Consider the following 55,212-nt stretch of genomic DNA (forward strand, 5'->3'; position numbering starts at 1 on the left):
ATAGGGTGTCCACTAAACGAGGGTAACCTCACGACCACCGTGTCGGCTGCTAAGGTATCTGCTTGGTTGTCGGGGTGAATCCGGTGATATTGTTTCGCGATTTTCGTCCATAAAACATCCGGGGCAATCGGCTGCGTCGGTGGCTGGGCATGCGAGATAATCTCCCAGGCTTGGGCTGGGGTGATGTGCATCTTGCCCCTGAGAAGTCCTTGGTGACGACGGCGTGTGTTGTAGAAGTCGCGGTAGTCGACAATCAACTGTTGGACCTGCGCGAGCGTCGTGGGGGTACGAGCATCTAAAAACCTGGTCATGGTTTGGTGCGATCGCTCGTCTTTGCCTTGCGTCGTGGGAGCAAAACCCGCACTTGATTGAACCCCCAGACTGGCGAGCCAGCGTTCGGTTTGCGACAGCCGGCCGCGATGGTAGGTAGCAAAGGCATCACCGTTGTCAGAGAGGACTTCTTGGGGAAGTCCATAAGCATCAATGGCTCCACGCAGCGTGATGCGGGCATCGGTGCCGTTTTCTGGAGTTCCAAAAGCTCGGGAGCCGACATCGAAGCGGCTGGCATCGTCGACGACTTGGTAGATAGTCACTTGCGTGTGAGGCACATCGAAGAGTCTGTAGACAAACGCATCGATCTGCCACAGTTCATTGACTTGGCCCCTGGCAAAGTGCCTGTAGGACTTACGCGGTCGTTTACGTGCATTGATGTCAGCGACGCCAGCCTCGTGCAACCATTGTGCGATTAAAGCTCGCGACGGTGGTTGGTCGTAGCCGAGTTCATCGAGTAAGAAGTAGAAGATTGACCATGGGCCACAGTCTTGGCCGCGGGCTTGTAACGTACCGCGAGCTTGCAGGACCTGTTGTCGAATCTTGTCATCGTAGACCCGTCGCGGGTTCAGCGGTGCCGTGCTATCCGGCACGATGCCAGCCCGCCCACGTTCGGCGATACGTGCTTTGATGTTGTAGTACGTCTGCTTCGATACGCCGATGTTCTTGCAGAACTGCTGGACCGTGATGCCCTCACGGATGGGATCGAAATCCGCTATCTTCTTGCGGAGAGTAATGGGAATTGCCATCCCCACATTCTCAAGAAACCAGAGCCCAAAAAGTCGTTAGACATCCTGTCCATAAACTTCCTGGACTCCGCGTCAAAAAACTAACTGGACTCCAAGTCCAAAAAGTCAATGGACTCCGAGTCCAAGAAGTCACTAGACATCACAGGCCTAGGTTCGCCGCTGACACCTAGTGCTGGAGGCTGCAACGACGGTGTCGGAATCTTAGGACATCGAAGGCCCAGATTGTCGAAAAATCTGGGCCTTCGTTGTTCCGAAATCCGGCGCGTAGCCGGTGCGAGCGCGTGCTAGAGCTGCTGCACGAGCCGTTTGAGTGCGCCGCGGACGGTCTCTGGGTTCGTGGTTTGCCAGAAGCGCGGCATCGAGGCCTTGAGGAAGCCGCCGTAGCGCTTGGTCTCCAAGCGTGGGTCGAGGACGGCGACGACGCCACGGTCGCCGACGTGGCGCAGCAGCCGGCCGGCGCCCTGTGCCATGAGGAGTGCTGCGTGCGTCGCCGAGACTTCCATGAAACCGTTGCGGCCCGCGGCCTTGGCGGCATCGACGCGTGCCTGCATGAGGGGATCATCGGGGCGGGGGAACGGAATGCGGTCGATGAGGACGAGCGAGCAGGCCGGTCCGGGGACGTCGACGCCCTGCCACAGCGTGAGCGTGCCGAAGAGACAGGAATTCTCGTTCTTCGCGAATGTATCGACGAGCGCGCCGATCGTGTCGTCTCCTTGGACGTAGAGGTCGAAGGGGAGGCGGGCACGGAGGGCATCGGCAGCCTGATTCGCGGCGCGGCGGGATGAGAAGAGGCCGAGGGTGCGCCCGCCCGCGGCCATGATGAGCTCATAGATTTCCGCGAGGGTTTCCGGGGACAATCCGTCGCGGCCGGGCTGCGGCAGGTGTGCTGCGGTGTAGAGGATGCCGGACTTCGCGGGATCGAAGGGCGTGCCGGCGTCGAGCGAATCCCACGTGCCGGTGGGCAGGCCCCATTGCGTGGCCATGACGTCGAAGCGGCCGCCGAGGGCCAGCGTGGCTGAGGTGAGCACGACGGTCTGTTCGCCAAAGAGATTGGAGCGCAGCAGGTCCGCGACAGACAGCGGCGCGACCGCGAGGGTGGCGGGGCCCTCCCCATTGCGGCGCGAGAGCCACACGACGTCCTCGTGCTCAGCCGGGTTGCCTTGGGCAAAGACGGCGCGCATGCGGGCGACGGCCTCGGCGAGATCGGAGAGGTGATTGGTGAGGTTCTGGCGCTCCGCGAACTTCTCTGGGTCGTCCTTTTGTTCGCCTTCGGGCGCACGGGCGATCTTCTCACGCATGCGCCGAAGGGTGTCTTCCATACCGGTGAGGTGCTGGGAGACGGGCTCGGGCATGTCCGTCCAGCGGCCCTCAGGGCAATCCGCGGTGACGATGGTGAATTCCTCCGCGAGGTCCGTCAACCCGGAGTCCGAGGCGAGTGCCTTGACGCGGTTGCCCGCCATGGAGATAACGCGGGCGGTAATCTCCGCGGTCGTGACGGAGGTAATTCGGTCATCGAGTTCGTGCGCCTCGTCGATGACCACGGCATCGTGGTCGGGCAGGATATTTGCCTCGGAGAGCGCGTCGATGGCGAGCAGCGCGTGGTTAGTGACGATGACGTCTGCGTCCGCGGCCTCGCGGCGGGCGAGCTCTGCAAAGCAGTCCTCGCCGTGCGGGCAGCGCGAGGCCCCTAGGCATTCGCGGGAGGTGACGGAAAACGCCTTCCACACGTCGTCTGGGACGCCTGGCTCGAGGTCGTCACGGTCCCCCGTCTCCGTTTCCTGGGCCCATTCCGTGACGCGTTGGGCGGCGCGCTCGCGCCACGAGCCACCATCGAGCCCCGCGCCGTCATCGAGCATGGCTTCCGGCGACTCCGGCTGCGCCAGCTTATTGAGGCAGAGGTAGTTCGCGCGGCCTTTCATAATGGCGAAGGTGGGCTCGCGGTCCATCTCCTCGGCCAGCGCCTCGGTGAGCCGCGGGAGGTCGCGGTGGACGAGCTGGCGCTGCAGCGCGAGCGTCGCCGTCGAGACGATGACCGAGGTCTCCGCGCCTTGGGCATGACGCAGGGAGGGGACGAGGTAGGCCAGTGACTTACCCGTACCGGTGCCCGCCTGGACGGCGAGGTGGCGCTGGGTCTCGAAGGCCTTGGTCACGGCCTTGGCCATGCGGACTTGGCCTTCGCGGCGGGCACCACCCAAGGCGGCGACGGCGGACTCTAGAAGCTCTTCGGTCGATTTCTCCACCCGGCCAGTCTAGCCTGCCGCCCCGACGTGCTGAAGGCAGCTAAACATGCGGAAGGGCGACGAGGCGTGGACGCGTCAGGCGATCACCGTGCGGGAAAGAAAGCCGATGGACTACTTGGCTGGCGGGAAGCCCACCATGCGCGTTGACACCGGGACATCGCCCTTGGACAGCGCCAGGCCCTCCCACGGCAGGGTGCCGCGGATTTCAGCGAGGAAGGCTCGGGATTCCTCGAGCGTGGGCAGGCCCTCGACCACATGTCCGTCGCGCATGAGCGGCACGGTGAGTTCGCGCACCGTGAGGTGCGACGGAACTTCCGGCTGCTCCGCGTCGAAGGGGAAGACGATTTCCTCGAGCGCGACGCCAGTGGAGCGGTGCGTGCGAATGGCGCGCTTGGCTCCGCCTACGGAGCGCTTGGAGGAGGAACGCTTGGCCACGGGGTGGCCCTCGACCTCAACAACCTTGTAGACCATGGACGCGGTCGGCTCGCCGGAGCCGGTGACCACGGACGTGCCCACGCCGTAGCCGTCGACTGGGTCGCCGCGCAGACCCGCAATGGAGAACTCATCCAAGTCGGAGGAAACAACAATGCGCGTGTTGTGCGCGCCCAGGTCATCGAGTTGCTTGCGCACGCGGCGCGTCACGGCACCCAAGTCGCCGGAGTCGATGCGCACGCCGCCGAGTTCCGTGCCCGCGACCTTGATGGCCGTCTCCACGCCCTTCGTAATGTCGTAGGTGTCGACGAGCAGGGTGGTGTCCACGCCGTCCGTTTCAATCTGCGAACGGAAAGCGGCCTCCTCGTTCGGCGTGCCGTCATCGTTGACGTGGGCGAGCGTCCACGCATGCGCCGCCGTGCCAGAAGCCGGAATGCCGTAGCGGTACGCTGCCTCAAGGTTCGACGTGGAGGTAAAGCCCGCAAGGTACGCGGCGCGGGTCGCGGTGACCGCGGCGTACTCGTGCGTGCGGCGCGAGCCCATCTCGATGATCGGGCGGCCGTCTGCGGCCACCACCATGCGGGAGGCTGCCGATGCCACCGCAGAGTCCGCGTTCATGATGGACAGGATGACTGTTTCGAGGATGACGCATTCGCCAAACGTGCCGCGCACGGTCAGCAGCGGCGAATTAGGGAAGTAGAGCTCGCCTTCGCGGTAGCCGTCCACCTGGCCGGAGAAACGGTAATTACGCAGGTACTCAATCGTCTGCTCGTCGAGGAAGTCGAGGTCTGCAAGCTGGTCCTCGGTGAAGCGGAAGTCCTCAATGGCTTTGAGCACGCGCGGGATGCCCGCGACCACGCCGTAACGGCGCTCGCCCGGCAAGCGGCGAGCGAAAACTTCGAAAGCGGCCTTACGGTGCGCGGTGCCGTCACGCAGCCCTGCCTGAAGCATGGTGAGCTCGTACTTATCGGTCAACAAGCCCGTCGAGCGGCTGGCAGGGGAGGAAACGGCGGAAGCAGAGTCATTCATGCCGCTCAATCATACGCGGCGCACGATATTTTGTGAGGTCTTTAACAAGCCCCAGTGCAGATCACCACGGCAACGCCGGGGGCTCGCGAACTTACTCCATTGTCACAACGGTGTCGACGTAGCCGCTGTTGTAGTCGTACGCTACGCCGATCGTGGTGAGCGAGGGGTTGAGCAGCATCTCACGTCGTCCATCGGTGGAATCACCCGCCGGGGTCGAGGAGCCGTCCTTCGCGGCACCGACGAAGATGAAGAGAGTGCCAATGAGGGCTGCGACCGTCCACGCAGTTGTGACCAGATTGACCAGACTCTACAGACTCAGATTGCCGTTGCGAAGCTCGGCACAGAGCTGGGGGACGTTGATGGGTTCGTTCACAGAGGGAGGGGAGAGAATGCAGCTCTCGAAATAGGAAATAAACAGTTTCTGAGATTAATTTACGCCCTTGGCAAGGCAATTGCGCTCTTTCTCACGCGCCGGTGGGGCGGACTGTGGTCGAAAGAGGGACAGATTGATTAGGCTAAGTACCATGAATCTCTCCCTTAACCCGACCCTCGGTTCGCCGATGGCCACCCCGGAGCTGGATGAAGACATTCAGATTGATGTCGCCACGAGCGAAAACCTGCCGTGGATGTGCATCGTGTGGGACGATCCGGTCAACCTCATGTCCTATGTCTCCTATGTCTTCCAGACCGTGCTGGGTTATGACAAGAAGCGCGCGAACGAGCTCATGATGCAGGTCCATACCGAAGGCAAGGCCGCAGTGAGCACGGGCGAGCGCGACAAGATTGAGGCCGACGTAAAGAAGCTGCAGATTGCTGGTCTGTGGGCCACCATGCAGCAGGCCGGCTAGAGCAGACAGGACTGAATACATGCAGGCATGGAAGAAGAAAAAGTCGCTCATGCGTCCGGCGCGGTACGTCACGCGCTTTGAACCCATCGAGCGCGAGGTCATAGGCGATCTCACGGCGACGGTCTCCGAGGCGATCATCAAGCGCGCCCAGTCCGCGCCCAAGGACGACTTGGCGGAGATGATGGGCATTGCCTCCGGCCATAAGGAGGCCCCCGAGGATCCGTCGCTCGCGCGTCTCTTCCCGGACTTTGAGAAGGAAGGAGACGAGGAATTCGAAGGCGATAATGCGCTGCTGCGATCACTCCACGAAAACGACATCGCGCGCGCAAAGCTACAGAACCTCCAGGTCATTAACGAGGCACTCGGCCCCACCGGTGGCGTCGAGGTTTCCATCGAAGAATCCGAGGCCCCCGCGTTTGTCGCAGGTCTGAACGACCTGCGCCTCTACGTTGCCGCGGGCGATATGCGCGGCGAGGGAGCCCTTGCGGATCAGGAAGCCATCATCGAGTGGCTCGCCTTTGCGCAGGATTCGCTGCTCCAGGCCATGATGAACTAGGCGGTCGGGCGCATGGTTTCCATCGGCCACGCCACGCTCGGAGACACGGGCGTCACCGTCCTCTACGCCGGCCCGCAGGGCGCCGTCGCGTCCGTCGATGTCCGCGGCGGCGGTCCCGGCACCCGTGAGACCGATCTTCTCGAGCCGCATAATACGGTAGAGCGCGTCCACGCCATTGTTCTCTCCGGTGGGTCCGCCTTTGGCCTCGCCGCGGCGGACGGCGCCATGCGCGAGCTCGCCACGCGCGACATTGGCTTCCCCGTCTTCGGCGAGGGCCGCCCCGGCCCGCGCGTGCCCATCATCCCCGCGGCCGTCATCTTCGACCTCATCGTCGGCGAGGTCCACTATCCCACCGCCTCCGATGGCGCCGCCGCCCTGCGTGCCGCGCTTTCCGATGCCGCCTTCGCACCACTGCTGGAGGTTTCCGGCACCGTCGGCGCCGGGACGGGCGCCACGGCTGGCCGCCTGCGCGGCGGCTTTGGCAGCGCGAGCGTCACCGCACATGCGCCGTCTCACAACTATCAGGTCACCGCTTATATGGTCGCGAACCCGGCGGGTGAGGTCGTCGACGCCGAGACCGGAGAGCTCTTCGGCGCCCGCGCTTACGAGCGCGCGACGGGGGAGAGCCTCGAGGCGCTCGACCCAGAGGCCTACGCCGCGGTGCCGGACCCCAAGCAGTCGAAGCTCAACACGACCATTGGCGTGGTCGTCACCGACGCCCCAGTGACCAAGGCCCAAGCCAAGCGCTTGGCGCTTACAGCGCACGACGGCATCGCCCGAGCCGTGCGTCCGGCGCACTCGCCGCTCGACGGTGACACCATCTTTGCCCTCTCTGCTCCCCCTGCCGACGCGACAGCGGCGGCACCGGCAGCGGCGGCAGGCGTGGACACGCCGACCATGATGGCGCTCGGCGTCGCAGCAGCTGACGCCGTCGAGGCCGCCATCGTCGACGCAGTCGTGCATGCCGCGCCGGGATTTGGGCTTGCGACGTACGCGACGCTGCCGAAACGCGCCTGATGTCGCCCGCCGCGCTAAAGTAGGTCGCATTATGACTTATGGCGGAATGCAGAATTACCAGTACCGGCCCGGCGGCGCGCCCGCCCCGCGCCGGAATTCTGGTGATTCGAAGAATTACACGCGCAGCGGACGCATCCGTGCAGGCCTGACGTTTGCTATTGGCTACCTCGTCATCGAGTGGGGCGTGCACATCATCAACGCCGTCATCTTCGGCGGACACCTGGGCTACTTCGGTATCCGCCCGCTCGACTTCTCCGGTATCTGGGGTATCTTCTTCGCGCCCTTCCTTCACGCCAACTTCGAGCACCTCATGGGTAATTCCATTCCGGGCGCCATCTTCTGTTTCATCGTGGGCTTGTCCGGCCGCCGCGCGTTCTGGGAAGTTTCCGCTATCGTTCTGCTCGTCGCTGGCGTGGGTACGTGGCTCTTTGGTGGGCCGGGTACCTTGCACATTGGCGCCTCGGGCATGGTCTACGGTTGGCTCGCGTACCTCATCGTGCGCGGTGTGTTTAACCGTTCGCTCGTGCAGTTCTTTACCGGCGTTGTGTTGGCCTTCGCCTACTCCGGTCTTATCTGGGGCGTGCTGCCTGTCTATGAGGGCGTGAGCTGGCAGGGCCACCTCTTCGGCGCCATCGGCGGCATTCTCGCCGGCATGACCATTACCTCCGACGATCCAGTCAGGGCTCTGTCCGGTTCGCGAAAGCAGGAACTGCGTTGAGTTCTCCTGCTGCAGACGCTCCCATCGGCGTCTTTGACTCTGGTCTGGGCGGGCTCACCGTGGCTCGCACGATCATGGACCAGCTGCCTCACGAGTCCATCCACTACATCGGCGATACTCTTCACGGTCCGTACGGCCCACGCTCCATTGCCGAGGTGCGTCAGTTCTCTCAGAACATTGCGGACGAGCTCGTGGAGCGCGGCTGCAAGATGATCGTCATCGCGTGTAATACGGCGACGGCGGCGTTCCTGCACGACGCGCGCGAGCGCTACGACGTCCCCGTTGTCGAGGTCATCCGCCCCGCCGTACGCCGTGCGATGGCGACAACCCGCAACGGCAAGGTGGGTGTGATTGGCACGCAAGGCACCGTCAACTCTGGCGCGTACCAGGACCTCTTCGCGGTCAATCCCGGCGTCCAGGCCTTCGCCACCGCGTGCCCGGACTTCGTGCCCTTCGTGGAGCGCGGCATTACCTCCGGCCGCCAGATTCTGGGCGTGGCGGAAAACTACCTCGCGCCGCTGCAGGCCGAGGGCGTCGACACGCTCGTACTCGGCTGCACACACTACCCGCTGCTTTCCGGTGTCATCCAACTTGCGATGGGGGACAACGTCACGCTCGTCTCCTCTGCAGAGGAAACCGCGAAAGACGTGCTCAAGGTGCTCACGGAGTCCGATATGCTGCGCGCGAACCCCGAGCCGCCCACCCGCGTCTTTGAGTCCACCGGTGCGCCGGAGCTCTTTGATAAACTCGCCGCGCGCTTCCTCGGCCGCGGCCCCGGTGAATTCAACCACATTCAGGGATAACCCAGAAGTTTCTCGCAATCGAGTGACGATTGCCTGACTTTTGGTTACTTTCGTGCAACGATGTACCCATGAAGTTGACCATCCTTGGTTGTTCCGGCTCTGTGCCCACGCCTGCTAATCCGGCGTCGGGCTACCTCGTGTCCTTCGATAACGCCCCGTCCATCGTCATGGACATGGGCCCGGGGACGCTCGCACAGCTGCAGAAACACCAGGATCCGTGTGACGCTCACGTGACCTTTAGCCACCTCCATGCTGACCACTGCATGGATTTCCCGTCACTCATGGTCTGGCGTCGCTTCCATCCCACGGCCCCGGCCGCCGCGCGCAACCTGTGCTTCGGCCCGGCCGCCACTCCGGTGCACCTCGGCCGCCTGTCCGCAGACGTGCCGGATGAGGTCGACGATTTCTCGGATACCTTCGCTTTCGACAACTGGCGCCAGGGCGAACGCCAGCTCGTCGACGAGGTCTACATGACGCCGTACCGCACCATCCACCCCACTGAGACGTTCGCACTGCGCGTGGAGCACGCGAAGTCGGGCCGCGTTATCGCATACTCCGGCGACTCCGCATTTACCGAGGACCTCATTCCGGCCGCCCAGGATGCGGATATCTTCCTCTGCGAGGCGGGCTGGGGCGAAACCTCGGAGGGCAAGGCGCCGAATATGCACATGTCTGGTGGCGAGGCAGGGCGTCTCGCGACACTCGCCGGTGTGAAGAAGCTCGTGCTCGTCCACCTCCAGCCGTGGGGCGACCGCGAAGCCACCGTGGCCGCGGCCCGCGCCGAGTTCGATGGAGAGATCGTCGTTGGTGCTCCCGACATGGAGTTTGAGCTCTAGTACGCTAGAGCCCATGTCTGATTTCATTCGCTTCGATGGCCGCGCGCTCGATGAGCTGCGCCCTGTTCGCATCACCCGCAATTTCACGACCAACCCGGCAGGCTCCGTCCTCGTCGAGTTCGGCAACACCCGCGTCATGTGCACCGCGTCCGTCGAGTATGGCGTCCCGCGCTTTAAGAAGGACTCCGGCGAGGGCTGGCTTACTGCCGAGTACTCCATGCTTCCGTCCGCAACGCACGAGCGCATGCCGCGCGAGTCCATGAAGGGCAAGGTCAAGGGCCGCACGCATGAAATCTCCCGTCTCGTCGGCCGCTCCCTGCGCGCCGCCGTGGACCTGCGCGAGCTGGGGGAGAACACCATTCAGCTCGACTGCGACGTCCTCCAGGCCGATGGCGGCACCCGTACCGCCTCCATCACCGGCGCCTATGTCGCGCTGGCTGATGCTGTCGCACACCTCAAGGAAGCAGGCGTCGTCCCTGGCGAGCCGCTGCTCGACCCCATCGCTGCGGTCTCCGTGGGCATCATTGACGGTCGCCCGTCACTCGACCTGCCCTACGAGGAGGACTCCCGCGCCGAGGTCGACCTCAACGTCGTCATGGCCTCCTCCGGCAATTTCGTGGAGATCCAGGGCACCGGCGAGCACGGACTTTTCGGCCGCGCTGAGCTGAACCAGATGCTCGATCTCGCGGAGAAGGGCTGCTACGAGCTTATTGAGGCCCAAAAGGCAGCGCTCGGCTGGAACTAGGACTGGGACTTCACATGCAGATTCTCGTCGCATCGAATAACAAGAAGAAGCTGGGCGAGCTCGAGACCATCCTCGCCGAGGCTGGCATCGCCGGCGTCGAACTCCTCCCGCTGTCCGCGGTGGAGGCGTACGAGGAGCCGGTTGAGGACGGTCGAACCTTCGCCGACAATGCGCTCATCAAGGCACGCGCCGGCGTCGCCCATACGGGCTTGGCCACCATTGCGGATGACTCCGGCATCGCCGTCGAAGAGCTCAACGGCATGCCGGGAGTGCTCTCCGCGCGCTGGTCCGGCACCCACGGCAACGACGAGGCGAATAACGACCTTCTGCTCGCACAGATGGAGCACGTGCCGGATGAGCGCCGCGCCGCCGCCTTCGTGTCCACGTGCGCGCTCGTCACGCCGGATGGTCAGGAATTCCTCGCCGAAGGTCGCTGGCCGGGCATGCTCCTGCGCGAGCGCCACGGCGAAAATGGCTTCGGCTACGACCCACTCTTCCAGCCGGAAGGGGAGGAGCGCTCCTCGGCCGAGATGACCCCTGCCGAAAAGAACGCTGTCTCGCACCGCCATCGCGCGCTCGAGCAGCTCGTGCCCCACATCGCGGAGCTCGCCAAGTCCGCATAAAAAATCGCCGATCCCGCGTGGGGACCGGCGATTTTTGTATGCATCTTAGAGGTTGAACGCTGCGATGACTTCCTTGCGGCGCTTGGCTTCCATGAAGAAGGAGAAGAAAGGCACAACGCCGGCGAGGGCGGTGCCGAGCATCTTCGGGAAAGGCCACAGTGCCTTGGTGCCCAGGTTGAGCACGGAGAGCAGGTAGCCGACGTAGACCCAGCCGTGGGCGATAGCGATCCACGTGGCCCACTCCGGGATGTCGAGCTTCAGAATGTACTGGCACACCATGCGGACAACGAGGGCGAGCAGGAAGACACCGGTGACCCAGGCGAAGACGGAGAAGATGTTCAGGGCGGTCTTCACGCGTGCCTGGCGTTCGGGGTGGTGCTGCGCGGGCTGGTTAGTCATTGCTTTCACTTTCGTTGCGGGTTGAAGGGCGCTCACGGCGCTGGACATTCAAGGCGTTAAATTCCTCGACGTCCATCTGGGGACGGGAGGGCAAAAAGTCCTCGTCGATGGCGGTCATCGTATGCTTTGGCGCTTCGCGCTCGGAGACATACTGGTAGTCCTCGTCGCCGTCGGCGGCCGCCGCGTTCTCGGCGTCGATGCGCTCGTTTTCATACTTGAGCGCTGTGCGGTAGGCGTAGACCACGAAGACGGCGAACAGCGGCCACTGGAAGGCATAGCCCAGGTTCTGGAACGTGCCGGAGCCGGACTGAAAACGCGTCCACTGCCACCACGCGAGGAACAAGAACGTCACCACGAAGAACGCGATCAAGAGGATGTGCCACCATTTGACCTTGATCTTTTGACGTTTACGCGGTTCCTTGCTGCTCACTCGTCATAGCCTACCCACCCCGTGCCCCAATTTTCTAACCCCGCGCATTAACTCCCCGCCCAGTCCACTTGCTAAGCTTTATCCCGCACGCGCCCGTGGCGGAATTGGCAGACGCGCTAGATTTAGGTTCTAGTGTCTTAGGACGTGGGAGTTCGATTCTCCCCGGGCGCACAATAAAAGGGCCGGCCTCGTATCGAACGAGGCCGGCCCTTCGCGCGTTTGCGGCCAGCTTTGGTTTTATGGCGGTTGGTGGTGCGGTACGCGCTGCGAAACGCCATAAACCCAAAGCCAGGCTCGCGGGGCGCGGATGGCGAGCTCGGTGCTGCTAGTCGATTTCCGTGAACTTGCGGTCCCACGCCGAGCGCACCGGGTTGGCGTCGGCGAGCAGCAGGTCGAAGCGGTCGTTGGCGATTTCTACGATTTCGCTCAGCGCCACGCGGCGTTCCTGTTCTTCGGAGTTGGCGAGGCGGCGCACGCCCGCGTCGAGGACGCGCTCGACCGTGTCGGTGGTGTCGAGATACGCCACGAAGGGCAGCCCAAAGCGCGAGCGATAGGCGGCGGAGAGCTCTTGCAACTTCTCCGATTGGGCATCGTCAAGCTCGGCCAAGCCAATGGAGCCGCGGTCGGCCGTGGCGACGTCCTGCGGGCGTAGAAGGAGGTCGTCCATGGCGGGGTAATCGTGGATGAGGGCCTCGCGGCGCTCCGAAGGAGCGGTGAGCACCGCGACCTGGATGGCCGCGCGCAGCTCGTTGATGTCGGCGAAGGGGCGGGCTTCCCAGGCGGTCTCCAGCGGCCACGTCTCGTTGTTGAAGAGGGGACGCAGGGCTGCGACGAAATCGTCGCGTTCCATGTTGTTGAGCTCGTCGAGGGACACGCCGGTGCCCGTCGCGCGCGAGACATCGGCGCCGGACTGGCGGCCGAGGTGGAAGAAGAGGAGATTGAGCACGATGGCCGTGAGCGCGCCGATGGACATGCCGGAGGAGACGAAGGTCTGTGCCCAGTTCGGGAAGGCGGCCGCGATATCCGGTTTGAAGGTCACGAGCATGGCCAGGCCGAGGGCAGTGGTGACGATGGCGGCGTTGCGGCCGTCAGAGAGGTCCGACTTGGCGATGGTCTGCAGGCCGACCCAGGCGACGTTGGCGAACAGCGCGAGCGAGGCGCCACCGAGGACCGGCGAGGGGATGGCGGCGACGATGGCGCCGGCCTTGGGAAGCAAGCCGAGGAGAATCATGAAGCCTGCGGCGGCGACGGCCACCCAGCGCGACTTGACGCCAGTAAGCCGCACGAGGCCGACGTTTTGGGCGAAGCAGGTGTACGGGAAAGAGTTCATGACACCGCCGAGGACGGTGGATACGCCGTCAGCCCGGATGGCGCGCACGACGTCGTCGCGGCGAATGCGTTTCTTGACGATTTCGCCGGTGGCGAAGACGTCGCCAGTGGTCTCGACCATGGTGATGATCATGACGATGATGAGGGAGAAGATGGCGACGAGGTCGAACTTCGGAATGCCGAAGTAGAAGGGCGTGGTGATGCCAAACGCGTCGGCGGTGGCGACCTCGGCAAAGGAGGCATCACCCAGCGCGAGAGCGACGGCAGTGCCGAGCACGAGGCCGATGAGGACAGAGAGCGTACCCAGGAAGCCGCGGAAGAAGCGCTGGACAAGGACGATGACGGCGAGGGTGCCGAAGCCGTAGAGGAGGTCGCGGGTGGCCGGCACGCCTTCCGCGTAGTTGATGAAGTCGTTGGCGGAGACCGCGAGCAGCGATGTGCCCATGACGAGGAGCACCGTGCCGGTGACGATAGACGGGAAGAAGCGCAGCACCTTGCCAAAGACAGGAGCGGCGAAGAAGGTGAACAGACCCGCGACGATGATGGCGCCATAGATGGTGGGCAGGGAGGCGGTGCCGCCTTCCCCGTTCGTCGCGCCCAGGCCAATGGCGATGATGGGGGAGACCGCCGTGGTGGTCACGCCTTGGATGATGGGCAGACGCACACCCACGTGCTTGCCGATGCCCGCCGATTGGATAAGGGTCGCCAGACCACAGGTGAGCAGGTCAGCGTTGATGAGGTGGATGGTCGTCGCGGTGTCGAGATTGAGCGAGCCCGCAATGAGGAGAGGAACGATGACGGCGCCGGCGTAGAACGCGAGGACGTGCTGGAGGCCGAGCGCGGCGAGCTTGGGCGCAGGAGGGACGGCATCGACAGCGTTGGTGGGACGGGAAGTCACAGTGTTCGCCGTGTCTGGGGGAGGAAGCGGAGAAGAAGTCATGCGAATAAAAGTAGCCGGTGCGCAGTGCGGAAGCCTAGTCGCGTGACGTGAGCGAAGTCTGAACATACCAATCTGAACCGCTTCAGCACCGGGGGCGATGGGGGTAATTTGCCCCCGATAGATACGGAACGGCCGTTTTATATGAATTCGCTGAGCAGTAAGTACGGAAAAACTTGTGGTATTGGTCTCTTTGTGACCCAGGACTGAGGTAGGAAACAAGCAGGTGCACGGGTAAATTCGAGCGTGTCAGGGCACTGCCGGTTGAAGTAAAACGGCGAGCCCTTAAAAACGTCGAAACAGAAGGGAGTCACGCCTCGTGACCACCGCAACCGAGCCGCTGCAGTTTACCGCCTGGGAAGGTTTCAACCCGGGACCGTGGACCGAAGGAATCGACGTCCGCGACTTCGTGCAGCGCAACTACACTCCGTACGATGGCGACGCTTCGTTCCTCGAAGGCCCCACCGAGAAGACCATGCGTACCTTCGATTACTTGGAGAAGAACTACCTCTCCATCGAGCGCAAGAAGCGCATCTTTGATGTCGATACCCACACCGCCAGCGATATTGACGCTTTCCCGGCTGGCTACATCTGTGAAGACGACAACGTCATCGTCGGTCTGCAGACGGATACGCCGCTCAAGCGCGCCATGATGCCGTTCGGCGGCTGGCGCATGGTCGAGCAGGCCATCAAGGAAGCCGGCAAGGAATACGACCCGGCCGTGAAGGAAATCTTCACGCGCTACCGCAAGACCCACAACGACGCAGTCTTCGATATCTACACCCCGCGCATTCGTGCCGCTCGTTCCTCGCACATCATCACCGGCCTGCCGGACGCCTACGGCCGCGGCCGCATCATCGGTGACTACCGCCGCGTCGCCCTCTACGGCGTCGACTACCTCATCGAGGAAAAGCAGCGTTCCAAGGACGCCGTGGCAGACCTGGGCTTCTCTGAGCACTGGGCACGCTACCGTGAGGAGCACGCAGAGCAGATCAAGGCTCTGAAGAAGCTGAAGAAGATGGCTGAGTCCTACGGCTTCGATATCTCCGGCCCGGCTTCCACCGCTCATGAGGCTGTTCAGTGGACCTACTTCGGCTACCTGGCCTCCATTAAGTCCCAGGACGGCGCTGCCATGTCCATCGGCCGCCTGTCTGCATTCTTCGACTCCTACTTCGAGCGCGACTTCGCTCGTGGCATCCTTACCGAGTCTGAGGCTCAGGAGATCATCGACTCCCTCGTCATGAAGCTGCGCATCGTTCGCTTCCTGCGTACCGAGGATTACGACCAGATCTTCTCGGGCGACCCGTACTGGGCAACCTGGTCTGACGCCGGCTTCGGCGACGACGGCCGCCACATGGTCACCAAGACCTCCTTCCGCCTCCTGCAGACTCTGGTCAACCTGGGCCCGTCCCCAGAGCCGAACATCACCATCTTCTGGGACCCGAAGCTGCCTGAGGGCTACAAGAAGTTCTGTGCTCATATCTCGATTGAGACCTCGTCCATCCAGTACGAGTCCGACCGCCAGATTCGTGAGCAGTGGGGCGACGACGCCGCCATCGCGTGCTGCGTGTCCCCGATGCGCGTTGGTAAGCAGATGCAGTTCTTCGGCGCTCGCGTCAACGCTGCAAAGTCCCTCCTCTACGCCATCAACGGTGGCCGCGACGAGGTCACGGGCAAGCAGATCATGACCGGCTACGAGCCCATCCAAGGCGACGGCCCGCTCGACTTCGAAGAGGTCTGGGCAAAGTACGAGGACATGCTCGACTGGGTCATCGGCACCTACGTTGAGGCCCTCAACATCATCCACTACTCGCACGATAAGTACGCGTACGAAGCAGTCGAGATGGCTCTGCACGACTCGGACATCGTCCGCTCCATGGGCTGCGGCATCGCCGGTCTGTCCATCGTGGCCGACTCCCTCTCCGCCATCAAGTACGCCAAGGTCTACCCGGTCCGCGACGAGACCGGCCTGGTTGTCGACTACCGCACCGAGGGCGAGTTCCCGTTCTACGGCAACGACGATGACCGCGCGGATGACATCGCCGCCACCGTGGTCCACACCGTGATGGACAAGATTAAGGCCATCCCGATGTACCGCAACGCCATCCCGACCCAGTCCGTCCTGACCATTACCTCCAACGTGGTCTACGGCAAGGCCACCGGTTCCTTCCCGTCCGGCCACAAGGCTGGTACCCCGTTCGCGCCGGGCGCTAACCCGGAGAACGGTGCCGACTCCCACGGCATGGTCGCCTCCATGCTGTCCGTGGGCAAGCTGGACTACCAGGACGCACTGGACGGCATCTCGCTCACCAACACGATTACCCCGACCGGCCTGGGCCGCACGCCTGAGGAGCGCATCACCAACCTGGTGGGCGTCCTGGACTCCGGCTTCATTATGGACAACGCGGAGTAGTCCGAACCCCCATCCTTGCCGCGGCCAGCTCGGCCGCGGCACCCCAACCACTCACCACATTTCAGGAGACATACACAATGGCAACCCACACCTTCGAAGAGCGCCTGGCCGACATGAAGGCAAAGCGCGACGAGCACAACATGAACTCGGGTCTGTACCATGCCAACATCAACGTGCTGGACAAGTCCACCCTCGAGGATGCTGTGGAGCACCCGGAGAAGTACCCGAACCTCACCGTTCGCGTCTCTGGCTACGCCGTGAACTTCGTCAAGCTCACCCGCGAGCAGCAGCTGGATGTTATCTCGCGTACCTTCCACCAGGGCAGCTAGTAACACTCACTTATCCAGTAGCGGTCGTCGGCTCCCACGGAGCCTGCGGCCGCATTGGACTATTCGCAAGGAGCATTGAGCAATGGCAGATGGCGTAACCGGCGTCGTTCACCTCGAGCCGGAAGTCGGCGAGAAAGTCCGCGGCGTCGCGGGCGGCCTCGGCTCTGATAATCACTTGGACGAAATCACGCGCCCGGAGCTTATGGAAGCCCGTCGCACCGGCGATATCGCACTCATTCACTCGTGGGAGCTCGTCACGGCCGTCGACGGCCCTGGCACGCGCATGACCATGTTCATGTCCGGCTGCCCTCTGCGCTGCCTGTATTGCCACAACCCCGACACCATGGAGATGAAGACTGGCACTCTGGAGACCATCGAAGACGTGGTCAAGCGCATCAAGCGCTACAAGCCCATATTCAACGCCTCCGGCGGTGGACTTACCATCTCCGGCGGCGAGCCGCTGTTCCAGATTGCCTTTACCCGCCGCGTGCTCAAGGAAGTCCACGACGCTGGCATTCACACCGCGATCGATACCTCCGGTTTCTTCGGCGCGCGCCTGCGCGACGAGGATATCGACAATATCGATCTCTTCCTCCTCGATGTGAAGGCGGGCGACGAGGAGACCTACAAGTTGGTCACCGCCCGCGAGCTGCAGCCCACCATCGACTTCGGTGACAAGCTGCACCGCATGGGCAAGAAGGTATGGATCCGCTTCGTCGTCGTACCGGGTCTCACTGACTTCCCGGAGAACGTCGCCAACGTCGCGAATATCGTGGCCCGCTGGAAGGGCAACGTCGAGCGCGTCGAGGTGCTGCCGTTCCACAACATGGGCAAGGACAAGTGGCACGAGTTGGGCATGGACTACAAGCTCGAGGACGTTAAACCGCCCGCAGTCGACGAGATGGAGAAGATCCGCGACGTCTTCCGCGAGAAGGGTTTCACGGTCTACTAGCCTGGAGCGCATGAAGCGCTTTGGCCACGAATTCAAAGAACATCACGTCACGGTCCCGTGGGATTACTCCAATCCCGATAGCGGGACCTTTGACGTTTTCGCCCGCGAGATCATCCCGCCCGGCGGCGAGAATTATCCCGCGCTCGTCTACATGCAGGGCGGCCCCGGCTTTCCGGCCGAGCGCCCCGCCGCCGGTCTCGGCGGGCTGCTCAAGGCGGGGCTCACGCGCTACCGCTGGATTTTGCTCGACCAGCGCGGCACCGGCCGCTCGCATCGCATTGATGAGCTTTCCGATGCCGCCGACTTCGACAAGCTTCATCTCCTGCGCCAAGACAACATCGTGCGCGACGCCGAGCGCGTCCGCGAGCACCTGGGCTTGAAGAAGTGGTCGCTCTACGGTCAGTCCTTCGGCGGTTTTATCATCACCGCCTACCTGTCCATGTTCCCCGAATCCATTGAGCGCGCCTTCCTCACCGGAGGCCTGCCCACCACGCGCCTGGGCGCCGACGACCTGTACCGCGCGACGTATACGAAGCTGCGTGCCCGCGAGAGTCAGTTCTTCCGCGAAATTCCTTGGGCGCAGCAGCGCATCGAGGAGATTATCGACCACCTCGACAACCACGAGGAGACTGTGCCCACGGGCGAGCGCCTGTCCTCCCGTCGCTTCCGCACCATCGGCATTGAGCTCGGCCGCGGCGCCGGCTTCGATACGCTTGCGTTCCTCCTCGAGGAGCCTTTCCGCACCGTGCGTGGGGAGAAGCGCCTGCGTTCGGATTTCCTGCAGGACGTCGGCCAGCGCGTGACCTTTCAAGGTGGCCCGCTCTACGCAGCCATCCACGAGTCCATCTACGGCGGCGTCGTCGACTCCGCGCCCACGAACTGGGCGGCGCACCGCGTCCGCGAGGAATTCGACGAGTTCGCCGAAGACGGCACGTGGCTCACCGGCGAGCACATTTACCCCTGGCAGTTCGACGAGGATCCTGCGCTACGCCCGCTTAAGGCTGCTGCAGAAAAGCTCGCCCAGCACCCGTGGGAGTCCAGCCCCTACGACCTAGAGGTCCTCAAGGACGCGCCCGCCATTGCTGCGGCGGCCGTCTACCTCGACGACATCTTCGTGCCCTTCGAGGAATCGATGCACACCGCACACCTCTACCGCGACCTGCGCCCGCACGTGACGAATAAATACCAGCACAACGGTGTCCGCGTCGACGGCGAGGCCATTTTCACCGAGCTCTTGCGGCTGGCGGACGACCACTAAAGATGCGCATTTTTATCGGCTACATATTATAAATCTGCGAGTTTATCGACCGTAGTCGATAAAACTGCGAGCCAGATTCCGCAGAATCGTCACTGAGTTGTTACGTCTTCCAGACGATCATGAGGCCCAAAGTTATGGCACCCTATGTAGTGACAACCCCTCTCACTACGAAGGAGCTCTTTCATGTTCGGTGCCATTGTCGGAGTGATCTTTGCTCTGATCATCATCGCCACCATTCTCGACGGCTTCGTGGTCGTGCGCACGCGCGAGGCCGCCATCATCGAGCGCCTGGGTAAGTTCCAGCGCGTCGCCCACGCGGGTCTCAATTTTAAGATTCCCTACATCGACCGCGTCCGCGACAAGATCAACTTGAAGGTCCGCCAGCTTGATGTCATGGTGGAGACGAAGACGCAGGACAACGTCTTTGTCCAGATCCCCGTCGCCGTCCAGTACCAGGTCGTCGAGGGCCGCGAGCGCGAAGCGTACTACATGCTCTCCAACCACGAGCAGCAGATCATCGCCTACGTCCAGGACAACGTCCGTTCCTCCGTCGCGAACATGGGGCTTGACGAGTCCTTCTCGTCCAAGGACACCATTGCCCGCAATGTCGCGGTCTCCCTGCGCGACAATATGGCGGCCTACGGCTGGAACTTCGTCAACACCCTGGTCACCGATATCCGCCCGGACGCCCGCGTCCGTGAGTCTATGAACTCCATCAACGCCGCGCAGCGCGAGCGCGAGGCCGCCATTGCTCAGGCAGAAGCCGAGAAGATTCGCGTCGTCAAGGAAGCTGAAGGTGCTGCCGAGGCCCGCAAGCTCCAGGGCCGCGGTGTCGCGGAGCAGCGCAAGGAGATCGTCGAAGGTATTGCTGCCCAGTACGAGCTGCTGCGCGCCGCCGGCGTCGAGGAGAACCCAGAGACCCTCATGCTCGTCTCGCAGTACCTCGACGCGATGGTCGACGTTGCGGACCGCTCCCACACGAACGTCCTGTACATGCCGTCCAACCCGGGCGGTATGACGGAGCTCTTCAGCGGCATGCGCGACGTCCTGCTCTCCACCAATGCGCTCACCCAGGCCGAGCAGGCTGCCGATGCCCCCACCCCCTCGCCGCGCCCCAAGCGCTCGGCGAAGCCCCAGGCACCGTCCCAGCCGCAAACCGCACACGAGGTCTACGGCGCCCAGTCTGGCCCTGCATCGGGTTCTGAGCTCGAGGGCCCCTACGCTGAAATCAAGCGCCAGATCGAGGGCAACATGTAGCTCTCAGGTTGTCTCGCCGAGGCTTCCCTGGTTCGGTGAGGCACCGCGTCATTCCTCCATCCCCGCGTCCAACTCGCTTGGGTGCGGTGGGTGGAGGGATTTTTTATGCGGCTGTGAGGGCGAGGCGTCCGGTGAGCGCCGAAATCGTGGGGCGCTCGCGGGGCGTCCAATGGGGGAGCGCAGGGCCGAAGCTCATCTACGAATGCTTACGGGCAGTGTGCGAGTTGGCGGGCGAGCGCGTCGTGTTCGGCCTGCGTGACCCATAATCCGTAGGCGGACTTCACGTCGATGATGCGCTGTGCGTAGTCGCAGCGGAACGCCTTATTGGGCGGCAACCACGTTGCGGCGTCGCCCGCGCCCTTCTGCTGGTTGAGGCGTCCGTCCACGGCGAGTAGGTTGCGCGGGTCGTTGGCGAAGTTGCGGCGCTGCTCTGGCGTCCAGGCCTGCGCGCCTTTCTGCCACGCATCCGCGAGCGGGACGACGTGGTCGATCTGTACTGCCGAGGACGTGGATTTTCCGCGTTGGAATGCGATGTCCGTGCCCGAGTACGGGTCGTGCAATGTGCCGGAGAGCACCACGCACCCGTGCGTATTGTCTTTAATGACAACATTTGTGAGGTCGCGGCGCAGGATGTCGTTGCGGGTATCGCAGCCGTTATGGCCGAACTCGACGGTGACATCGTCCGACCAGCGCTGACCGAACTGCTCGCGTTCGTAGCCGGTCTTCGGCGCGCGACCCTTGACGGTCAGTGCGTCGAGACTGGCGAGTTCGACGGTGGTGTCGGTGGCGGCAGTGGTGTCTTTGGTCTCGGCGGCAGAACCAGAGCTAGAGCCGGGCAGCTCCGGCGTGGGCGCGTGATAGAACTGCGTCACCGCAATGAGAACGGCGGTGAGCGCGGCGACGACGTAGGGGGACTTGGACATGACCCAGATATCCTAACGCGCGGTAGGATCACGAGCCATGAGCATCGATAAGTTATTCGACGACTACCTCGCGGAGCAGGGCCTTGAGCGCCGAGTCGACGAGGGCTTGGACTACGACGTGCCGGTCGATGAGGCGCTTAGCTGCGTGCGCGAGGGGCTAGCGCCACAGCCAGACCAAGAATGACGGGTACGGCGCCCACGGCCACGATGTACGCCGTCTCATGGTCGAGCGAATAGAACGTGGAGATCGTTCCGGTAAGAGCGGTGCCGATGGCCATCGTGAGGAAGTAGAGGGCTGAGAAGCGCGTCGCGAAGGCGCGCGGGGCGTGCGCCGCTGAGGCTGCCATGCCTACCGGTCCGATGAGCATCTCGCCCAGGCTCATCGTGGCGATGCACCCGGCGAGTGCGATAAACGGCGCGGTGCCGCCGCCCGAGTAGGGCAGCAGCAGGAACATTCCGGCGCCGGCGAGCGCAAGCCCGCCGCCCATGAGCACGCGACGGGCGGGCATGCGGTAGCGCGCCATGATGGCCGCAAGGGGCAGCGTGAATACCAAAATGTAGAACGGGTTGAGCGACTGCGTCCATGCGGCCGGGATCTCAAAGGAACCGATGGTGCGGTCGAGACGCTCGCGCGAATAGACAGCGAGCACGCCGTAGATCTGCGACTGCAGCGCCCAGTAGACCGTGGAGCACGCGAAGAGCGGAATGAAGGCAAGGACGCGGCGGCGCTCGGGCGCGTCAACCTGCGGGGAGCGCAGCATCTGCATGAAAAGCGCGAGTGCTGTGCCCGCCGTGAGAATGAGCAGCGTGAGTGCCAAGCGCGAGGGAGGTAGGAGCGCGATGGCACCGAGGACAAGGGCTGCGACAGCAACGATAGCCAGCACTGCGCGGCGCGGCGCGATGGGCGAGGTGGGGGCGAGGATAAAGGGGGCATCGGCAAGCGAGGCGAGCGCGCGGCGGCGCAGGGAGAGATAAAAGACGCAGCCGATGGCCATGAGTCCGGCCGCCGCGGCAAAACCTGCGTGGTATCCGTGGTACTCGGCGAGCCAGCCGGTGAGCAGGGGGCCTAGGAGCGCGCCGACGTTGATGCCGAGATAGAAGATCTGGAATGCGCCATCGCGCTTGCCTGCCTCAGGCGGGAACGCGGCGCCGAGGATAGTAATCGCTGCGGTTTTGAGCAGACCCGAGCCCAGCGCGAGGGGGAGGAGCCCCGCGATGAGTCCGGCGTAACCGGGCACGAGGGAGAGCGAAAGATGCCCGGCCATGAGGAGGGCTGCGCCGGTAAGCAGGGTTTTCTCCGCGCCGAGGAGGCGGTCTGCTACCCAGCCGCCGGCGTAGGTGCACAGGTAGAGCGCGGAACCGTAGGCGCCGACGAGCGCGGTGGCCTGCGCTTGATCCATGCCCAGGCCGCCCTCGGCGGCGGTGGAATAGAGGTAGTAGGCGAGCAGTGCCTGCATGCCGTAGAAGCTGAAACGTTCCCAGGCTTCCACACCGGCGATGGCGGGCAAAGTAAGCGGAATACGCGTTCTTGAACGCCGTTCAATTATGGTCATGGATATTGAGTATGCACCATTCGGGCGTGTGGTAGACCTATTTTTATGAAAAACTTGAACAGTGTTCAATTTGTCCTTGACGTGGACTCTAAACATATGTGGCACCCCTACGCCGTGCCTGGTGCGCCGGCTCTGCCCGTCGCGCGCACCGAAGGCGTGTACCTGGAACTCATGAATGGGCGGCGGCTCATCGATGCCATGAGCTCGTGGTGGGCCGCGGCCCACGGGCATTCGCATCCGCGGCTCGTTGCGGCGGCGAAAGGCCAGATTGACCGGATGAGCCATGTCATGTTCGGAGGGCTCACGCACGAGCCCGCGGCACGGTTGACGGAGAACCTCATGCAGCTCACGCGCGGGGACTTCGCGCAGGTCTTTTACTCGGACTCCGGCTCGGTGGGCGTGGAGGTCGCGCTCAAGATGGCGCTGCAGTATGCGCGCGGCATGGGACATCCGGAGCGCACACAGTTCTTGACATGGCGCTCGGGCTACCACGGCGACACCTTCGGCGCGATGAGTGTGTGCGACCCGGAAGGCGGCATGCATGCGATGTGGGAGGGCATCCTCGCCCGTCAGATTTTTGCGCCAGCGCCGCCCGTGCGGGGTGCCTCGGCCGAGGAGCGCGCCGCGTACCTGCGGGAGTTCGAGTCCTTTATTGATGAGTCGATCGCAGCCGTCATTATCGAGCCTGTCGTGCAGGGCGCGGGCGGCATGCGCTTCCACGACCACGAGCTCGTCGCGGGAGTGAGGGAAATCTGCGACCGGCGGGGGATTGTGCTCATCGCCGATGAAATCGCTACCGGTTTCGGGCGCGCTGGTGACCTTTTTACCACCCAAACGGCCGGTATCGTGCCCGATATTTTATGCCTGGGCAAGGCGCTCACAGGCGGGTTCATGACGCTTGCAGCGACGCTGGCCACCGCGAAGGTAGCCGAGGGTATGGCGCCGCGCGCGCTCATGCATGGGCCGACGTTTATGGCGAATCCGCTCGCGTGTGCTGTGGCGGCCGAAGCGACGCAGATGATCCTCGACGGCGACTGGCGCACGCAGGTTTCCGCCGTGGAGGAGGGGCTGCGCTGTGGGTTGCAGGATGCGTGGGAGATCCCCGGCGTCGCGGACGTGCGGGTGCTCGGCGCCATCGGGGTGATCGAGATGGACCGCGACGTCGACATGACACGCGCGACTGCGGCCACGGTGAACGAAGGTGTGTGGCTGCGCCCCTTTGGCCGGCTCATCTACGCCATGCCGCCATTTATCGCGACGTCCGAAGAAGTCCAGGCCATCTGCCGCGGCATGTGTGCCGCGGCGCGGAACTGCTAGGAGAAGACATGATTATCTGCGTAACCGGCACGAATACGGACGTCGGGAAAACCATCGCCACGGCGGCGTTGGCGAGTGTTGCGGCGGGCGACGGCGTTGACGTCGTCGTGGCCAAGCCCATCCAGACCGGCGAGCCCGACGGACAGGGGGATGCGAACACCGTTGCCCGGCTCACGGGGCTCGAGACCAAGGAGTTCGTGCGCTACCCCGAGCCGCTCGCGCCGAACCTCTCCGCGCGCCGGGCGGGCATGGCCGAGCCGGACCGGGCGGAGCTCGCTGCCTGGATTCAGGGGCTCGATGCGCCGGGTCGTCTCGTCCTCGTCGAGGGCGCTGGCGGTCTGCTCGTGCGCCTGGGCGATGAGCTCACCCTCGCCGATATCGCGGCTGACCTGGGCGCGCCGCTCGTCGTCGTGACGTCGATGGGGTTGGGCAGCCTCAATGCGGCGGAGCTTACCGTCGAGGCGGCCCGCCGCCGCGGACTAACGGTGAAAGGCCTGGTGGGCGGCTCGCTGCCGGAGGAGCTGGACCTCGCCACGCGCTTGAATCTTGAGGAGATGGAGCAGGTGACGGGGGAGGAGTTCTGGGGCGCGTTGCCTGGGGGCATCGGAAAGCTGGGGAAGGGGGAATTCGCGGCGGTGGCGCGGGAGGTTTTTCCGCACGTCACCCAAAAGATGATGGATCCCTCATGATTTTGTGGCATGCTTAGTCATTGAATTTGTATCACTGACAAAACTGATCGCAGGACAAGAGGAGCACTTTCCATCGTGAGCTCAATCAACACCGAGTCATTTACCCTGCCCGCCGGCGCGCGTCCCCTCATCGAGCGCCTGGCCGAGGAGCCCTTTGCGCTGGAGTTTTCCGGCCAGGGCTACGCGTGGCTGCCTACCCTGCGTGCGCAGACCGCCGCGCACGCCACGGTGGCAGGCTATGTCACGCAGGCGGCTGCCGTGCTCGAACCGCTCGCCGATGAGCTCGCTCCTTTCTTCCCGCACGGCTTCGACCCGCTCACCTGGGCGCGCGAGTCGGCGCCGGGCGACCCGACCGACGCGGCCGTGTCCACGCCGGGCATCCTCGTCACGCAGATCGCCGTGCTGGAGCAGCTTGCGGCGCAGGGCCTGGATATCTCTCGCGCGGTAGCACGACTGGGCCATTCCCAGGGCACCCTTGCCACCTTCGTGGCGGACGGCTCCATGCAGCCGGAGCATGCTATCGCCCTGGCGCAGCTCATTGGTGCGGCGCTCACGCGTACCGCGCGCGCCGAGGGACTCCTGCGTACGGCGGACAACGCCCCGATGCTTTCTGTGAAGGGTGCGACCCGCGCGCAGCTCGAGGCCGCTGGCGCGACGATTGGCCTGCGCAATGGCCACAAGAACTTCGTCATCGTGGGCGCGGACAACACTGCCGTGCGCGCACGGCTGGAGAAGGCCGCGGCGCGCTCTGCCCAGGCGCATGAGAATAAGGAACGCGGTGGCGCCGCGTTCGCGCCGAAGTTCACTGAGCTCGATATTCAGACGGCCTACCACCACGCGTCGCTGGAGGCCGCGGTCACGCAGGTCGTGGCCTGGGCATCTGATCTTGGTCTGGATGCGCAGCTTGCCGAGCGCGGTGCGCGTGCTGTGCTCACCGACACGGTGGACTGGAGTGCAGAAGTTTCCAGCGCCGTCGAGGCCGGTGCAAAGTGGATCCTCGAGTGCGGGCCCGACGGTGGCGTCGCACCGCTGACCCGCGAGCTTGTCGCGGGCCGCGGCGTGGGCGTCCTCGCCGTCGACTCCGCCGCAGGCCAGGCCGCGCTCTTCGACGCGGGTCGCGCGCCGGAGCTGCCGTCCTCGTGGGAGCGCTTCGCGCCTCGTATTCTTCCGGGGACCGAAGGTCTCCGCGTGTCGACCCGTTTTACCGAGGTCACCGGCTACTCGCCGGTCATGCTCCCGGGCATGACCCCGTCCACCGTGGACCCGGCCATCGTCGCCGCGGCCGCGAACGCCGGCCACTGGGCCGAGCTCGCTGGTGGCGGGCAGACGACGAATGCGTTGCTCGCTTCCAATCTCGAGCGCCTAGAAGAGCTCCTCGAGCCGGGGGTCAACGCCCAGTTCAACGCCATGTACCTCTCTGCCTCGCAGTGGCGCCGCCAGATCTCCGGCGAGCGCGCGGTGCCCAAGGCGCGCGCGAATGGCGCCCCGATTTCCGGCATCATCGTCTCCGCCGGCATCCCGCCGCTCGAGGAGTCCGTCGCGCTCGTGGAGCAGCTCCACGCCGATAACTTCCCGTGGGTGGCCTTCAAGCCGGGCACCGTGCGCCAGATCGAGCAGGTGCTCGCCATCGCTGACGCGGTGGAGACGCCTGTGATCATGCAGGTCGAGGGCGGCCACGCCGGCGGCCACCACTCGTGGGAGGACCTCGATGAGCTCCTCATCGCCACCTACGCCACGATTCGCGAGCGCGACAATGTCATCCTGGCTGTGGGCGGCGGCATCGGCACGCCCGAGCGCGGCGCCGAGTACCTCACCGGTTCGTGGGCAGGCGCCCACGAGATGGCGGACATGCCGGTGGACGCCATCATGGTGGGCACCGCCGCCATGGCGACCCTCGAGTCCACCGCGTCCCCGCAGGTCAAGCAAGCCCTCGTCGACGCGCAGCCCGTCACCGACAATGACGGCTGGGCCGGCGCTGGCCAGGCCCGCGGCGGCATCGCGTCCGGCCGTTCGCAGCTGGGCGCCGATATCCACGAGATCGATAACGCCTGGGCCCGTGCGGGCCGCCTCCTTGACGACGTCGCTGGCGACGCCGAGGCCGTCGCCGCCCGTCGCGACGAGATTATCGCCGCCATCAACACGACGGCCAAGCCCTACTTCGGCGACCTCGAGTCCATGACCTACGAGGAGTGGCTTAACCGCTACCTCGAGCTGTCTTACCGCGGTGAGTGGGCGGATGTCTCTTGGGCCAACCGCTTCACCCAGATGGTCGCGCGCGTGGAGGCCCGCCTCAATGATGCGGACCACGGTTCCTTCGATGCGCTCGTCACGGTCGGCTCCAACCCGGCCGTTGCTGTTGCAGACCTGCGCGCGGCCTATGATGACAAGCTTGACCTCACGCTCGTGGCTGCCGATGCCGCCTGGTTTATCACTCTGCTCGGCGAGCGCGGCAAGCCCGCTAACTTCGTGCCCGTCATCGACGCGGACGTGCGCCGCTGGTGGCGCCAGGATTCCCTGTGGCAGGCCCACGATGACCGCTACGACGCGGATGGCGTCTCCATCATTCCGGGCACCACCGCCGTTGCTGGCATCACCCGCGTCGACGAGCCGGTGGCCGAGCTCCTCGGCCGCTTCGAGGCCGCCGCTGCTGCCCAGGTTTCTGAAACGGCTACCGTGGCCCCCACCATCGCCGACGCTCCCTCCGTCAACTGGGCCGGCCGCGAGCAGACCAATCCGTTGCGTGTTACCGCTGAGGTCGAAGGCGTGCACTTCAACGGCTCGACTCTGACGGTTCCGCTCGCCGGTGCCATCAAGGGCGCGGAGCTCAACCTTCACTTCACCGAGCCCACCATTCCGGGTGCCTCGCCGTTGATCACCGAAATCGACGCCGTGAATTCTATGCGCGAGCTCGCCCGCGTCGCCGCCGGCAGTAAGCTGCCGTCCGTGACGGAGGGCACCGCAACCTGGACGGCGGAGCTAACCGCCGAGGATCGCGCATCCTACGAGAACGTCACCGCTGGCTACGCGCCCGGCGAGACCGGCGTGGCTGCCGACATCCTGGTCGGCAAGGCCTGGCCGGCCGTCTTCGCGCTCATCGCCGCCGCTGAGACTCCGGATGGCGCGCCCGTCGTCGAGGGCCTGCTTAACCTCGTCCACCTGAACCACCACCTGGAGCTGCGCCGCGAGCTCCCGAACGCCGCGCAGCTCGACATCACTGCGAAGCTAGGCGACGTCGCCGACACGCAGCTCGGACGTGTCGTCCCCGTCACGGTCGACATCGAGGCCGATGGCGAACTCCTTGCCATCCTCGATGAGCAGTTCGCCATCCGTGGTCGCAAGGGCGGGGACGAAGTCCCGAAGACAGCGGGTGGCGAGCCCGTTGTCGAGAAGACCAAGTCTCACCGTCATCGCCTCGAACTCGACGCGCCGGCGTCCATGCACCCGTTCGCCGTCGTCACGGGCGACCGCAACCCGATCCACGTCTCGGACGCCGCAGCCAAGCTCGCCGGCCTGCCCGGCGTTATCGTCCACGGCATGTGGACCTCCGCTGTGGCCCAGCTCGCCGCCGGATTCGATGGCACGCACCTCGAGTCCTGGGACGCGCAGATGCTCAGCCCCATCCTGCCCGGCGCGCATCTCGTCATCGACGTCGCCCGCACCGCGCTGTCGGCCCGCGGCGGCGAGGTCCGCACCGTGACCGTCAACGTCGACGGCGAGCCCGCGCTCATCGGTACCGCCACGATGGCTGCACCGGTGACCTTCTACGGTTTCCCGGGCCAGGGTATCCAGTCCCCGGGCATGGGTATGGACGCCTTCGCCAACTCGGCTGCGGCCCGCGACGTGTGGGAGCGCGCGGACCGCCACACCCGCGCCAAGCTGGGCTTCTCCATCCTGGAGATCGTGCGCACCAACCCGCAGTCAGTCGTCGTGGCAGGGGAGACCTTCGCTCACCCGGACGGCGTGCTCTATCTCACGCAGTTCACGCAGGTCGCTATGGCGACCCTGGGCTGCGCCCAGATCGCGGAGATGGAGGAAGCCGGCGTGCTCCAGCACCCCGCCTTCTTCGCGGGCCACTCCGTGGGTGAGTACAACGCGCTCGCCGCGTACGCGCAGGTCCTCTCGCTCGAGGCGGTCGTTGACATCGTCTACGCTCGCGGTCTCACCATGCACCGCCTCGTCGAGCGCGACGAGCACGGCGTCTCCAACTATGGCCTGGCGGCCCTGCGCCCCAATAAGATGGGCATCTCCGCCGAGGACGTCTTCTCGCACGTCGCCGCCATCGCGGAGCAGACTGGCGAGTTCTTGGAAATCGTCAACTACAACATTGCTGGCGTCCAGTACGCCGTCGCCGGCACCAAGGCTGGGCTCGCTGCGCTCGCTCAGGACGCAGAACGACGCGCCCCGGGTACGCGGGCCTTCATCCAGATTCCGGGCATCGACGTGCCGTTCCACTCCTCGCACCTGTTGAACGGCGTTCCGGCCTTCCGCGCGCACCTCGACTCGCTCATCCCGGCTGACGTGGACCTCGACGTCCTCGTCGACCGCTACATTCCGAACCTCGTCGCGCGCCCCTTCGAGCTCACTCGCGAGTTCGTCGATTCCATGCTCAGCGTCGTGGAATCCGAGATCCTTGCCGGCATCCGCGCGGACTTCGACTCCGCCATGGAGGACCCGGTGAAGCTCGGTCGCACCCTTCTCATCGAGCTGCTGGCCTGGCAGTTCGCCTCGCCCGTGCGCTGGATCGAGACCCAAGACCTGCTGCTCACGGGCCTGGGCGTCGAGCGCTTCGTCGAGGTCGGCGTTGGTTCCTCGCCGACGCTCGCCAACATGCTGGGCCAGACCCTGCGCCTGCCGCAGTATGCGGAGTCCACCATCGAGGTCCTCAACATCGAGCGCGACCGCCCTAAGGCCTTCGCCGAGGATGCTGCCGATGCCCCCGCTGCTCCCGTCGCAGAGCCCACTGAGGAAGCTCCCGCCGAGGAGACCTCGGCTCCGGCCGCCGCTCCGGCAGCAGCGCCTGCCCCGGTCTCCGCTGCTCCCGCGGGCGCAGCCGCGCCGGCGGACAAAGCCTTTTGCGTCGCCGATGCCGTGGAGATGCTCGTCGCCGTGTGGACCAAGGTTCGCCCGGACCAGATGGGCGCCACGGATACCATCGAGGCTCTCGTTGAGGGCGTGTCCTCCCGCCGCAACCAGTTGCTGCTCGACCTCGGCGTCGAGTTCGGCCTCGGCGCCATCGAAGGCGCTGCCGATGCCCCGCTCGACGACCTCAAGCAGACCGTCGCCGGCATGGCCAAGGGCTACTCCGCCTTCGGCCCGGTGCTCGCCGACCAGGTTGCGGATACCCTGCGTCGTCTCACCGGCCCGGCGGGCAAGAAGCCGTCCTACATTGCGGAACGCGTCACCGGTCCGTGGGGTCTGGGCTCCGGCTGGGTTGACCGCGTGACCGCCGAGATCGTTCTCGGCGCGCGCGAGGGCGCCTCCCTGCGCGGCGGCGACCTTGCCACTCTGCCCACGGCTGCGGCCAACGCTGCGGCGCTCGACGACCTCATCGATGACGCTGTGCGCGCCGCCGGCCAGAAGGTCGGCCTCGACATCGCTATGCCGTCTGCCGGCGGTGCCGCCGGTGGCGTTGTCGACTCCGCTGCCCTCGACGAGTTCGCCGGCCAGATGAATGGCGCTCTCATCGAGACCGCCCGCACGCTGCTCGCCAAGCTCGGCGTCGAGCGGGCCACCACGGACTTTACCGATGCTCCAGATGAGCTCGCGGAGCTTGTGGCCAATGAGCTCGGCTCCGACTGGCCGCGCCTCGTGGCACCGGCCTTTGATGCTGACAAGGCCGTCCTTCTCGACGACCGTTGGGCCTCCGCCCGCGAGGACCTTGCGCGGGTCGCGAACGGCGAGGAGCTCCAGGTCGACGTCACGGGCGCCGGCGAAGAGGTTGCACAGATCGCGGATTACCTGGGGCTTGAAGAACACGCCATCGCCGCGCGTACCACCGTGGCCCTGGAGCACGCGAACGATATCGCGGTCGTCACCGGCGGTTCGCCGCGCTCCATCGCAGCGAGCGTCATCGGCGAACTGCTCCACGCAGGTGCCACCGTCGTCGCGACCACCTCGCGCCTGAACCATGAGCGCCTGGAGTTCTACAAGGAGCTCTACCGGACCCACGCCCGCGGCCGCGCCGCACTGTGGGTCGCCCCGGCGAACCTGAGCTCCTTCGCGGACCTCGACGCCTTCATCGACTGGGTCGGCCATGAGCAGACCGCGACCGTCAATGGTAAGTCCACGCTGCTTAAGCCGGCGCTCATCCCGACGCTGCTCTTCCCGTTCGCGGCTCCGCGCGTCCAGGGCACCCTCGCCGATGCCGGCGCTGCCGCCGAGTCCCAGATGCGTCTGCTGCTGTGGTCCGTGGAGAAGCTCATCGCGGGTCTCTCCGCGCTTGGCGCCGACACCCACGTGGGCCAGCGCCTGCACGTCGTCCTGCCGGGCAGCCCGAACCGCGGCCGCTTCGGTGGCGACGGCGCCTACGGCGAGGCCAAGGCTGCACTCGACGCGCTCGTGACCCGCTGGAAGTCCGAGCCCGTCTGGGGCGAGCGCACCTCGATCACCCACGCCCACATCGGCTGGGTCCGCGGCACGGGCCTGATGGGCGGCAACGACCCGATGGTCGAGCTCGTCGAGGCCAAGGGCGTGACCACCTACTCCACCGAGGAGATGGCCGCCAAGCTCGTGGGCGAGGGCACCAACGCCGAGACCCGCGCCCAGGCCCTCGAAGCACCCGTCACGCTGGACTTCACCGGCGGCCTGGGCGGCGCAGACCTCAATCTGCCGGAACTCGCGCGCCAGGCGGCGGCGAAGGCCGGCGCGTCTGCGGAGACGGAGTCTCTCACTGCGCCAGTCACCGTGCGCGCGCTGCCGAGCCCGCGCCAGCCCATCGCGTGGACGCAGCCGGACTTCTCCGGCGTGACGACGAACCTCGACGACATGGTCGTCATCGTCGGCGCCGGCGAGCTGGGCCCGGTGGGCTCCTCGCGCACGCGCTACGAGGTCGAGCTCACCGGCGATCTCACCGCGGCGGGCGTGCTCGAACTCGCCTGGACCACGGGCCTTATCAAGTGGGACGAGACCAACCGCACGTGGATGGCCGGCGACGAGGCCATCGCGGAGGAAGACATCTACGAGCGCTTCCACGATGAGGTCCTCGCGAACGTGGGCGTCCGCCGCTACCACGATGACTTCGGCCCGCACATGCCGATGGTCGACAACCTCGCGCCGGAGCTCACCACTATCTACCTCGAGCGCGACATGACGTTCGCGGTCGCCGACGAGGCCACGGCCAAGTCCTTCGTCGACGAGGTCGAGGGCGCGTCCGCGTACTTCGACGGCGAGGAATGGCAGGTCACCCGCCCGAAGGGTTCGCCGGTACGCGTGCCGCGTCGCGTCGCCATGTCGCGCTACGTCGGCGGGCAGGTGCCGAAGGGCTTCTACCCGGCTGTCTACGGCATCCCGGCGGACATGATCGATAACCTCGATCGCGTCGCGCTGTGGAACATTGTGTGCACCGTCGACGCGTTCCTCTCCGCGGGCTTCAGCCCGGCCGAGCTGCTTAGCATGGTCCACCCGGCGCGCGTGTCCTCCACGCAGGGCACCGGCATGGGAGGCATGGCGTCGCTGCGCTCGCTCTACGTGGACAAACTGCTCGCGCAATCGCGACCGAACGACATCCTGCAGGAGGCGCTGCCTAACGTCGTCGCCGCGCACGTCATGCAGTCCTACGTCGGCGGCTACGGCCAGATGATCCACCCGGTCGCCGCGTGTGCGACCGCAGCGGTCTCCGTCGAGGAGGCCATGGATAAGCTGCGCCTGGGCAAGGCGGACTTCGTGGTTGCCGGTGGTATCGACGACCTCTCCATCGAAGGCATCACCGGCTTCGGCGACATGGCCGCCACCGCGGATTCCGCGGAGATGGACGCCAAAGGCATCGACCACACGTACTTCTCGCGTGCGAACGACCGTCGTCGCGGCGGTTTCATCGAGTCCGAGGGTGGCGGCACTCTGCTGCTGGCCCGCGGCTCCTTCGCCGCGGAACACGGCCTGCCGGTCCTGGGCGTCGTCGCGTTTGCCGAGTCCTTCGCGGACGGTGCGCACACCTCCATCCCGGCTCCTGGCCTGGGCGCGCTCTCCGCTGCTCGCGGCGGCGTGAACTCCCGCCTGGCGGTGGCGCTGCGCGAGCACGGCGTGACCCCGGACGAGGTGTCCATCATTTCTAAGCACGATACCTCGACGAACGCGAACGACCCGAACGAGTCGGACCTGCACGAGCGCATCGCTGCCTCGATGGGCCGCGCGGAGGGCAACCCGCTGTACGTCATCTCGCAGAAGTCGCTCACCGGTCACGCAAAGGGTGGTGCCGCGGCCTTCCAGCTCGTCGGCCTTACCCAGGTCCTGCGCGAGGGTATTCTCCCGCCGAACCGCTCGCTTGACTGCGTGGATCCGGCGCTGCGTCAGTACAGCCACCTCACCTGGCTGCGTCGTCCGCTTGACCTGCGCTCCGCGGCGCCGAAGGCGGGGCTGGTGACCTCCCTGGGCTTCGGCCACGTCTCGGCGCTCATTGCAGTCGTTCACCCCGGCGCGTTCCTTGCGGCACTTGCCGAAACCTGCAGCAACGCCGCGGCGCAGTGGCAGGAGGCCGCTCATGCTCGCGAGGCCGCCGGCCTTGCCCGCTATGATGCCGCCATGCACGGCGGGTCCGCTCTCTTCGAGCGTCCCGTAGACCGCAACTTGGGTGGCAACGGCGATGCCGTCAAGGACCGCGAGGTTGCCGTCCTCCTCGACGAGAACGCGCGCCTCGTGGACGGCGTGCTCACGCCGGGCTCTTAAGTTCCTTGCGAAAATCTCCTCCCGCGTTGATGCGGCGAGAGGATTTTTGGCAGCAACTGTCTTGTTCCTTGCGAAAATCTCCTCCCGCGTTGCTCGCAGGAGGAGATTTTCGCAATCAACGGCGGAGGGCAGGGTGTGAGGGCCTTGTTGGGCGAAAATGCGCACGGGCACATGCGAGGAGTGAACCACCGCGTCTACGAGGAGAAGATAGTCGTGTGGATGCGTCCATTGGCGCCGCGGCGGGGTCACGCTTATCGTGACCGGGTACATTCCCCGGAGTGTGATGCTGAGTGACGACCCATCTTTTAAAGAACACGCCGTCATGAGACGGGGCCGCGAATGGGGGTACAAGAGCGTAGGAAAAGCGCAGGCGGTGTGTGCTTGAACGATAAAGGTGCAGGTCATCGGGGTTGAGCTGGGGGAGTGGGGTGGGGCACGATACTCGAATGAGAAAGATGTGGAAGGCTTGGGCGACCGTTGTGACGGTCGCGGCGTTGGCGGGATGCTCGGCGACGGGTGGTGCGCCACGCAAGGATGCGGGCGGTGGAATGGCCGGTGGTGTCGACACGCCGCGGCTCACGGTCGCGATGGTCTCGCACGGCGCGCCGGGCGATACGTACTGGGATCTCGTGCGCAAGGGCGCGGAGGAGGCGGCGCAGAAGGACAATATCGAGCTGCGCTATTCTTCGGACCCGCAGGCACCGAACCAGGCGAACCTCGTGCAGTCCGCGATTGACGCGGGCGTCGATGGTATCGCGGTGACCATGCCGAACGCGCAGGCCATCGGGCCGGTCGCGCAGAAGGCCGTGGACGCGGGGATTCCGACCGTGGGCCTGAACGCGGGCATGGATGAGTACGAAAAGTATGGCATGAGCGCGTTCTTCGGCCAGGACGAGTCCGTCGCCGGTGAGAAGGCCGGCGAGAAGCTCAAGGACGAGGGCGCGAAGCACACGCTGTGCGTCATCCACGAGCAGGGCAACTCCTCGCAGGAGGCGCGCTGCGCGGGCGTGAAGAAGGGCTCGGGCGCCAACGTGGAGCTGCTCTACGTCAACGGCCAGGACCTCACGGCGGCGCAGTCGACGCTGCAGGCGAAGCTGGCGCAGGACAAGAGCATTGATTGGGTCATGGCGCTGCAGGCCCCGGTGGCGTTGCGTGCTGTGGACGCGGTGAAGGACGCGGGCTCGCAAGCGAAGATCGCCACGTTTGATACGAACGCGGAGCTCGTCGGTGCCATCCAGGACGGCGACGTCGCGTGGGCCGTGGACCAGCAGCCGTACATGCAGGGCTACATGGCGGTCGATGCCCTGTGGCTGGCTCAGCGCAATGGCTCGACGCTCGGCGGCGGGCAGCCGGTCTACACAGGCCCGAGCTTCGTCGATGCCGAGAACGTCGACACTATCGCCGAGTCCGTTCAGGAGGGCCTGCGATGAGTATCGCCGTGACAGAAGCAGACATCACCGCGCCGGAGACGGCGGGGGATGAACGCGTGCGGGAGCGAGGGGGCATCGGAAGGCTGGTGCGCCGCCCGGAGATGGCGAGCGTGCTCGGCGCGGTGCTCATCTTCGCGCTGTTTATGATAGTCGCGCCGGCGTTCCGGTCGCTCGAGGCGTTCTCGACGGTGCTCTACTCGAGCTCGACGCTGGGGATTGTGGCGCTCGCCGTGGGCCTGCTCATGATTGGTGACGAGTTTGACCTGTCGAGCGGTGTCGCGGTGACAACCTCGGCGCTCGTGGCGACGATGCTCAATTACAACCTGCACCTCAACTCGTGGGTCGGTGCGGGGCTGTCGCTGCTCGTGGCGCTGGGGATTGGTGCCCTGAACGGATACCTCGTGGTGCGCACAAAGATCGCGAGCTTCCTCATCACGCTGGCGGCGTTCCTCGTGCTCCAAGGCCTGAACCTGGCGGTGACGAAGCTGGTCACCGGCCAGGTGGCGACGCCGACGATTGCGGATATGGAAGGTTTTCCGTCCGCGCGCGTCGTCTTTGCGGGCACCATTCATGTGGGTGGACTGAGTATCCGCGCGACGGTGCTGTGGTGGATCTTCTTCGTCGCCGTGGCGTCCTTCTTGCTCTACAAGACGAAGTTCGGCAACTGGATCTTTGCGGTGGGCGGCAACGCGGACGCGGCGCGCGCCGTGGGCGTGCCCGTCAAGCGCGTGAAGATTATCTTGTTCATGTTCGTCGGCTTCGCGGCGTGGTTCGTGGGCATGCATACGCTCTTCGCGTTCGACTCCATTCAGGCGGGCCAGGGTATCGGCAATGAGTTCTTGTACATCATTGCGGCGGTCATCGGCGGCTGCGCGATGACGGGCGGCCGGGGCACGGCGGTGGGCACGGCGATCGGTGCGCTCATCTTCGGCATGACCAACCAGGGCATCGTCTACGCCGGCTGGAACCCGGACTGGTTCAAGGCCTTCCTCGGCGCCATGCTGTTGTGGGCGGTGCTCACGAACACCGGATTTACGAGCTGGGCGAAGAGGAGCTAGGAAGATGACAATTTTTGAAGCGCGGGATATCGCGCAGCAGTTTGGCAATTTCCAGGCTCTTTCCGATGTGTCGTTGCGGCTGGAGTCCGGCCAGGTGACATGCGTGCTGGGCGATAACGGCGCGGGTAAGTCGACGCTCATCAAGATTCTGTCGGGCTTGCAGCGTCCGACCGCGGGATCGTTGGCGCTGGACGATGCTGAGGTTTCTTTCACCAGCCCGCGAGACGCCCTCGACCACGGTATCGCGACGGTGTACCAGGACTTGGCGCTCGTGCCGTCCATGCCGGTGTGGCGCAATTTCTTTGTGGGCCAGGAATTCACAGGAGCCTTCGGCCGGCTGAAGGAAGCCGAGATGCGCCGGATTACCTCGGAGCAGCTGCAGGAGATGGGCATCGATCTGCCGGATGTGGGCGTGGACCTGGAGGCGCTCTCCGGCGGCCAGCGCCAGGTCGTGGCGATTGCACGTGCCATCTACTTCGGCGCGGAGTTCCTTGTGCTCGACGAGCCGACCGCAGCGTTAGGCGTGAAGCAATCCGGCATGGTGCTGCGGTTTATCGCGGCGGCGCGCGATCGCGGGATGGGTGTCGTGTTCATTACGCACAACCCACACCACGCGCACCTGGTGGGCGACCACTTTGTGGTGCTCAACCTGGGGCGGATGGTCCTCGACGCGGCACGCAAGGATGTCACGCGTGAGGAACTCACCCGCTGGATGTCCGGAGGGGCGGAGCTGGAGGTGCTCGAGCACGAGCTCGCCCGCTAGTCTGGAGACATGTTCTCCGTCGGCACAGACCTCGTCCACATCCCCGGTTTTGCGGAGCAACTCGCGCGGCCGGGCACGCGATTTACGGGTGTGTTTTCCGCGGCGGAACTGCGCCTGGCCACGCAGCGTTTCGGGAGCGGATCGGCGCGTCAGGCCGAGCACCTGGCCGGTCGCTGGGCCGCCAAGGAGGCGTTTATCAAGGCGTGGTCCGAGGCGCTCTACGGGCGCCCGCCGGTCATCGCGCCGGAGGCGGTGGATTTTTCGGAGATTGAGGTGCGCGCGGACGCATGGGGACGCGTCGGCCTTGAGCTGCGCGGCGCAGTGAAAGACGCCGTGGACGAATCGCTGGGGCAGTGGACTGCGTCCCTGAGCATCAGCCATGATGGGGATTACGCGACGGCCACGGTGCTGCTTGTCGCTAACTCGTAGCGACCGCAAAGAGGTAGGCGACGAGCATGCGCTTGATCTCCGCGACGACGTGGTCGAAGTTTTCTTCCGGGCCCGACACAGCGTAGTTGAGCAGCGACACCACCGTGTGCACGAGAAATCCGGCAAGATCAATGCGATCCTCGTAGGACAGCTCCACAGCGAGTGGCGCCAGCATCTCCGCCAGCGGTTCAAGCATCTCGCGCTCGGTCGCGGCCGCGGTAGCACGGGTGGCCGGCGTGGATTGGACGGCGTGCCACACGGCGCGGCGGGAGGGGTCCTCGCGCCACATGCGCGCGAGGTGGTCGATGAACTCGTCTAGGAAGTCCGGCCACTGGAGGGCAGGGACGTGCTCCGAAAAGGAACGGATCTCCTCGAGGTTCGCCGCGGTGTCTTGGCGGTCGAGCTCGCAGATGAGCACGTATTTGTTGGCGAAGAATTGGTAGAGCGTGCCGATGGGTACTTCGGCGCGCCGGGAGACTTCGTCAAAAGTGAAAGACTCGAAGCCGGCCTCGATGAGCACCATGCGGGCAGCCTGAAGGATCCGCTCGAAGCGCACGCGGCTGCGGGCTTGAGCGGGGCGGCGGCGCGGGACGAGGAGCTCGGCGTCGGAGGAACTGATCATAAAACGCTAGTCGAGCTCTTTGAGAATACGCGCGACGTGGCCGGTGGCCTTGACGTTGTACTTGGCCAGACCGATGGTGCCATCCGGCTCGACGAGGAAGGTAGAGCGGATAACGCCCTGGACGACCTTGCCGTAGTTCTTCTTCTCTCCAAACGCGCCGTAGGCCGTGAGCGTCTCCTTCTCCGGATCGGACAGCAGCGGGAAGTTGAGGTCGTGGTCCGCGCGGAACTTGGCCAGGGCCTCCGGCTTATCAGGGGAGATGCCCACGATGGCCACGTCAGAGCCGTTGAGCTGCTCGAAGGCGTCGCGGAAGTCGCAGGCCTCGGTGGTGCAGCCGGGCGTATTCGCGCGCGGGTAGAAGTAGACGAGTACGCGCTGGCCCGCGAAGTCGGACAAGGAGACCGTGGTGCCCTTGTCGTCGCTCAGGGAAAAGGCGGGGGCGGTGTCGCCCTCAGAAAGTCGAATCTGCTCAGTACTCTTCTCAGTCATGTATCCCACCATACCGCGTGGACGTGAGCGGCCTATCACAGCACGCAGGGCTACCGTGCGCTAGTGTAGGGAGAGCAAAAACTTAGGCGAAACTTGAGGAGTACACCATGGCACGCAGCACCGATGACATCCAGCGCGATATCGAGCGCACCCGCCGCCAGCTGGCCGGCACCCTGGACGAGCTGACGAACCGCACGAAGCCGCAGAACTTCGTTAACGACGCAAAGGTACAGGCCACCAGCAAGCTGCAGGAGCCGCAGACCCAGAAGGTCCTCGCCGGCGTCGCCGTAGCTGTCGTTGGCCTTATCGCCCTGGGCGTTGCCCGTTCGCGCCGCCGTTCCAACGACATCAAGGAGCTGCAGAAGCTCCTCGCGCAGCGTTAAATCACTTCAGCGCCGCCCTCTGCCAACTCGGTGAGGGCGGCGTTTCCGCGTTTTTCATCCACCGGCGAGCACAACTCCCGCAGTACCCGCACCTCAAAGCCCGCCTTCAGCGCGTCGAGCGCCGTGGCGCGCACACAATGGTCCGTCGCAATTCCGCAGACGTCGAGCTTTCCGATGCCCCGTTCCCGCAGCCAGGCTTCCAACCCCACCCCCGAGCCATCACCGTTCGTGTCGGCCTCGAACCCTGAATACGCCGCGGTGTAGGCGCCCTTTTTAAAGGCGGCATCGGCAGGCTGGAGCGCCGGGTGAAGCTCGGCGCCGGGGGAGCCGGCGACGCAGTGGACGGGCCACGTGTCGATGAAGTCTGGCTCGTCTGCGAAGTGTCCGGCTGGGTCGATATGCCAGTCCTGGGTCGTGACCACCGTGTCATAGGTGCCCTGCAGAGCAGCGATTTTCTCGGCGACCTCGTTGCCGCGGGCGGTGCCCAGCGCGCCGCCGGGGCAGAAGTCATGTTGAACATCGACAATCACGAGTGCGCTCTTCATGACGCATAAGTCTATATGCTAGGCAGACATGAAGACGCCGATTCCGTATTACCTGGGCCAGATTCTCGAGTCAGTCCGCGACGAGGACGGGGGAGAGGTCGCTGACTACATCCCGGAGCTCGCCAACGCCGACCCAGACAAGCTCGCCGTGGCGCTGTGCTCGTCTACCGGGCACGTCTACTCGGCGGGCGATGCGGAGCATGAATTTTCCATTCAGTCCATTTCCAAGCCCTTCGTCTACGCGCTCGCGCTCCAGGAGCTGGGACTCGATGCCGTGCGCGACGTCGTGGGCATGGAGCCCTCCGGCGAGGCCTTCAACGAGCTGTCGCTGGGCCGCGACTACCGCCCCGTCAACCCGCTCATCAACGCGGGCGCCATCGCGGTCAATCAGCTCATCAACGGCGTCGACTCCTCCGTCGAGGACCGCAACGCGCGCCTCAACGAGTACTTCTCCCGCCTCGCCGGCCGGGACCTCTCCGTCGACGCTGGTGTCGCCGACTCGGAGCTCAACCACGCCGACCGCAACCTCTCGCTCGCGCACATGCTGCGCAACTACGACATCATCAAGGATGACGCGCACGACGCCGTCCTCTCGTATACGCACCAGTGCGCCATCCGTGTGGACGTGCGTGACTTGGCCGTCATGTCCGCGACGCTCGCCAACGGCGGCCGCCAGCCCGTGACGGGCGACAAGATCCTCGACGCGGACGTCTGCCGCCTCACGCTCGCCGTGATGAGCTCCTGCGGCATGTACGACGGCGCCGGCCGCTGGATGGCCGAGGTCGGCATTCCCGCCAAGTCGGGCGTCGCCGGCGGCCTGTTGGGTACCCTGCCCGGCCAGCTCGGCGTGGCGACCTTCTCGCCCCGTCTCAATGAGTCCGGCAACTCCGTGCGCGGCGTCGAGGCCTTCAAGCTGCTCTCCTCAGACATGGGCCTGCACCTTATGAGCACGGACAACCGCGTGGGTACCCACCCCATCCGCTCCAAAGAGGAAGACGAGGACCACGCCGTTATTCACCTCCAAGGCCACATCAACTTCTCCGCCGCCGAGGCCATCCTCTACGAGCTCCAGGGCTACGACCTCGACGCGTGCCGCGTGGCCCTCGATATCTCCCAAGTCCCCAGCCTCAACCGCGTGGGCCGCCGCATGCTCAAAGAAGGCCTCCGCCGCTTGCGCGAGGGCGGCAACGAGATCGCCGTCATCGACCCCGACGGCACCCTCACCGACCGCGAGCTTTCCGATGGTACCGTCGTCCCCCTCGCAGACGCCGAGGACTATCACATCAACGGCGAGGACGTCCGCGACTAAGCCCCGGCTCCGTGTCCTGCGGTGACCTGCTCTTACCTTACGAGACGCCCACGCGAATATCGGGCGCGTGAGAGCCTATCTTCGCCTAGAATCGCTCGCAACGCGTCCGAAAACGACGTGCCAGCGCCGTAAGTCCCGCAGCGACGCGGGGGCTCCCCTCAGGGCGGGCGGGAAAACGCAAAATCCCGCCGGGCGAACCCGGCGGGAAGATTGTGCGCCATCAGGGACTTGAACCCCGAACCCACTGATTAAGAGTCAGTTGCTCTGCCAATTGAGCTAATGGCGCTCACGTTGTCCGTCTGGGCTGTGCGCCCTGCCGTGCAACGAGAAATAACTTTAACCCGCGTTGGCTTGGATGTAAAATCGCCTGGTAGGCACTGCTTTTTACCCCTGTTCTATCTTCCGAGTCTAGCGCGAAAATGTGGGAAGCGTGCCTCGGCCTCTCGCGGTGGGGCGCTCTCTAGGTGCTCCGTACGCCGGTGGCCGTCGGTGATTAAAGGTGTGATGTGCCCGAATTTAAATCGGTGCCAACGCGGGCGATCGCCGCGGCGCAGTGGGCCATTGTGCTGCCGCGCCACTCAGAGAATTGGGTTAGCAATTTAAGAAATTTCACATTAGGATATTGCGCGTATGTCTGCCCCCTTATCACTTAAGGCTTGAACCGTGACAATTCCTCGCCGTCTGTCGGTCATTGCTACCCTGACCGTCGCCTCTATTTCCCTCGCTGCCTGCTCGTCCGCTGGTAACGGCGAAGACACCTCCCCCGTTGCGGAAGTTTCTTCCGTGGCCAATGAAGCTCATGACGCCGCCGCATCCTCGGCTGCACAGGCTGCTAAGAAAGCGCCTAAGTTCTCCGTGAAGAACAATGCGACGGGCGTCTCCGTCACGAAGCCCACTACCGTGACCTCGGACGAAGGCGACGGCCTCGCTAAGGTCACCATGACTAATGAATCCGGCGGCGCCGTGGAAGGCGAGTTCTCCGAAGATAAGCAGACCTGGTCCACGACGGAGGTCCTCGGCTACGGCCGTACCTACACCGTCACGGCGAAGGACAAGAATGGCAAGTCGAAGACCATCACGTTCACCACGGATAGCCCGGCGTATACGACGGGCGTGGGGCTGAGCCCGCTGCCGGATTCCACTGTGGGCGTGGGGCAGACCATCGGCTTTAATTTCTCGTCCGCCCCGCAAGACCGCCAGGCAGTTCAGGACGCTATCGAGATTGAAACCTCCCCGCACGTGGATGGCGCTTTCTACTGGCTGAGCCCCACGGTCCTGCGCTGGCGTCCGCAGAAGTTCTGGGAGCCGGGCACGCAGGTCAAGGTGAAGGCCAACATCTACGGCCTCGACATGGGCGGCGGACTCTTCGGCGACGCGGACAACGAAACCAACTTCACGATCGGTGATCGCGTTGTCTCCATCGTGGATGACAACACGAAGACCATGCAGATCTGGAAGAACAAGAAGCTCATCAAGACCATGCCGGTCTCCCTGGGCCTCGAGGTTCCTGGCCGCGTGACCCCCAACGGTTGGTACACGGTGGGCGACCAGTATGACCAGCTCATGATGGACTCCACCACCTACGGCCTGGCTCTCGATGCCGGCGGCTACCAGACCATGGTGGACGACGCGACGCAGCTGTCCTACTCGGGCATCTACGTCCACTCCGCCCCGTGGTCCGTGTGGGCACAGGGCAGCCAGAACACCTCGCACGGTTGCATCAACGTCTCCCCGGAAAACGCTCAGTGGTACCTGGATAACGTCAAGCGCGGCGACGTGGTCTACGTCAAGCACACCTCCGGTGGCATCCTGCCTGCCACGGACGGCTTGGGCGACTGGAACATGGGCTGGGACGAGTGGTCCGCAGGTAACGCGGAGCAGTAAATGCGTTTCTCTGTCCTCGACCGTGCCGCCCGTGCGACCGGCGAGGGCTTTCCGGACGTCGTGGGTCATGCCCGCCACGTCGAGCGCCTCGGCTTCGAGCGCTTCCTCCTCGCTGAGCACCACGGCGTGCCCGGTATTCCCGCGGGCCAGCCCGCGCTGCTTGCTGCCCACGTCGCGGCGCACACGCAACGTATTCGTGTCGGCACCGGCGGCATCATGGTGCTCAATCACGCGCCTTTCATCGTCGCGGAGCAAATCCGTCTGTTGGAGACCCTCTACCCGGGCCGCATCGACATCGGCCTCGGCTCCTCGGTCGGCTTTACCGCGCCCATCCGCGAGGCCCTTGGCTCGCGCCCCAAGGAGCGCTTTGAGGCCCACCTCGGCGAGCTCCTCGCCCTCCTGGACGGCACTCCTCCCACGCCCCAGCCTGCCGATGCCCCCACACCCTCACTCTTCCTCCTCGCCGGCTTCCGCTCCGCTTTGACGGCCGCCCGCTTCGGCCTTGGCGTCATCCTGGGCGGGCCCGTCCACACCCAGGAGGCCGCGGCGAAGGCCTACCGCGAGAACTTCGCGCCCGGCGTTCTCGACGCGCCGCACGTGATCTCCTCGCTCAATATCGCGGTGGCTGATACGGAAGACGAAGCCCGCGCGCTTCTCCTTCCTGAGGCCGTCGCGAAATCCCTCTCTCTATCTACAGGTGAGTTCCCCTCGCTCGATCCGCGTCCGGACCTCGAAATGCTCACTGCGCAGCAACGCCGCCGCGTCACTGAGATCCAGGCCCACGACGTCTTCGGCACCCCTCACTCCGTCCGTGACCGCCTCCACGACATCGCGCAGACCCTCGGCGTCGACGAATTCCTCGTCACCGGCGACATGCCTGACCGTTCCGGCCGCGCCCGCAGCGAGGAACTCCTCGCACAGCTCTAACCCCGCTTAGACCAGCCTCGGGCACGTCTTTTCTTGTCCCGTTTGCTCTCCCCGTGAACCTCATTCAGGACATAGGGACAAGGAAACTCCACAGGCATGCGTTTGCATCCTGTGGAGGCCCGGCGGTCGCCAGCGACTGTCTTTTCTTGTCCCGTCTGTCCTCCCCGGGCCCCTCGTGCCGGAGGTAGGGACGAGAAAACTCCTGCCCTGCGCGAGTTAGGATTGTCCGCTAATCTGTGGGCAACAAGGAATGAAGGGGGAGAGTTCCATGGGGATCTCATCGCGACCGGTGCGAGTCCGCGGGAATTGAGAGCGGCAGCGCAGAAGAATCACGTCATCAAAATCTGTCACGGCTTGTACGTCACCAGGCAGCCGACGGCACACGAGCTCTGGGCTATCGTGAGCACTCGGTGGCCGCGGGCGGCGCTGACCGGAGAGACTGCGGTGCAGGTCTTCTTAGGCGAAGAGCTCACCTTTCCGCTGGAGATAGCTGTGCCTAGTTCCATGCCGCGGTCTCTGTGGTGGAACGTTCGTCGGCGTAAAGGTGCAGCGGTGGTGGACGTGAACGGCCTGAGCGTCGTGTGTCCTGCGCAGGTCATTGAACACCTTGCCGACGATGAGCGGGCCGTGCAGCTCCTTGAACACCGGTATTCGGGTAGGAACGGCAAAGAATTCCTCGATACCGAGCTTCAGGACGTCCCCAAACTTCCGCACCGCACGCGAAGGTTGCTTGTGCAGGCTGCGATCGGGGCTGATTCCGTACCCGAACGCACCGTGGCTCGAGCATTGAAAGAGAAAGGATTCCATGTCGAGTCCAATTTCATCATCGGGCCCTACCGTTGGGACATTGTCCTCCCGAAGGAGAGGATTGCGGTGGAGATTGACGGCTATGAGTTTCATATCGACAAGAAGCCTTTTGTGCGCGACCGGTGGAAGAACAATGACGCCGTTCTACGTGGCTGGCTTACGCTGCGCTACAGCGGGATGTGCGTTACTCACCATCCGAGTTATGTCATTGAGCAAATAGCCACTGCCCGTAAACCGAATTTATCCTCAGCTTGGCATTCGTTTGTGGGGCGCTGGCACCGACTCTGGAACAATATTACGCATTTCGATCCATGGGATGCGCCGCCGGTTCATTAGCTAGGCGGACGACAAAAGCTCCGAACCCTGAGGTTCGGAGCTTTTAGACTTTGGGGTGGCTGACGGGGCTCGAACCCGCGACACCCAGGATCACAACCTGGTGCTCTACCAGCTGAACTACAGCCACCATCGCTACTCAAAAGCAGCAATGAGTAGATTAACCCACAGGCGCTAAATTACAAAAACGCCTGGTAGACGGCCACAGACTCTTCCTGCGCGGCGAGCGCCTCATCGGAGTCGGGGCCTTCGCCTGGAACGAAGACGCTGCGGCGGTAGTAGTCGAGCTCGCGGATGGACTCGATGATGTCGGCCAGCGCGCGGTGGGCCATGCCCTTTTCTGGCTGGTGGTAGTACGCCTTGGGGAACCAGCGGCGCGAGAGCTCCTTGATAGTGGAGACGTCGATCATGCGGTAGTGCAGGGCGGCGTCAAGGCGCGGCATGTAGGCGCGGATGAACGTGCGGTCCGTGGCGATGGAGTTGCCGGCCAAAGGCGCGGGATGCTCCGGATCGCAGTGCTCAGCGATAAGGGCCAGTACAGCATTTTCGGCCTCGTGCACGGACACGGTGGAGGCGCGGATTTCGTCGAGCAGCCCATTGGAGGAGTGCATATTGGTGACGAAGTCATCCATCTCGGCCAGTTCTTCCTCGGTGGCGTGAACGACGAGGTCCAAGCCTTCGCCCACCACGTTGAGGTTGCCGTCGGTGATGATGGCGGCGACCTCCACGATGACGTGGCGCGAGGTATCCAGGCCAGTCATCTCGAGATCGATCCACACGAGGCGGTCATGCTTGGGGGCGATGTCAGCTTGAGTCATGGCAACCATTGTAGCCCTCGTGTCTTACCCCCAAAGCGGGGCGTTGTGTTCAACGTTTTCGACGCAGCCTGAGTCCAAACGTGCTGCATATCACAACTAATCGCATATTGCGGAGTGAAACATGTAAGAGAAAATTCGTTATCTAGCTCACTTTTTCTTAACTGTTGGTGCATTATCGTTATCAACTCATCGCCCTTCTCTGGATGAGGACTCACTTGAATAGGAGCCCGCAATGTCAGCGTTTTTAGACTCACTCAATTCAATTATTTGGTCGCCAGCACTCGTCTTCCTTTGCTTGGGGGCTGGCATTTACTTCACCCTCGTCACGAAATTCCTGCAGATCCGGTGTATCCCGGACATGCTGCGCCAGCTCGTCCACGGCGAGAAATCCGAAAACGGTGTCTCATCATTCCAGTCGTTGATGATCTCGCTGGCTGGGCGCGTCGGCGTGGGCAATATCGCCGGCGTGGCCACGGCTATCGCCTTTGGTGGGCCAGGAGCCGTGTTCTGGATGTGGGCGGTGGCGCTGCTCGGCTCGGCGACGTCCTTCGTGGAATGTACGCTCGCGCAGATTTATAAGGAACAGGACCGCGATACTGGCGAGTACCGCGGTGGTCCGGCGTACTACATCGAAAAGGCGTACAGCCACACCAAGGCTGCTCCATTCATGCTCATCTATGGCGTCGTGTTCGCGATCTCAATGATTCTCGCCACCAGCTACTTCCTGCCGGGAATCCAGGCCAACGGCGTGGCGGCAGCGGTCAACAATGCGTGGGGCATCGACTTCACGTGGTCTGCGGTGGTCCTTGCCAGCATCCTTGCCATCATCATCATCGGTGGCGTGAAGCGCATTGCCAACTTCGCCTCCGTTGTCGTGCCGTTTATGGCGGCGGCGTACATCATCATCGCCGTGGTCATCCTGTTCATGAACTTCTCCGACATCCCGCACGTCTTCGGGCTGATCTTCCGCTCCGCATTCAACATGGAAGCTGGCTTCTCCGGCATGCTCGGCGTGGCGATTATGTGGGGTGTTAAGCGCGGTATTTACTCCAACGAAGCCGGCCAGGGCACCGGCCCGCAGTCTGCCGCCGCAGCTGAGGTTTCCCACCCGGCGAAGCAAGGTTTCGTCCAGGCCTTTGCGGTCTACATCGACACGCTCTTCGTGTGTTCTGCGACCGCGTTCATCATCATCTCGACCGACATGTACAAGGTCTTCGAGGGCGAATCCGAGGACGGCCCGGTGCGCTACGCAGGCTCGTTGGCAGAGGGCATTCCCGTCGGCCCTGGCTTCGTGCAGGAGGGCATGAGCTCTGCTTTCCACGGCGTGGGCCCGACCTTCGTCGCCATCGCTATCGCATTCTTCGCCTTTACAACGGTGCTTGCGTACTACTACATGGCAGAGACCAACCTGACCTACTTCAATCGCTGGGTGAAGAACCGCACCGCCCGCCGCGCGCTCGTGTGGCTGTTGCGCGTGCTCATCATCGTCTCGGTGGTCATCGGTGCATCCACGACGCCGGGCGCGGCCTGGGCGCTGGGCGACATCGGAGTCGGCGCTACCGCGTGGCTGAACATCGTGGCCATTCTCTTCCTGCAGGTCCCGGCCCTCAAGGCTCTCAAGGACTACAGCGCGCAGAAGAAGCAGGGGCTCGATCCGCAGTTCGATCCGGAGGCGCTGGGCATCAAGAATGCGGGCTTCTGGACCGAGCGCAAGGCCGCGCGCGAAGGGTTCGCAGCGGACGTGCGCGCCACCGAGCGCACGGCCCCCGAAAACGTCTAGCTTGCCGATGCCCCCGTTCTACTCCCCGCCGCGCCCCCAGCGCCGCGGGGAGTAGTCGTCCTTAAGCCATTTTCGCGTAGAAACTGCCGATGACCGGCGCGGCGATAGGCGTGGGCACGACCTGGCCGGCCAGGTTCATGAGCTTCGACAACGGGCCGGGGACCACGCGGCGCTGGTTGCGCGCCATGGCTTTCAACGTTTCGGCCGAGCAGGACTCGTACGTGGTCCACAGGAAGTCCGGCACGACCTTGTCCACGATGGACTGCTCTTCCTCGGGAACGACGGCGTCGCGCACGGGTCCCGGCGCCAGCAGCGTGCAGGTCACGCCGGTGTCCTTGAGCTCGTAGTGCAGTGCTTCTGTAAACGCGTTGACGCCGGCCTTGGTAAACACGTACGTCGCGTTGTTGGGAATGGAGACGTTGCCGGCCGCCGAGCCGACGTTGCAGATGGCACCGCGGCGGCGCGGCAGCATCTGCTCGAGCGCTGCGCGGGTGAGCCGGTGGACGGCTGTGCCGTTGAGCGCGAACTGCTTGGTCTCGTAGTCCCAGTCCTGGTCCATGAATTTGCCGAAGCTGGCGATGCCCGCGGAGTTGATAAGGATGGTGACCTCGAGCTCGCCCATGCGGGCAATGAGGCGGTCGACATCGGCGGCATCGGAAAGATCGGCGGCAAACGCCTCAGACTCCACGCCGAAGCCGCGCAGCTCGGCTGCGATGGATTCCAGTACGGCCTCGCGGCGCGCGACGAGGATCGTGTTGTAGCCCATCTTGGCCAGGTCCGTGGCCATTGCCTTGCCGATGCCCTGGGAGGCGCCGGTCACCACCGCGTACGAGGTGGGGGAAGGGGCAGGCAGGCCGTGTGCACGGGTCATGAGGGTCCTTTCAACAGATAAATTACGTTGGGCACCAGCGTAGCGTGTCGCACGGACACGGGGCGGCAATTGTGGCGAGCACAGGTGAGGCTGGAAATCAGGGTAAACCCGGATGCGCAGGGCTTCTACTTCGAGTTGAATAAAAAGTGTCAGACAACATTAGACACGACGACCAGCAAGGAGACCACCATGAACAACCGACTTACTCGTTCGACGACCGACCGCTACGTCGCAGGCGTTTGCGGCGGCATCGCGGAGACCTACAACGTTGACCCCGCTGTGGTTCGCATCATCTTCATCGTGCTGACCCTCATGGGGTTCTCCGGAGTGTTGGCCTATGCCCTCATGTGGTGGATCATCCCCGAGGGCCCGGCCATCTAGGCACTGTCATCTCGCTACTGCAGCGGTCCGAACCCCATAAAGCCGCGCCAGGTGTCCCATTCGTCCTGGAGCGCCGCGCGCAGGCTTTCGGGGTGGGCCTCGCCGTCGATGAGAGAGGCGTCGATGGTGCGGATGCCGTTGTCAAAGAACAGGGCCGCGTGTCCCGCCGCGCCGTAGCGCAGGACGGGAACGAGGTTGAGCCCGTCGAAGGACAGGCGCGCGTTAGGGCGCACGTCGAGTCCGGCGATGGCCGCGAGCGTCGGCGCCAGATCAAGGGGCGAGACGAGCTCGGCGCAGTCGCCATCCTCGGCAACGCCAGGCCAGTGCAACGACATCGTCGTGTGGTCGCCTGTGAGCGTCACGGCTGCCAGCACGCACTGTGGGTTCGTGTCGAGCAGGTCTGTGAGAATCGCGGGGTCGGGTTCTTCCAACAAGAGGAATGTGGGCCCAGCGTGTTGCGCGGTGGGATCCTCGGTGACGGTCCAGCCAGCCTCGGCGAATACGTCGGTGATTCGCTTCGTCGCTTCTCGCTGCGGATATTGCCCGGTCAGTGCGGCTCGGCGGTTAGCCGGATACGCCGGGGCGGGGTTGTAGCAACGGCTAAAGGCTTGGCCGGGGGCATCGCTAAGCGGGGCGGCGAAGGTGGCGAGGACAATAAGGCTAGGCGAGTGCATATTCCCATGGTGCCACTGGGCCGTGCTCCGTGCGGGCGGTGACCTCGACGCGGGAGTATTCGATGCCTTCGAAATCGTCGAGGTGTTCCCCACACGGCCGCGAGGTTTCCGGTCATGGTCACGATCCGGGAGCGCACCCAGATGTGGTCGGTGTTCGACCACAGTGATGGTTAGCTTGGCGGTGCACACGATACAGCCGCGCTGCAGGGGCTGGGCTAGACCCAGAAGGCCACAAGCGGCCCTGTGGCAGCGCCCCTATGCGGGGTAAAACTAAGGCAATACTTCATCGTTAAAGCAGGTTTGAGCTTCTACGATGAAGCATATGACCACGCCTGTTTTGGATAAGTCCCTGCCCGCCCAGGATGTTCGCACGCAGCTCGTGGAGCGCGTGAAGTACGTTTCGGATGCGTCCCACTACTATCAAATGCCGGAGGCCGTCGTCGTCGCGAAAGACGCGGCCGAGGTCGCCGCGGTGTTCAAAGCCGCCGCGCGCGATGGCAAGCCGGTGACGCTGCGCTCCGGCGGCACTTCGCTGGCCGGCCAGGCCTCGGGTGACGGCATTCTGGTCGATACCCGCCGCCACTTTAAAGACATCGAGGTCCTCGACCAAGGCAAGCGCGTGCGCGTGCAGCCGGGCGCGACAGTCCGCCAAGTCAATGCGCGCCTGCAGCTGTGGGGCTACAAGCTTGGACCGGACCCGGCCTCGAGCTCGGCTGCGACCATTGGCGGCGTCGTCGCGAATAACTCGTCCGGCATGGCGTGTGGCACCGAATTCAACACGTACCGCACGCTCGAATCCATGACGTTCATATTGCCGTCCGGCACGATGATCAATACCGCGGACAAGGACGCCAACGCGCAGTTCAAGGCCCAGGAGCCGGAGCTCGTGGAGACGCTGGAGCGCCTGCGCCGCCGGGTCAACGACAACCCGGAGTCCGTGGACATCATCCGCCGCCACTTCGGGCTGAAGAACACGATGGGCTACGGTCTCAACTCCTTCCTCGACTTTGAGGATCCGGTCAAGCTCTTCGAGCACCTTCTCATCGGCTCCGAGGGAACCCTCGCCTTCGTCGCCGAGGCTGTCTTCCGCACCGTGCCCATTTCCAAATTCGCCACCACCACGGTCGCGGTCTTCGACGACCTGGATTCCGCGACGCGCGCACTGCCGGACCTGCTGGATTCTGGCGCTGCGACGCTGGAGCTCATGGACTCCTCGTCTATCCGCGTGGGCCAGGAATTGAAGGGCGTGCCTGCGGCGATCACGGGCTTCGACGTGGACAAGCAGGCCGCGCTGCTCATCGAGTATCACGCCAACGAGGAAGAGGAACTACGCTGCCTCCAGGACAAGGGCTCGGCGCTCCTGCGTGAGCTGCCGCTGCGCGCACCGGCGGAGTTCTCCCAGGACCGCGTGGACCGCGCGGTGGCATGGGCCTTCCGCAACGGCCTCTACGCCTCCGTCGCCGGCGCTCGTAAGTCCGGCACGACGGCGCTGCTCGAGGACGTCGTGGTGCCAGTTCCGGATCTTGCGCCGACGTGTGAGTCTCTCCAAGAGCTGTTCAAAAAGTACGGCTACGACGACGCCGTCATCTTCGGCCACGCCAAGGACGGCAATATCCACTTCCTGCTCACGGACCGCTTTGAGGGCGACGAGGCACTGGGCCGCTACAACAACTTCAACGAGGGCATGGTCGACCTCATCCTCGCCGCTGGCGGCAACCTCAAGGCCGAGCACGGCACCGGCCGCGCCATGGCACCGTATGTGCGCCGCCAGTACGGTGACGAACTCTACGACGTCCACTTGGAACTTAAGCGAGCCGCTGACCCGCGCGGCACCATGAACCCGGGCGTCATCATCGACGATGACCCGGAGGCCCACATCCGCAACATCAAGCTCAACCATGAGGTCGAAATCGACATCGACCGTTGCGTCGAGTGCGGCTACTGCGAGCCGGTCTGTCCGTCGCGCAACCTCACCATGACTCCGCGCCAGCGCATCGTCGTGCGCCGCGCCATGGCCAAGGCCCGCGCCGAAGGCCGCGAAGAGGATGCCAAGGAGCTCGCCGAGGCCTACGAGTACCAGGGCATCGACACCTGTGCGGTCGACTCCATGTGCGTTACCGCCTGCCCCGTGGGCATCGACACCGGCAAGTTCGTGAAGAAGCTGCGCTCCCAGCGCACCGGCGCCAAGCAAGAAGTTACCCGTGCCGTGTGGGCTGGGGCGGCGAAGGCGTGGCCGGCGGTGCCCACGGTGGCATCGGCAGCCTTGACCGGCGTCAACGTCCTGCCTACTGGCCTGGTACAAAAGGTCACCGATGTCGCACGTGCCTTGGTGGGCGAGGACATCATGCCCGAGTACCAGCCGGAGCTGGGCAAGGGCGGCAAGCTGCGCTCGCGTCTGGGTGAGCATGTCGGCGCGCCGGGCGAGCCCATTGCCGTCTACGTTCCGGCCTGCGTCAACACCATGTTCGGCCCGTCTGGCTCGGGCGTCGGCGCTACCGATGCCTTTGTGGCCCTCGCCGAGCGCGCCGGCGTGAGCCTCCGCGTGCCCAAGGACATCGATGCGCTCTGCTGTGGCACCCCGTGGACCTCGAAGGGTATGAAGAAGGGCCACGCGATCATGGAAAAGCGCGTCCAAGCCTCCCTCATGGCCGCCACGGATCACGGCCGTTTGCCCGTGCTTTCCGATGCCTCCTCCTGCTCCGAAGGCTTCAAGGCCATGGCCGAAGCCGCGGGCCTTACCGTCATCGATGCCGTGGCCTTTACGGTCGAGCACATCTTGCCCACCCTCGAGGTCAAGCACAAGGTCTCCTCGATTACGCTGCACCCGACGTGCTCCTCGAAGCACCTCGACATCATCGGTGACCTCGAGACCGTCGCCAAGGCCGCCGCCCGTGAGGTCCACATCCCCGCCGACTGGAACTGCTGTGGCTACGCCGGCGACCGCGGCATGCTCCACCCGGAGCTCACCGCCTCGGCGACGCGCGATGAGGCGAAGGAGGTCGCGGAGATCGACTCCGCGCACCACGCCTCGCTCAACCGCACCTGCGAGCTCGGTCTGTCGCGTGCGACTGGACACGAGTACCAGCATGTGCTGGAGCTGCTGGAAGTCGCGAGCCGGTAGTTCCTAGTCGCTACTTGGCCCATTGAGGTTGGACATAGCCGCAGGTTGCGCTTTTCTCCGCGAAGAGCGCGACCTGCGGCTATGGCCTTTTTGAGGGGCCATCTACCGCACAATGTGTAGCCATGTCGTACGCGCTGCGCATTGCCCTCGACACGGATGCCTCTCCACACTGGGGCACACCTTTCACCCAAACTATCTATCAGGATATGGAGTTTCCCGATGGCGCGACGCTGTCCACGCTCCACGTCGCTCAAGCTTTCCGATGCCCCCGTCACCGCATCCTCCGCATAATCCAGCAACGCGACCTTATCCTTGGTGCCCCACTGAAATGTCATGACGTACTCCTTCTACTGAAGTGTTCTCCTTCCTTCGTGGAACTACTGACGTGCGGGCAGGGAGGATTGGGCGATGTGATGGGGGAGAGGAACTTCGCAGAATTCGCGCACTTCGGCGCGATGTTGGTTATAGTCACGCACATAGTGAGTAACTTGTATCACACTGAAAGAAGTTCGTCTCTACCGTCACGTCATTGACTCTGAATGTAAGGAGCCAGCCATGGCAACACCGACATCCGAAGGTGCGCCGCGCGCCGAGGACCGTTCCCAGAAGAAGGCCGCCGCGCAACGACAATCGGGCGGCTGGCTCGATACATTCCTCAACGGCGTGGAAGCAGTAGGCAACAAGCTGCCCGAGCCGTTTACTATCTTCCTCATTCTCTACGTCATCACGGCGGTAGCCTCGTCTATCCTCGCGTGGAATGGCACGAAAGTCATGGTTCCGGGCAGCGATGAGGAACTGGCCATCAAGGGCCTGTTTACGGGCGAAGGCATGGCGTGGTTCACCACGACGCTGGGTGAGAACTACATTGGTTTCCCGCCACTGCTCACGGTGCTTCCCATCCTGCTGGCCGTCGGCGTGGCGGAGCGCTCCGGAATGCTCTCCGCGCTCATTCGCAAGCTCTTCGGCTCGGCGCATCCCACGCTGCTGCCGTACGCGGTCGGCGTCATCGGCGTCACTGCGTCCGTCATGGCGGATGCCGCGTTCGTCGTCGTGCCGCCGCTCGCCGCGATGGTCTTTAAGGCGGCGGGCCGCCACCCGGTCGCGGGTCTCATCGGCGGTTTTGCGGCCGTCGGCGCGGGCTACTCCACAGCACTCGTGCCCACGAGTTTGGATGCCCTCTTCGCCGGAATCACCAACGCCGTCATGCAGACGCTGCCGAATTTTCAGTTCGCGGACGTCAACGCGGTGAGTAACTACTTCTTCAACATCACGAGCTCGATTGTCCTCGGCATCGTGGCCGGCTTCATCATCGACAAGGTCATTGAGAAGCGCATGTGGCAGCAGGAGGTCCCCACCGAGGAGCACATCAACCTGGAGGAGGCCGCCAAGCGCGGCGACCGCGACGAGAACGGCGAAGAGCTCAGTGCCGATCTGTCCAAGAAGGAAATGCGTGGCCTCATCTTCTCGGTCCTCGCGGCCGTCATCGTCACCGCGGTTATCCTCTTCGCAGCGCTCATCCCGGACTCCCCGTGGCGCAACGAGACGGGCGGTTACTTGCCCAAGTCGCCGCTGCTGAGCTCCATTGTCTTCATCGTCTTCCTCTACTTCCTCGTCATGGGCATCGTCTACGGCCGCATCGTGGGCACGGTGAAGAACGTCAAGGACGTCGTGGACATGATGATTGGCTCGCTCAAGGACATGTTGTCCTTCCTCGTCCTCGCGTTCATCCTTAGCCAGTTCGTCGCGCTCTTCGCATGGACCGGCATCGGTACCTTCACGGCGGTCCATGGCGCGGCCTTCCTCGAATCCATCGGGCTCACCGGCTTCCCGGCAGTCCTCGCGTTCATCGTGCTGGCCTCGCTGCTCAACCTGCTCATCATCTCAGGTTCGTCCATGTGGACGCTCATGGCCTCGGTCTTCGTCCCGATGTTTGCGCTGCTGGGCTATGAGCCGGCCTTCATTCAGGCCGCGTTCCGCGTGGGTGACTCCGCGACGCAGATCATCACCCCGCTTAACCCGTACATGATTGTTATGCTGGGCCTGCTCCAGCGCTACGAACCGAAGGCGGGGCTGGGCACGCTGATGTCGCGTCTTATTCCTTTCGTCATCCCGTTCTTCACGGCATGGGTCATCCTGCTCGCCATCTGGTTCTACGCGGACCTGCCGCTGGGGCCGGGCAACGGAATTATGATCGAGGGATAATGCATGGCTGATTCACCTGAAGAACATCCCACTGTGCCGTCGACGGCGTACCTCGACGCGATGCATCGCCAGCTTGAGGGCGATATCGAGCGCGTCATTGAGGCCGCCGTCGCCCCCACCGCACCCACTGCAGCGTGGGATCTCATCGAAAAGTGCGTGGAGGACCTCACGGACACCCTCAACCACATCGTGGCGGATCTTCACGCACATCCGGAGACCGCCTTCGAGGAATACCGCAGCTCCGCCCTGCTCGCGGACATTATCGAAGAACGCGGCTTCACCGTCACGCGCGGTGCCTACGGCGTCGGGACCGCCTTTGAAGCGTCCTGGCAAAGCCCCGATTTCGACGAAAGTAAGCACCCCACCGTCGCTATCCTCGCTGAGTACGATGCTCTGCCTGGCATCGGTCATGCGTGCGGCCACAACATCATTGCGGCCGCGGGCGTGGGCGCGTTTCTCGCGCTCACTGCGGCGCTGCAGCGGATAGAGACGGTGCCCGCGGGGCGCATCGTCGTGCTGGGGACCCCGGCCGAAGAGGGGCATACGGGGAAGGAATACATGATTCGCGGCGGCGCCCTTGACGGCGTCGATTGCGCGATGATGGTCCACGGCTTCGGCTATGACATCGCCTCACACGTGTGGCTGGGACGTCGCAGCGCCACCATCACGTTTGAGGGCGTGCCCGCGCACGCCTCCGCAAGCCCATTCATGGGGCGCAACGCGCTCGATGCTGCAACACTCGCATACCAGGGCCTGGGACTTTTGCGGCTCTTCCGGTTTTAGAGTGCATTGAT

General features: G+C 64.3%; 45 protein-coding genes and 3 tRNA genes. 32 read left to right on the top strand and 16 right to left on the bottom strand.

Translation table 11 applies throughout. The features are described 5' to 3' along the window. The 3 genes from HMPREF2559_RS00055 to HMPREF2559_RS00065 form a co-directional block, all read right to left on the bottom strand. On the bottom strand, positions 1-1,079 hold a 1,079-nt coding region (locus HMPREF2559_RS00055; protein WP_070539144.1), incomplete at its 3' end, for a DDE-type integrase/transposase/recombinase. A gap of 284 nt (positions 1,080-1,363) precedes the next feature. Continuing rightward, positions 1,364-3,319 carry an ATP-dependent DNA helicase gene (locus HMPREF2559_RS00060; protein WP_070539145.1) on the bottom strand — a complete coding sequence of 652 codons (1,956 nt, stop codon included), beginning with the start codon at positions 3,317-3,319 and terminating at the stop codon, positions 1,364-1,366. Positions 3,320-3,430: 111 nt separating this feature from the next. After that, on the bottom strand, positions 3,431-4,780 hold the full coding sequence (locus HMPREF2559_RS00065; protein ID WP_070539147.1) for a nicotinate phosphoribosyltransferase: 1,350 nt from the start codon (positions 4,778-4,780) through the stop codon (positions 3,431-3,433). 524 nt (positions 4,781-5,304) lie between these two features. Here HMPREF2559_RS00065 and clpS point away from each other — a divergent pair. From clpS to rdgB, 8 genes are all read left to right on the top strand, one after another. After that, entirely contained in the window at positions 5,305-5,628 is a 324-nt protein-coding gene (gene clpS / locus HMPREF2559_RS00070; protein WP_066491494.1) for an ATP-dependent Clp protease adapter ClpS, read from the top strand. Between the two features lie 19 nt (positions 5,629-5,647). Continuing rightward, positions 5,648-6,184, top strand: coding sequence for a DUF2017 domain-containing protein (locus HMPREF2559_RS00075; protein ID WP_066491496.1), 537 nt, complete (start codon positions 5,648-5,650; stop codon positions 6,182-6,184). 12 nt (positions 6,185-6,196) lie between these two features. After that, positions 6,197-7,201 (top strand): P1 family peptidase, encoded by a 1,005-nt coding sequence (locus tag HMPREF2559_RS00080; RefSeq protein ID WP_066491503.1) that lies wholly within the window; start codon positions 6,197-6,199, stop codon positions 7,199-7,201. Between the two features lie 31 nt (positions 7,202-7,232). Continuing rightward, positions 7,233-7,919, top strand: a complete 687-nt coding sequence (locus HMPREF2559_RS00085) for a rhomboid family intramembrane serine protease (protein ID WP_066491508.1) — start codon at positions 7,233-7,235, stop codon at positions 7,917-7,919. Next, positions 7,916-8,722, top strand: a complete 807-nt coding sequence (murI, locus tag HMPREF2559_RS00090) for a glutamate racemase (RefSeq protein ID WP_066491510.1) — start codon at positions 7,916-7,918, stop codon at positions 8,720-8,722. Before HMPREF2559_RS00085 ends, murI begins: the two co-directional genes overlap by 4 nt. Before the next feature lie 68 nt (positions 8,723-8,790). After that, entirely contained in the window at positions 8,791-9,558 is a 768-nt protein-coding gene (locus HMPREF2559_RS00095; RefSeq protein ID WP_066491512.1) for an MBL fold metallo-hydrolase, read from the top strand. 13 nt (positions 9,559-9,571) lie between these two features. Beyond that, on the top strand, positions 9,572-10,303 hold the full coding sequence (gene rph / locus HMPREF2559_RS00100; protein WP_066491519.1) for a ribonuclease PH: 732 nt from the start codon (positions 9,572-9,574) through the stop codon (positions 10,301-10,303). 14 nt (positions 10,304-10,317) lie between these two features. Continuing rightward, complete coding sequence (rdgB, locus tag HMPREF2559_RS00105; RefSeq protein ID WP_066491522.1) at positions 10,318-10,926, top strand: RdgB/HAM1 family non-canonical purine NTP pyrophosphatase; 609 nt, start codon at positions 10,318-10,320, stop codon at positions 10,924-10,926. Between the two features lie 45 nt (positions 10,927-10,971). On the opposite strand, the gene HMPREF2559_RS00110 is transcribed toward rdgB, so the two are convergent. Together HMPREF2559_RS00110 and HMPREF2559_RS00115 are read right to left on the bottom strand one after the other, a co-directional pair. After that, positions 10,972-11,325 (bottom strand): DUF3817 domain-containing protein, encoded by a 354-nt coding sequence (locus HMPREF2559_RS00110; protein WP_066491524.1) that lies wholly within the window; start codon positions 11,323-11,325, stop codon positions 10,972-10,974. Then, complete coding sequence (locus HMPREF2559_RS00115; protein ID WP_066491532.1) at positions 11,318-11,755, bottom strand: hypothetical protein; 438 nt, start codon at positions 11,753-11,755, stop codon at positions 11,318-11,320. The genes HMPREF2559_RS00110 and HMPREF2559_RS00115 overlap by 8 nt, the downstream gene beginning before the upstream one ends. A gap of 89 nt (positions 11,756-11,844) precedes the next feature. Here HMPREF2559_RS00115 and HMPREF2559_RS00120 point away from each other — a divergent pair. Further along, positions 11,845-11,926 (top strand) — tRNA-Leu (locus HMPREF2559_RS00120). A gap of 154 nt (positions 11,927-12,080) precedes the next feature. Here HMPREF2559_RS00120 and HMPREF2559_RS00125 read toward each other — a convergent pair. Continuing rightward, positions 12,081-14,024, bottom strand: coding sequence for a solute carrier family 23 protein (locus HMPREF2559_RS00125; RefSeq protein ID WP_066491534.1), 1,944 nt, complete (start codon positions 14,022-14,024; stop codon positions 12,081-12,083). 316 nt (positions 14,025-14,340) lie between these two features. Between HMPREF2559_RS00125 and pflB the strand changes: the two genes are divergently transcribed. The 5 genes from pflB (at position 14,341) to HMPREF2559_RS00150 (ending at position 20,230) form a co-directional block, all read left to right on the top strand. After that, on the top strand, positions 14,341-16,434 hold the full coding sequence (gene pflB, locus HMPREF2559_RS00130) for a formate C-acetyltransferase (protein ID WP_066491537.1): 2,094 nt from the start codon (positions 14,341-14,343) through the stop codon (positions 16,432-16,434). 11 nt (positions 16,435-16,445) lie between these two features. Further along, positions 16,446-16,763 (top strand): autonomous glycyl radical cofactor GrcA2, encoded by a 318-nt coding sequence (gene grcA2, locus HMPREF2559_RS00135; protein WP_255356877.1) that lies wholly within the window; start codon positions 16,446-16,448, stop codon positions 16,761-16,763. Positions 16,764-16,845: 82 nt separating this feature from the next. Then, complete coding sequence (gene pflA, locus HMPREF2559_RS00140) at positions 16,846-17,715, top strand: pyruvate formate-lyase-activating protein (protein WP_066491552.1); 870 nt, start codon at positions 16,846-16,848, stop codon at positions 17,713-17,715. A 10-nt stretch (positions 17,716-17,725) separates the two neighbouring features. Then, a complete protein-coding gene (locus HMPREF2559_RS00145) occupies positions 17,726-18,973 on the top strand; it encodes an alpha/beta fold hydrolase (RefSeq protein ID WP_066491557.1) in 1,248 nt (415 codons plus the stop codon). A gap of 183 nt (positions 18,974-19,156) precedes the next feature. Next, a complete protein-coding gene (locus HMPREF2559_RS00150; RefSeq protein WP_082723292.1) occupies positions 19,157-20,230 on the top strand; it encodes an SPFH domain-containing protein in 1,074 nt (357 codons plus the stop codon). Positions 20,231-20,436: 206 nt separating this feature from the next. On the opposite strand, the gene HMPREF2559_RS00155 is transcribed toward HMPREF2559_RS00150, so the two are convergent. Beyond that, positions 20,437-21,153, bottom strand: coding sequence for an HNH endonuclease family protein (locus HMPREF2559_RS00155; protein WP_066491565.1), 717 nt, complete (start codon positions 21,151-21,153; stop codon positions 20,437-20,439). 37 nt (positions 21,154-21,190) lie between these two features. On the opposite strand from HMPREF2559_RS00155, the gene HMPREF2559_RS12890 reads away from it, so the two are divergent. Next, positions 21,191-21,337, top strand: coding sequence for a hypothetical protein (locus tag HMPREF2559_RS12890; protein WP_154666922.1), 147 nt, complete (start codon positions 21,191-21,193; stop codon positions 21,335-21,337). On the opposite strand, the gene HMPREF2559_RS00160 is transcribed toward HMPREF2559_RS12890, so the two are convergent. Further along, entirely contained in the window at positions 21,291-22,706 is a 1,416-nt protein-coding gene (locus HMPREF2559_RS00160) for a peptide MFS transporter (RefSeq protein ID WP_066491567.1), read from the bottom strand. The two genes, HMPREF2559_RS12890 and HMPREF2559_RS00160, sit on opposite strands and share 47 nt — an antisense overlap. 45 nt (positions 22,707-22,751) lie before the next feature. Between HMPREF2559_RS00160 and HMPREF2559_RS00165 the strand changes: the two genes are divergently transcribed. The 7 genes from HMPREF2559_RS00165 (at position 22,752) to HMPREF2559_RS00195 (ending at position 37,272) form a co-directional block, all read left to right on the top strand. Continuing rightward, positions 22,752-24,023: an adenosylmethionine--8-amino-7-oxononanoate transaminase gene (locus HMPREF2559_RS00165; protein ID WP_070539149.1), complete on the top strand. Its 1,272-nt coding sequence runs from the start codon at positions 22,752-22,754 to the stop codon at positions 24,021-24,023. An 8-nt stretch (positions 24,024-24,031) separates the two neighbouring features. Continuing rightward, positions 24,032-24,712 (top strand): dethiobiotin synthase, encoded by a 681-nt coding sequence (gene bioD, locus HMPREF2559_RS00170; RefSeq protein WP_070539151.1) that lies wholly within the window; start codon positions 24,032-24,034, stop codon positions 24,710-24,712. A 75-nt stretch (positions 24,713-24,787) separates the two neighbouring features. After that, positions 24,788-33,592, top strand: a complete 8,805-nt coding sequence (locus HMPREF2559_RS00175) for a type I polyketide synthase (protein WP_246818439.1) — start codon at positions 24,788-24,790, stop codon at positions 33,590-33,592. A 446-nt stretch (positions 33,593-34,038) separates the two neighbouring features. Then, a complete protein-coding gene (locus HMPREF2559_RS00180) occupies positions 34,039-35,022 on the top strand; it encodes a substrate-binding domain-containing protein (protein WP_070539154.1) in 984 nt (327 codons plus the stop codon). Continuing rightward, a complete protein-coding gene (locus HMPREF2559_RS00185; RefSeq protein WP_070539156.1) occupies positions 35,019-36,080 on the top strand; it encodes an ABC transporter permease in 1,062 nt (353 codons plus the stop codon). Before HMPREF2559_RS00180 ends, HMPREF2559_RS00185 begins: the two co-directional genes overlap by 4 nt. Before the next feature lie 4 nt (positions 36,081-36,084). Beyond that, positions 36,085-36,843, top strand: a complete 759-nt coding sequence (locus tag HMPREF2559_RS00190) for an ATP-binding cassette domain-containing protein (RefSeq protein ID WP_070539158.1) — start codon at positions 36,085-36,087, stop codon at positions 36,841-36,843. 9 nt (positions 36,844-36,852) lie between these two features. Next, positions 36,853-37,272 (top strand): holo-ACP synthase AcpS, encoded by a 420-nt coding sequence (locus HMPREF2559_RS00195; protein WP_068802115.1) that lies wholly within the window; start codon positions 36,853-36,855, stop codon positions 37,270-37,272. Here the strand turns inward: HMPREF2559_RS00195 and HMPREF2559_RS00200 are convergent. Together HMPREF2559_RS00200 and bcp are read right to left on the bottom strand one after the other, a co-directional pair. After that, on the bottom strand, positions 37,262-37,894 hold the full coding sequence (locus HMPREF2559_RS00200; protein ID WP_070539160.1) for a TetR/AcrR family transcriptional regulator: 633 nt from the start codon (positions 37,892-37,894) through the stop codon (positions 37,262-37,264). The two genes, HMPREF2559_RS00195 and HMPREF2559_RS00200, sit on opposite strands and share 11 nt — an antisense overlap. 6 nt (positions 37,895-37,900) lie before the next feature. Further along, positions 37,901-38,383 carry a thioredoxin-dependent thiol peroxidase gene (gene bcp / locus HMPREF2559_RS00205; protein WP_070539162.1) on the bottom strand — a complete coding sequence of 161 codons (483 nt, stop codon included), beginning with the start codon at positions 38,381-38,383 and terminating at the stop codon, positions 37,901-37,903. A gap of 107 nt (positions 38,384-38,490) precedes the next feature. Between bcp and HMPREF2559_RS00210 the strand changes: the two genes are divergently transcribed. Further along, entirely contained in the window at positions 38,491-38,766 is a 276-nt protein-coding gene (locus HMPREF2559_RS00210; protein WP_066491608.1) for a DUF3618 domain-containing protein, read from the top strand. On the opposite strand, the gene HMPREF2559_RS00215 is transcribed toward HMPREF2559_RS00210, so the two are convergent. Further along, positions 38,763-39,311, bottom strand: a complete 549-nt coding sequence (locus tag HMPREF2559_RS00215) for a nicotinamidase (protein WP_070539165.1) — start codon at positions 39,309-39,311, stop codon at positions 38,763-38,765. The genes HMPREF2559_RS00210 and HMPREF2559_RS00215 overlap by 4 nt on opposite strands. Before the next feature lie 28 nt (positions 39,312-39,339). Here HMPREF2559_RS00215 and HMPREF2559_RS00220 point away from each other — a divergent pair, with 28 nt between their 5' ends. Continuing rightward, on the top strand, positions 39,340-40,620 hold the full coding sequence (locus HMPREF2559_RS00220) for a glutaminase (RefSeq protein ID WP_070539167.1): 1,281 nt from the start codon (positions 39,340-39,342) through the stop codon (positions 40,618-40,620). Between the two features lie 213 nt (positions 40,621-40,833). On the opposite strand, the gene HMPREF2559_RS00225 is transcribed toward HMPREF2559_RS00220, so the two are convergent. Further along, positions 40,834-40,906, bottom strand: a tRNA-Lys gene (locus tag HMPREF2559_RS00225). 377 nt (positions 40,907-41,283) lie between these two features. Between HMPREF2559_RS00225 and HMPREF2559_RS00230 the strand changes: the two genes are divergently transcribed. From HMPREF2559_RS00230 to HMPREF2559_RS00240, 3 genes are all read left to right on the top strand, one after another. Next, positions 41,284-42,504, top strand: a complete 1,221-nt coding sequence (locus HMPREF2559_RS00230; RefSeq protein WP_070539169.1) for a L,D-transpeptidase — start codon at positions 41,284-41,286, stop codon at positions 42,502-42,504. After that, positions 42,505-43,431, top strand: a complete 927-nt coding sequence (locus HMPREF2559_RS00235) for an MsnO8 family LLM class oxidoreductase (RefSeq protein ID WP_070539171.1) — start codon at positions 42,505-42,507, stop codon at positions 43,429-43,431. A 552-nt stretch (positions 43,432-43,983) separates the two neighbouring features. Beyond that, positions 43,984-44,574: an endonuclease domain-containing protein gene (locus HMPREF2559_RS00240; protein ID WP_168162222.1), complete on the top strand. Its 591-nt coding sequence runs from the start codon at positions 43,984-43,986 to the stop codon at positions 44,572-44,574. Positions 44,575-44,625: 51 nt separating this feature from the next. Here the strand turns inward: HMPREF2559_RS00240 and HMPREF2559_RS00245 are convergent. Together HMPREF2559_RS00245 and orn are read right to left on the bottom strand one after the other, a co-directional pair. After that, positions 44,626-44,701 (bottom strand) — tRNA-His (locus tag HMPREF2559_RS00245). 49 nt (positions 44,702-44,750) lie between these two features. Next, positions 44,751-45,398 (bottom strand): oligoribonuclease, encoded by a 648-nt coding sequence (gene orn / locus HMPREF2559_RS00250; protein ID WP_066491630.1) that lies wholly within the window; start codon positions 45,396-45,398, stop codon positions 44,751-44,753. Positions 45,399-45,621: 223 nt separating this feature from the next. On the opposite strand from orn, the gene HMPREF2559_RS00255 reads away from it, so the two are divergent. Then, positions 45,622-47,169, top strand: a complete 1,548-nt coding sequence (locus tag HMPREF2559_RS00255) for an alanine/glycine:cation symporter family protein (RefSeq protein WP_066491632.1) — start codon at positions 45,622-45,624, stop codon at positions 47,167-47,169. Between the two features lie 61 nt (positions 47,170-47,230). Here the strand turns inward: HMPREF2559_RS00255 and cmrA are convergent, their stop codons facing one another. Further along, positions 47,231-48,040: a mycolate reductase gene (gene cmrA / locus HMPREF2559_RS00260; protein WP_066491641.1), complete on the bottom strand. Its 810-nt coding sequence runs from the start codon at positions 48,038-48,040 to the stop codon at positions 47,231-47,233. 189 nt (positions 48,041-48,229) lie between these two features. On the opposite strand from cmrA, the gene HMPREF2559_RS00265 reads away from it, so the two are divergent. Continuing rightward, positions 48,230-48,421 (top strand): PspC domain-containing protein, encoded by a 192-nt coding sequence (locus HMPREF2559_RS00265; protein WP_066491643.1) that lies wholly within the window; start codon positions 48,230-48,232, stop codon positions 48,419-48,421. Between the two features lie 14 nt (positions 48,422-48,435). On the opposite strand, the gene HMPREF2559_RS00270 is transcribed toward HMPREF2559_RS00265, so the two are convergent. Continuing rightward, positions 48,436-49,095 carry an alkaline phosphatase family protein gene (locus HMPREF2559_RS00270; RefSeq protein ID WP_070539177.1) on the bottom strand — a complete coding sequence of 220 codons (660 nt, stop codon included), beginning with the start codon at positions 49,093-49,095 and terminating at the stop codon, positions 48,436-48,438. A gap of 322 nt (positions 49,096-49,417) precedes the next feature. Here HMPREF2559_RS00270 and HMPREF2559_RS00275 point away from each other — a divergent pair, with 322 nt between their 5' ends. The 3 genes from HMPREF2559_RS00275 to HMPREF2559_RS00290 all read left to right on the top strand — a co-directional run bounded on the left by HMPREF2559_RS00275 (position 49,418) and on the right by HMPREF2559_RS00290 (position 55,201). After that, the gene (locus tag HMPREF2559_RS00275; RefSeq protein ID WP_070539179.1) at positions 49,418-52,216 is read left to right on the top strand and encodes an FAD-binding and (Fe-S)-binding domain-containing protein; all 2,799 of its coding nucleotides are present in this window, start codon (positions 49,418-49,420) and stop codon (positions 52,214-52,216) included. Between the two features lie 555 nt (positions 52,217-52,771). Then, positions 52,772-54,418, top strand: coding sequence for an AbgT family transporter (locus tag HMPREF2559_RS00285; protein ID WP_070539184.1), 1,647 nt, complete (start codon positions 52,772-52,774; stop codon positions 54,416-54,418). Positions 54,419-54,421: 3 nt separating this feature from the next. Next, positions 54,422-55,201: an amidohydrolase gene (locus tag HMPREF2559_RS00290; protein ID WP_168162223.1), complete on the top strand. Its 780-nt coding sequence runs from the start codon at positions 54,422-54,424 to the stop codon at positions 55,199-55,201. Positions 55,202-55,212 lie beyond the last annotated feature (11 nt).

The sequence above is a fragment of the Corynebacterium sp. HMSC072G08 genome, from assembly GCF_001809185.1.
Classification (GTDB): Bacteria; Actinomycetota; Actinomycetes; order Mycobacteriales; family Mycobacteriaceae; genus Corynebacterium; species Corynebacterium phoceense.

Excerpts from the sequence above, each read along its gene's own strand:
- HMPREF2559_RS00065 (WP_070539147.1), bottom strand. The coding sequence starts at position 4,780 with ATGAATGACTCTGCTTCCGCCGTTTCCTCCCCTGCCAGCCGCTCGACG.
- clpS (WP_066491494.1), top strand. The coding sequence starts at position 5,305 with ATGAATCTCTCCCTTAACCCGACCCTCGGTTCGCCGATGGCCACCCCG.
- HMPREF2559_RS00075 (WP_066491496.1), top strand. The coding sequence starts at position 5,648 with ATGCAGGCATGGAAGAAGAAAAAGTCGCTCATGCGTCCGGCGCGGTAC.
- HMPREF2559_RS00080 (WP_066491503.1), top strand. The coding sequence starts at position 6,197 with ATGGTTTCCATCGGCCACGCCACGCTCGGAGACACGGGCGTCACCGTC.
- HMPREF2559_RS00085 (WP_066491508.1), top strand. The coding sequence starts at position 7,233 with ATGACTTATGGCGGAATGCAGAATTACCAGTACCGGCCCGGCGGCGCG.
- HMPREF2559_RS00095 (WP_066491512.1), top strand. The coding sequence starts at position 8,791 with ATGAAGTTGACCATCCTTGGTTGTTCCGGCTCTGTGCCCACGCCTGCT.
- rph (WP_066491519.1), top strand. The coding sequence starts at position 9,572 with ATGTCTGATTTCATTCGCTTCGATGGCCGCGCGCTCGATGAGCTGCGC.
- rdgB (WP_066491522.1), top strand. The coding sequence starts at position 10,318 with ATGCAGATTCTCGTCGCATCGAATAACAAGAAGAAGCTGGGCGAGCTC.
- HMPREF2559_RS00110 (WP_066491524.1), bottom strand. The coding sequence starts at position 11,325 with ATGACTAACCAGCCCGCGCAGCACCACCCCGAACGCCAGGCACGCGTG.
- HMPREF2559_RS00125 (WP_066491534.1), bottom strand. The coding sequence starts at position 14,024 with ATGACTTCTTCTCCGCTTCCTCCCCCAGACACGGCGAACACTGTGACT.
- pflA (WP_066491552.1), top strand. The coding sequence starts at position 16,846 with ATGGCAGATGGCGTAACCGGCGTCGTTCACCTCGAGCCGGAAGTCGGC.
- HMPREF2559_RS00145 (WP_066491557.1), top strand. The coding sequence starts at position 17,726 with ATGAAGCGCTTTGGCCACGAATTCAAAGAACATCACGTCACGGTCCCG.
- HMPREF2559_RS00150 (WP_082723292.1), top strand. The coding sequence starts at position 19,157 with ATGTTCGGTGCCATTGTCGGAGTGATCTTTGCTCTGATCATCATCGCC.
- HMPREF2559_RS00155 (WP_066491565.1), bottom strand. The coding sequence starts at position 21,153 with ATGTCCAAGTCCCCCTACGTCGTCGCCGCGCTCACCGCCGTTCTCATT.
- HMPREF2559_RS12890 (WP_154666922.1), top strand. The coding sequence starts at position 21,191 with ATGAGCATCGATAAGTTATTCGACGACTACCTCGCGGAGCAGGGCCTT.
- HMPREF2559_RS00160 (WP_066491567.1), bottom strand. The coding sequence starts at position 22,706 with ATGACCATAATTGAACGGCGTTCAAGAACGCGTATTCCGCTTACTTTG.
- HMPREF2559_RS00165 (WP_070539149.1), top strand. The coding sequence starts at position 22,752 with ATGAAAAACTTGAACAGTGTTCAATTTGTCCTTGACGTGGACTCTAAA.
- bioD (WP_070539151.1), top strand. The coding sequence starts at position 24,032 with ATGATTATCTGCGTAACCGGCACGAATACGGACGTCGGGAAAACCATC.
- HMPREF2559_RS00180 (WP_070539154.1), top strand. The coding sequence starts at position 34,039 with ATGAGAAAGATGTGGAAGGCTTGGGCGACCGTTGTGACGGTCGCGGCG.
- HMPREF2559_RS00185 (WP_070539156.1), top strand. The coding sequence starts at position 35,019 with ATGAGTATCGCCGTGACAGAAGCAGACATCACCGCGCCGGAGACGGCG.
- HMPREF2559_RS00190 (WP_070539158.1), top strand. The coding sequence starts at position 36,085 with ATGACAATTTTTGAAGCGCGGGATATCGCGCAGCAGTTTGGCAATTTC.
- HMPREF2559_RS00195 (WP_068802115.1), top strand. The coding sequence starts at position 36,853 with ATGTTCTCCGTCGGCACAGACCTCGTCCACATCCCCGGTTTTGCGGAG.
- HMPREF2559_RS00200 (WP_070539160.1), bottom strand. The coding sequence starts at position 37,894 with ATGATCAGTTCCTCCGACGCCGAGCTCCTCGTCCCGCGCCGCCGCCCC.
- bcp (WP_070539162.1), bottom strand. The coding sequence starts at position 38,383 with ATGACTGAGAAGAGTACTGAGCAGATTCGACTTTCTGAGGGCGACACC.
- HMPREF2559_RS00210 (WP_066491608.1), top strand. The coding sequence starts at position 38,491 with ATGGCACGCAGCACCGATGACATCCAGCGCGATATCGAGCGCACCCGC.
- HMPREF2559_RS00215 (WP_070539165.1), bottom strand. The coding sequence starts at position 39,311 with ATGAAGAGCGCACTCGTGATTGTCGATGTTCAACATGACTTCTGCCCC.
- HMPREF2559_RS00220 (WP_070539167.1), top strand. The coding sequence starts at position 39,340 with ATGAAGACGCCGATTCCGTATTACCTGGGCCAGATTCTCGAGTCAGTC.
- HMPREF2559_RS00235 (WP_070539171.1), top strand. The coding sequence starts at position 42,505 with ATGCGTTTCTCTGTCCTCGACCGTGCCGCCCGTGCGACCGGCGAGGGC.
- orn (WP_066491630.1), bottom strand. The coding sequence starts at position 45,398 with ATGGTTGCCATGACTCAAGCTGACATCGCCCCCAAGCATGACCGCCTC.
- HMPREF2559_RS00255 (WP_066491632.1), top strand. The coding sequence starts at position 45,622 with ATGTCAGCGTTTTTAGACTCACTCAATTCAATTATTTGGTCGCCAGCA.
- cmrA (WP_066491641.1), bottom strand. The coding sequence starts at position 48,040 with ATGACCCGTGCACACGGCCTGCCTGCCCCTTCCCCCACCTCGTACGCG.
- HMPREF2559_RS00265 (WP_066491643.1), top strand. The coding sequence starts at position 48,230 with ATGAACAACCGACTTACTCGTTCGACGACCGACCGCTACGTCGCAGGC.
- HMPREF2559_RS00270 (WP_070539177.1), bottom strand. The coding sequence starts at position 49,095 with ATGCACTCGCCTAGCCTTATTGTCCTCGCCACCTTCGCCGCCCCGCTT.
- HMPREF2559_RS00275 (WP_070539179.1), top strand. The coding sequence starts at position 49,418 with ATGACCACGCCTGTTTTGGATAAGTCCCTGCCCGCCCAGGATGTTCGC.
- HMPREF2559_RS00285 (WP_070539184.1), top strand. The coding sequence starts at position 52,772 with ATGGCAACACCGACATCCGAAGGTGCGCCGCGCGCCGAGGACCGTTCC.
- HMPREF2559_RS00290 (WP_168162223.1), top strand. The coding sequence starts at position 54,422 with ATGGCTGATTCACCTGAAGAACATCCCACTGTGCCGTCGACGGCGTAC.